Here is a 48,725-nt window from a genome sequence, read left to right on the forward strand (position 1 = left end):
CAATTAACTTTGGATAGAACCAACTGGAAATGGGGAAAACGAGATATCAATATCTTGATGTTAGCCATCGTCTATCGTGGAATAGCGATACCTATTGTTTGGACATTGCTCAATAAACGTGGAAATTCAGATACAAAAGAGCGTATTGCTTTGATTCAACGCTTTATCTCCATTTTTGGTAAAGACCGTATTGTGAATGTGTTCGCAGACAGAGAATTTATCGGTGAGAAATGGTTTACATGGTTAATTGAAAATGACATTAACTTCTGTATACGTGTTAAAAAAACTTTATTGTGACCAATCACTTAGCTAAGAATCATAAAATTAGTGATTTATTTCGTCATCTTCAAGTTGGTCAAACAGAATGTCGTAAACGACGTATTTGGGTTGGTCGAGTGAAACTGTATATTAGTGCGTTACGATTAGAAGATGGAGAACTTTTACTTGTTGTTTCTCCTAGGTTTAATGCTTCTGCTATTCGTGATTATGCATTACGCTGGGAAATCGAAACCTTATTTAGTTGTCTCAAAGGACGTGGATTCAATCTTGAAAATACTCGTTTAACAGACCCTAGACGAGTCAAGAAATTGATAGCAGTGCTAGCCATCGGTTTCTGTTGGTGCTATTTAACAGGTGAATGGCAACATGATCGAAAAAAAGCGATAAAAATAAAGAAGCATGGACGACTTTCAGTCAGTTTATTTCGATACGGTTTAGACTATGTTCAGATGGCTATTCTACGTTTGATTGGTTTTGGAAAAAAAGAAGAATTTAAGAAAGTGCTCGCAATTTTAAGAAAGAAAAAGCCTGATAGGACAAGGGCTCTATGAAATTTGTCGTGTACAGAGAAATTTCAATATACAACCGAAAACCATTCGCACCAATTAAAAGCAATTTTGTATTTTTTGAAATATTTTGGTGCGATTAACTTAAAGCTAAAATTTTAAATAAACAATTGTTTAAAAAATTTCATCTGCTGGTACTGCTGCAATTCATCTAGCGAATTGATGCTATGACAAAACAGACTTTGCTTTTGCAAAATAACTTGCTGAGAATTTAGCTGTTTAAAACATTCACGCAAGCTCAATTTACCAGCGGAAATTTGTTGTTTTAAAATGGGTAAACTCTCTCTTTTTAATAAACAAAATGGATATAAAGCATCTCCATTAATTGCAACATAAGCCACTAGTGCTTGTGGATTTTTTTGTAGTGCGCGATGCAACTTAATTAAAACTTGATTGGGTATATACGTAACATCGCACGGAATAAACAAAGCATAGTCTGATTGCAGATGGGACCACGCACTTTTCATCCCCATTAATGGACCTAAAAAACCTGTTTGATCATCTGAATAACAATAGATATTCGGTTCAATCTGCTTGTAAATCGAACTATCTCGATGACTGTTTACCCAAATGCTTTGCACTTCTGATTTAAATTTCTGACAAATTTTAGATAGTTGAATTTGATCATCAAATTGTTGAAGTAATTTATTCATGCCATTCATACGGCGTGCTTGTCCTCCCGCCAAGATCACGAGATCTGTAGCGGGAATTTGCATAGTCATGCTTCTGCCTCCAACTGACAAGTCTTAATCAAACCACGAATTTCTGGTAAACATGAACCACAGTTACCACCCGCTTTTAAACATGCTGTGACTTGCTTTTCATGTGTGATATTTTGACTTTTGATCGCTTCAATAATCTTGTTTTTTCCTACTTTGAAACAACTACACACCAATGGACCATCGTTATTAGCAGCAGACATTGGCATACCTGCCAACAATGCTTTACGGTGCAAGGCACTTAATCGCTCACGCTTAAATAAACTTGCAACCCAATCACGATCAGGTAATAACTCAGCAGGTGCAATATAAAGACTTGCGATTAAAATCCCATCTTTGAGTACAATACTATGACTCAATTGTGATGAAATATCTTCAATACTTAACCATTCATATGTTTCATCGACAAAAGGCAAAAAGGTTTTTAAGTTTTTTTGAGTTTGATCAATACTGTGTCGATCGGCAAGCTCATAACGCATTGCTTTTGCAGTTTTGATTTTTGTCCACCAAGCACAAGTCTGTAAAGATGGTTTAATTTGATGTTCGAACCCTTCTCGAACATATAAAACACCCTGCCAAGTTGTATGGAAAGGCTGTATTGATACTGGCGTATGCTTAAACTCAGGTTCACCTGAAATTGCATCCACAACAGGGTTAACTACTTTACCAATCCGAGCATCTGAGGCAACTTGTTCTGTCCAATGAATCGGCGCAAAGATTTGTCCACGACGAACACCTTGAGCCAATGTCACGCGTAATACACAACTTCCCCATGCCGAACGAATCTCGACCAATCCTTTATCGCGAATACCAAATTTAAGCGCATCGTTTGGATGAATCTCACAAAATGGTTCAGCACGATGTGTGGTCAAATTTGCTGATAAACCTGTACGTGTCATGGTATGCCATTGATCCCGAATACGCCCCGTATTCAGAATTAACGGATAATCTTCAGAAACTGAGTGTACGGGATCGATTGCGATCGTTGGAATAAGTTTTGCTTTACGAGAAGCATAACTAAACTCGCCTTGACCAAAAAGTTGCTTAACCGATGTCGTCTGACCTTTTTCCCACACAGGCCATTGCGTTGGTTTTAGCTCGTTATATTCTTCAAGGCTTAGATTGGTTAAACCTTTTAAATTAAAATAACGAAAATTTTCTACCTGATCACGTTCAGCTAAACTTGCATTTTGATATGCAGACAATGCAGCATGCTCATTAAAGATGTCACACGCATTGCTAAAATCAAAACCAGAAAAACCAAGTTTTTTTGCAACTTCAGCAACAGCCCACCAATCTGCTTTGGCTTGTTTTGGTGAAGCTAAAAATGCGCGTTGACGTGAAATTCGACGTTCTGAGTTAGTTACCGTTCCATCTTTTTCACCCCAACCTAATGCTGGTAGCAAAATATCAGCATAAGCCGTGGTATCGGTATCGGAACAAATATCTGAAACAACGACAAATTCACATTTATCCAATGCTCGTTTCACTTGATCAGCATCAGGCAGACTTACCACAGGATTGGTCGCCATAATCCAGATTGCTTTAATTTTTCCACTTTCAACCGCTTTAAACAAATCAACTGCTTTAAGTCCAGCTTGTGTCGCAATGGTCGGGCTATTCCAAAAACTTTGCACCAAATTTTGATGCGTTGCATTATCAATGTCTAAGTGTGCTGCCAACATATTGGCCAGTCCACCAACCTCACGACCACCCATCGCGTTGGGTTGTCCAGTCATTGAAAATGGAGCAGCACCCAGTTTACCAATTTTACCCGTCAGCAAATGACAGTTGATAATACTATTGGCTTTATTCACCCCTTGAGATGATTGATTAACTCCCATTGAAAAAAGAGTCACTACTTTTTCAGTTGTGGCAAATTTATCAAAAAACAATTGTAATTTTTCTTCTGAAATACCTGTGCGCTTCACCAATGCATTGAAGTCGGCTTCTGTTTTACTCGCATCTAAAAGTGCGGCCAAACCTTCGGTATAGCTTTTAACAAAGTGATGATCTACACAATTATTTTTATATAAATACTGAAATAAGCCGTTAAACAAAGCCACATCTTGACCTGGCAAGATTGGCAAATGTAAATCTGCTTGCTCACAAGTGCTCGTAAATCGTGGATCAACAACGACAACAAACAAATCTGGATTTTGACTCTTCGCTTGCATAATCCGTTGATACAAAACTGGATGACACCATGCTGTATTTGAACCAACCAATACCACCATATCAGCATGTTCAAAGTCTTCATAACTTGCAGGTACAATATCTTCACCAAAGCTACGTTTATGTGCGGCAACTGCTGAAGACATGCACAGACGTGAATTGGTATCAATATTGGCTGTGCCTAAATAACCCTTTACGAATTTATTCACCACATAATAATCTTCAGTTAATAACTGGCCCGAAACATAAAATGCCACACTTTCGGGTCCATATTGCTCAATACATGCCTGAAATTGAGTTGCAATTTTGTCAATTGCAACATCCCATGTTGTCACATTACGGTGATTTTTGCGTCCCAACATCGGATTTAAAACACGGGTTTCCAACCCTAAGGTATCTGCTAAATTGCTCCCTTTAATACAGAGTCGCCCAAAATTTGCAGGGTGTTCTGTATCTCCTGAAACTTTAATATTTGAACCTTGTGTTTTATGTTGAACTTCAACATTAACACCACATCCAACGCCACAATATGGACAAGTTGTTTTTGTAATGAGTGTTTGTGCATGATCGGAGCGACTGTGTTCTAAATTTTGAATACTGTTCATGACTGCTCCTTTACCTATTCCATCTTTGCCCTAACTAAAGTTTCGATCGCTTTAAATTGTATGATCCGTGATCAATAGCCAATTTATAATCTACGCCTTAACTTTTATTGTGAATCTTTGGTTGACTACCATAAAGTAGTTAAATGACTGAGTTTTTGGTTTAGGAGAAATTTCTCCTAAACCAAAGTAAGATTAACCTGCTTTTTTCAATGCAAAATCTTTACCAAATAACAATTTATTTCTAAATGTCGAAACAGGTGTTTGATCCGCAATTAACTCGGCATACCACATACCATCTTCGGTATCACCGAATAAAACAGCGCCAATCACTTTATCTTTTTGGATAATAATACGCTTGTAAATATGGCGTTTTTCATCATTTAGAATGATGTCTTCATAATCTTCTTTAGGCTCAAAAATACCTGCTGAAAAGACATCGACACCACTCACTTTAAGCTGAGTTGGTACCGTTGGAGACTTAAACGTTAAGCTACCATGTTCAGCCAAATGGGTTGCGCAAATAAATGCTTGTCCCCACAATGGCTCTACAAGACCAAAAGTCTGATTACGATGCTCAATACATTCACCTACTGCATAAATACTTGGGTCAAATGTTTGCATCGTATCATTGACCAAAATACCACGATTACAACGTAAACCAGCACTTTGAGCCAAAGCAATATTTGGACGAATACCTACAGCAAAGACCACCAAATCAGCATCTAATAAAGTACCATCTTTTAAACGGATCTGACTGACATGACCATTTTTACCAATTAAAGCTTCAGTATTGGCTTCAGTGATAATCTTGATGCCTTTCTCTTCAATGCTATGACGTAGCATACGGCTTGCTCGACCATCTAATTGACGCTCCATGATACGATCCATTAGATGCAGCACTGTTACATTCATGCCACGTTGCTTCAGACCATACGCTGCTTCTAGGCCAAGTAAACCACCGCCAATCACAACTGCATTTTTCTTCGTTTCGCAATATTTAATCATGCTATTCACATCATAAATATCACGGAAACTAATCACACCTTTCAAATCTACACCTTGTACTGGTGGAATAAACGGCTTAGAACCTGTGGCAATAATTAAACGGTCATAATCAACAGTTTCACCTTTTTCTGTACGGACTGTCTTGCGAGTACGATCAATTTTTATCGCAGGATCATCAGCAATAAACTTAATCCCTTTATCGCGATACCAAGCATGAGGATGCAACATAATATCTTCGATCGTTTTCTCACCCGAAAGCACTGGTGACAGCATGATACGGTTATAGTTACCCCAAGGTTCTTCACCAATGACTGTCACTTCATAACGATCTGGCGCCATATCAAGCAAATCTTCTAGGCAACGCATCCCAGCCAAACCATTACCAATCAGAACAAGCTTTAACTTCTCTTGTGAAATTCCATTATTGGTAATATAAGTTTTTTGTGGTACGGCTCCGACCCAGACACGACCATTTTCAATTTTAGTCGGGAAAACCAATAGTTTTTGATCTTTATCTTCTAAGCAGCGTCCAGTCGCCAAACTAAAATGTTGTTTGTAAATCGGTGATGCAATCACGCGTTCACCTTGCAAATCACCAATAATACCGCGCGCCATAACATTCGCTTGGCTGAATGGATCTTTATTGCTTAATGCATAAATACGTTTTTCGCTCCCTACGCGGAATAAAGCAACGGATTGACCCGCAATAAGTGCTCCTACACCTGTATTTGGCGTGATGTCATCAAGGTTACATACATCGACCCATTGATTTTCTGGAAGCATACTCATGTCTTTTAAATTTGTCATTTTCATTCTCCTTATGCTTCTACCATCGGGATACGATCAACTGAACGTTCAGCTTCATTTAATGGACGGATCTGATCACGCACTTCAGTAAATTGAATATATGGATCAGCTTGCTCTTCAGCGCTTGCATTAATGTAAGTTTGGAAGCGTTTACGAATCTCAGGATTCTCTACCGCAGTACGCCATTCGTCTTGATAAGTTCCAATGACATGTGCCATGCGATTTTCAAGTTCTTCTGCAAGACCAAGCGAATCATCGACAATTACAGCTTTGAGATAATCTAAACCACCTTCCATGTTGTCACGCCATACACTCGTACGTTGTAAACGATCAGCAGTTTGGATATAGAACATAAAGAAGCGATCGATATAACGAATCAAAGTTTCAGTATCTAGATCAGAAGCTAAAAGCTCTGCATGGCGTGGTTTCATTCCACCATTACCACACACATATAGGTTCCAGCCTTTTTCTGTCGCAATTACACCAACATCTTTGCCTTGTGCTTCAGCACACTCACGCGTACAACCCGACACAGCCATTTTTAGTTTGTGCGGTGAGCGTAAGCCTTTGTAGCGATTTTCTAATTCAATCGCTAAACCAACAGAATCATCTACGCCATAACGGCACCACGTGCTACCTACACATGATTTCACTGTACGCAATGATTTACCATAAGCATGACCTGACTCGAAGCCTGCTGCATTCAACTCTTCCCAAATAAATGGTAGCTCGTGCAGTTGCGCACCAAATAAGTCAACACGTTGACCACCTGTAATTTTGGTATACAGGTTATATTTTTTAGCAATTTGACCTACAGCAATCAAACCATCTGGCGTGACTTCACCACCTGCCATTCGTGGTACAACTGAGTATGAACCATCCTTTTGGATATTTCCTAAGTAATAGTCATTACTGTCTTGTAAACCTGCGTGCGTTGGTTCCAATACAAAGTCATTCCAGCACGATGCCAAAATGTTTGCTGTCATTGGTTTACAGATATCACAACCTAAACCATGACCATGTTGTTGAATCAAATCATCAAATGTTTTGATTTCATTGACACGCACCAAGTGATAGATCTCTTGACGTGAGTATGGGAAGTGTTCACAGACGTGGTTATTGACCGTTACACCTTGACGTTGTAACTCAGACTTTAAAACTTGAGTGACTAATGGTGCACAACCGCCACAAGCCGTTGCTGCTTTGGTACATTTCTTTAAAGCACCTAATGAAGTAGAACCATCACAGATCGCTTGGCAAATATCTGCTTTTGACACGTTATTACATGAACAGATGGTTGCGCTATCAGGCAGTAAATCAACACCACTACCACCAACCTTCGCACCTGAGTCAGCAAATCCTGGCATGATTAAACTTTCAGGTGTTTCTGGCAATGCGATACCATTTAACATCATTTGTAAAAGATCGTTATATTCTTTTGCATCACCAACGAGTACAGCACCCAGTAATTTGGTTTTATCTGCATCGACAACGATTTTCTTATAAACCAATGCATCTTCATCAGCATAGAAATAGCTAAGTGAGTTCGGTGTCATACCATGTGCATCACCAACCGATGCCACATCTACACCCATCAATTTCAACTTAGTGCTCATATCAGCACCAGCGAAACAATGTGTTTCTTCAGCTAAGATATGCTTGGCTGCAATACGTGCCATGTCATAGCCCGGTGCAACGAGACCATAGATCTTATTGTCCCAAAGTGCACACTCACCGATCGCATAAATATCTTCATTTGAGGTTTGGCAATAATCATTAATCTTGATACCCCCACGCTCACCAAGTGCCAACCCGCTGCTGCGTGCAAGTTCATCACGTGGGCGAATACCTGCTGAGAATAGAATAATGTCTGTTTCAAGCTCGCTCCCATCCGCAAACTTCATCACATGCGTTGCACTTTCTCCCGCTTCAATAGATGAAGTTGCTTTTTGAGTATGAACTTTTACACCCAGATTCTCGATTTTACGGCGTAAAACTTTACCACCTAAGTCATCAATTTGAACCGCCATTAAGCGTGGTGCAAACTCAACAACGTGCGTTTCTAGGTTTAAATCACGTAAAGCTTTTGCAGCCTCTAAGCCTAATAAACCACCACCAATCACTACACCTGACTTTGACTTTAAGCTTGCAGCACGAATCGCATCTAAATCTTCAATGGTTCGATAAACAAAACAGTTCTCACGGTCATTGCCTGAAATTGGTGGAACAAATGCATATGAACCTGTTGCCAAAACCAATTTGTCGTAGCGAATCACATCACCAAAACTTGTTGTCACTGTTTTTTCGACAGCATCGATTGCAATGGCTTTGGTATTCAAGCGTAAGTCAATACCATGAGCATCGGCAAAATCAAAACGTGCAAGTGATAAGTCTTTTGCTGTTTTTCCTGAGAAGTATTCAGTCAAATGTACACGATCGTATGCAATGCGTGGTTCTTCAGCAAGAATCGTAATTTCTAATTCATCATCAGCTTTCTCTAAGATGGCTTCGATGAATTTATGACCCACCATACCGTGACCAATCATCACTAATTTCATTGTGTTTCTCCTAAAATCTAATCTGGGATTAAGCTGCGCTGTTTTGTTCTGAGCTACGTTCTAAAATTGCTTGTTCAAATAAGCGTTGTTCTTTTTCTTTATGCTCTACCGAGAACCGGATCAACATAACTGAACTTGCTGCAATGACGACCAAACCACCTAAAACCATTAAACAAGTTTGAATATCAACCATACCTTTAAGTAAGAAACCTGCTGCAACTGCACCCACGTTTCCACCTGCTCCAATAATGCCAGCCACACCACCAAGCGCTTCACGATCAATAAATGGAACTAATGCATAAGTTGCGCCACATGCCATATGGGTAAACAGTGCAAAGATTGTCATGCTAAGAATTGCGAGTGCTGCGCTATTCATATGCGAGAACACCATTAAGAAAAGCCCTTCGCCAAGAATTAAAGCAAATAGCACTTTAGTACGACCGTCTAAACCTTTTTTGAGTGCAACTTTGTCTGAAATAATCCCACCCAATGCACGGGCAAATAATGCAAGCAAACCAAAGATACCTGCTGCTAAACCAGCTTCTTTTAATCCAAAACTGAAGTGCTCGACGTAGTACATCGCAATGATGTTATGCATGAAGATTTCGATACCAAAACATGCAGCGTAAGAGCAGAATAAAATCCAAACACGGTAGTTACGTGCAGCATGCATTAAAATTGCAATACCGCCTTTTTTATCACTACCCGCAGCAAAACCTTGTGCACGCAATTCTTTAAAATCACCTTGCGGACAATCTTGTGTGAATTTCCAATAAAGAAGACCAACAATCACCATCATGACACCAGGTACAATCAGCGCAATTCTCCATCCCATTGCTTGCTCTACACCAAACATTACCAATGCAGATAGAAGTAGCGGCATAAGGGCTTGCGTTGCTCCACCTCCTGCATTTCCCCAACCTGCTGAGGTCGCATTTGCTGTACCTACAACGTTAGGAGCAAACATAATGCTAGTGTGATATTGAGTAATTACAAAACTTGCACCTATTGCACCAATCAGTAATCGAAAGAAAAGGAACGATTCATAACTATTTGCTGATGCAACACCAAATACAGGAATACTTCCTAATAACAACAAAGTGGTATACGTCTTACGTGGACCGTATTTGTCGCACAATGGCCCTACAATCAGTCGAACCAGAATCGTGATGGCAACTGCGGCAATGTTAATATTTGCGATTTGATCTTTGGTTAAATGAAACTCACCTGCAATGACAGGCATCAATGGTGCGCAGGCAAACCAAGCAAAGAAGCAAACAAAGAAAGCAAGCCAACTCATGTGGAATGCTCGCATCGCTGGCGCTGAGAAGTTAAATAACTTAATTGATGTGGCTTTTTTCGCCGATAAATCTAAAGACATTGCCATCTCCTATACTGAACGTATACTGCTTTGTTGACACATGTCGCTGTGTAAACAAACCGATCAGATCGGACATCGTTGGCCGTCTTACAATTTTTTAAAAAGTCTTCATTGACTCAATAAAGACAAAGCAAATGTTATGCCAATAAATAAAATAAAAATCACAAAACAATATTAATCATTGTTTAATAATGATTTTTTATCTAACAAATAGCGTTTTAAATATCTTTTAATTGATTGAATAAATGCCGAATACATCAATGAACTGTTTTAAAGCACAATTAAACATGCTTCAAAATAATTCTTTTTATGCACCAACAATGAACATTAATTATTTTTAACAAAGATCACATCCATTTTTTATTTGTTTCCCTTAGCTGCAACTATACAATAAAGCGCACAAAATCGAGGCTAAAGTAATGCCTGCACTGAATAGATCATTCCTCATGGCATTAATTTTGCTTCAAAAAAATACTTAAAGCGCATTATGCTAAATGTGCATTGACTTAGAATTTGACTTTATATTTATGCCGAAACTCAAAATCGCACTCATAGATGATGATCAGGCTCGAGCTGAATACATTAAAACATGTTTAATTCAACATGACTTTGATGTCGTTGCTAGTTTGACTTTAGATCACCTCAATGTTTTTAAATTAGAACATCTTCAAGCAGATGTTATTTTGCTTGATATGGATCACCCTCATCGTGATGTAATTGAGAGTTGCGTAAGCAATTTTGACTTACCAACGGTATTATTCACCAAGAATACTGACCGAGATATGATTAAACAGGCGATTGATGCAGGAATTACCGCTTATATCGTTGATGGTATCGATCCAAGTCGATTACATACCATTTTAGATATTTCGATTCAACAATATAAAAAACATAAAAAGTTAGAAGGTGATCTCAAAGATGCAAAAACCAAACTAGCAGATCGTAAGGATGTTGAGAAAGCTAAAGTCCTACTCATGCAATTACACGGATTAACCGAAGACAAAGCATTCCAGTTGCTTAGAAAAAATGCCATGAGCCATCGTATGACCATTGGTGAAATGTCACGTCGCTTGCTCGATGCACAACAGCTTTTGAACAACCAATTAAAGGATGAATAAATGAGCAGTTTAGAAAAAAGTGAATTGCAACTTGGCTACATCCCTTTGCTCGATTGTATTGCCTTATTATGGGCAAAACAGCGTGGTTTGTTTGAAACAGTAGGTCTAAACGTTACCTTAACCAAAGAAGCTTCTTGGGCAAGCCTACGTGATCGACTGGCTTTTGGTCTTTTAGATGCTGCACATTGCTTATCTGCCATGTTGCCTGCAGCTGCAATAGGTGCTGATCAAATTGGTATTCCATTACAAACACCGCTCGTTCTCAGTGAAAATCGAGCTTTTATAAGTTTAAGTCAAAAACTATGTTATCAGTTAGATATAAAGAAATATGAAGCTGTAGACCTATCAGCTAAAAAATTAGTAAAACACATGAAAAAAAATCATGTGGTTTCTTTAGGACATGTTTTCCAGCATTCCATCCATCATTATTGCTTAAGAGAATGGTTAGCATTAGCAGATTCTGAACTGGCACATTCAATACAAGTCAAAACCTTACCACCTCCATATATGGTAGAAGCGCTAAATAACCATTTAATTGATGGTTTTTGTGTTGGCGAGCCATGGAATACTCAGGCAGAGCTGGCGGGATTAGGGCAAATTGTCGGCTCGAGTCAAGACATCATTCCAAATGTTGCAGATAAAGTTCTAGCTGTAACACAAGAGTGGGCTCAACAGCATCCAAATACACTAATTGCCTTAACTCGCGCAATCTTGCAAGCTCAACAAGAGTTACGTGTGTTAGAAGATTTTAAACCTGTCTGGCAACTTTTAATTGATTTTGATGTCATCCAGTTTGAATGTTCGCCAAGCATTCATGTTGAAAAATACTACACGATCCAAGATATAATTCGGAACTTCGTTAAAAGTAGCGCTATACCTAAAAGTACAGATTTTGAATGGTTGTTTCAGCAAATGCAAAAATGGAACAATTTGCCTGTAGGTTCTGTAGATTACGAAAATAAAGCACAAAGTTTTCTACTATTAGATACTTATTTAGCAGCATCAAAATAAGAGAACTCGTGATAAAAAAAGCTGTCTTGTGAAAAAGACAGCTTTGAAAAGCCCCATAAGAGATTCTGCCAATCGAGAGCGATCTCTTATGTAATAGGTATACTATCTATATTCAATTTATCTTTTTCGGACATTTTCATGTCATTAGCAGCCATACAAAACTTCACAATTCATCTTTTTTGCCAATAAGCCACTTTCGTCGATTTAATCAACCCCCTACCCACGAGCTTGAACCGAATGTCAAATTGAAGCTAATGCTTATTATTAATCTAAACTAGCATATTTTTATAATTCAGTATCACGACGCTTCATCCACTGCTCTCTTTAGAAGTATGTTTATACTAATTTTAAAAAATCCATTAGAATTAAAACAAATATTTTTCAAAAGTTTAGAATAAAAAAATATTCATAGCTTGAAATAAACACATGAACTAATTGGAACTCAATCTAAGTTTCAAAAAAGCAAATCAATGAATTACATGACTTTCGAGTTACACAAATTACATGAACGAAATAAGGTAATTCAGTTTAAAATAGTGAAAAATAAATAAGCCTGAAATTTGTCATATTTTAACATTGCCATTTCCTTGCAAAGTTTTCATTATATGCAGCATGCTTGGTGTGCAACTTTCTTCATCCATTAAAAGAAATTATAAGAAAAAATGCAGAATTTTGTGCCATAATAAGCAAACTTTGCAGGCATCTTGCAAAAAACATTTGCAGATTTAGAACTGGAGCAGGCTGAATGAGCTCAACCATTTTGGTAATTCACGGACCGAATTTGAACTTGCTAGGAAAACGCGAACCAGAGGTTTATGGTTATCTCACCTTAGATGATATTAACCAGCAACTCACCACTCAAGCTCAACAAGCATCATTTACACTAGATACATTTCAAAGCAACTGGGAAGGTGCGATTGTCGATCGCATTCATCAAGCACAAACTGAAGGGGTTAAATTTATCATTATTAACCCTGCAGCCTTGACTCATACTTCAGTTGCTCTACGCGATGCCCTTCTTGGCGTTGCGATTCCATTTATTGAGGTTCATTTGTCAAATGTTCACGCCCGTGAATCATTCCGTCATCACTCATATTTATCAGACAAAGCCATTGGTGTTATTTGTGGCTTAGGTGCGAAGGGTTACTCCTTTGCTCTCGATTTTGCAATCGAAAAAATTCAATCTTCTAACTAATTTATACATTTCAGGAATGCTCACTCATGGATATCCGTAAAATCAAGAAACTCATCGATTTGATGATTGAATCTGACTTACAAGCGATTGAAGTTAAGGAAGGTGATCAATCCATCTCATTAACTCGCCCTACTCCAGTTTACGCAGCGGCACCTTTGGCAGCAGCACCTAGTGCTTCTGCTCCTGCGGCTCCAGCAGCAAAAACACCTCGTGGCGCCGTAGAAACGTCACCGATGGTTGGTGTGTTCTATTCTGCACCAAGCCCAGGCGAAGGCCCATTCGTAAATGTAGGTCAAACAGTTTCTGCAGGTGAAACACTGGGTATCATCGAAGCGATGAAAATCATGAACCCAATTGAGGCGACTAAAAGCGGCGTGATTGAAGAAATCTTGGTAAAAAATGGTGAAGTGATCCAATTTGGTCAACCACTTTTCCGCTACCGCGCCTAATTAATTTGGGGATTCTAATGTTGCAAAAAGTATTAATTGCAAATCGCGGTGAAATCGCCTTACGAATTACGCGAGCTTGTAAAACGCTTGGCATTAAAACAGTTGGTATTTATTCTGATGCTGACAAAGACTTAATGCATTTACGCTTCGTTGATGAAGCTGTCTGTATTGGGCCGGGTACCACAAGTGAAAGTTATTTAAATATTCCTGCAATTATTACTGCTGCAGAAATTACAGGTGCGGATGCCATCCATCCTGGATACGGCTTTTTGTCTGAAAATGCTGAATTTGCTGAAATTGTAGAAAGCTCAGGTTTTATTTTTATTGGTCCTCGCCCTGAACACATTCGTCTTATGGGTAACAAGGTATCCGCGATTATTGCCATGAAAAAGGCTGGCGTACCCACCGTCCCTGGATGTGACCATGCTGTAACGATTAACAATGCACTTGCTGAAGCAAAAGAAATTGGCTTCCCGTTGATCGTCAAAGCAGCATCAGGCGGCGGCGGTCGTGGTATGCGTATCGTTGAACGTGTCGACACATTACTTGAATCAGTTCAAGCTGCACAACGTGATGCTGAGATGTGGTTTGGTGATGATACTGTATACATGGAGCGCTTCTTACAGAAACCTCGACATGTAGAAGTTCAAGTGTTAGGTGATGGTAACGGTCATGCAATCCATTTATATGACCGAGACTGTTCTTTACAACGTCGTCATCAAAAGGTGTTAGAAGAAGCCCCTGCTCCAAATCTACCAGAACAAGCACGTGCTGATATTTTAGAAGCATGTGTCAATGCTTGTAAGTTGATGCAATACCGTGGTGCTGGAACTTTTGAGTTTTTATTTGAAGAAGGAGAATTCTTCTTTATCGAAATGAATACTCGTGTTCAAGTTGAGCATCCTGTAACTGAAATGGTTACTGGCATTGATATTATTGAACAACAACTGCGGATTGCGGCTGGTTTAGGTTTAAATATTGAACAGCATGAAGTCGAAGTAAAAGGTCATGCGATTGAATGCCGTATCAATGCTGAAGATCCGACCACCTTCTTACCTTCTCCTGGTAAAATAGAAAACTTCTATGCACCAGGCGGCGCAGGTATTCGTTTAGATTCTCATATTTATCAAGGCTATAGTATTCCGCCGTATTATGATTCGATGATTGCAAAACTCATTGCTCATGGTAAAGACCGTCAAACATCTTTAGCTCGTATGCGTCAAGCTTTAGATGAAATGATTCTGACTGGAATTAAAACCAACATTCCATTGCACAAAGATCTTATCTTGCAGGACAGAAACTTCTGTGAACAGGCTATGGATATTCACTATCTAGAAAAACATCTGCTAAAACAGCTTGAACCGAAAGCTGAAAAAGCATAAATAAAATAGCCTCTAAGTTAAGAGGCTTTTTTATTATTCAATCTTTCTAAGGTAGGACACGGCGTAATGTCGCAAAACATTTTTCGCCTTTTTCATTGGCGCAAAAATTAATGGTGTGATCATTTTCCCATTTCACAAAATATTGCGAAACTTCACCAGTTTGGTCTAGTGTTTGACCTGAGCAATCCATTTGATTATTGTCATACTTAATCTGTAAAACTAATGCAGGTAAACGCTCTTTATGATCTTCTGAAGGTTGATAATCATATAAACCATAAGACCATTCTTGGTTACTCTTAATTACGACCTCATTCATTCCACGAAAATTATAGTATTCGACACACTTCTTATTATTAGGAATTTCCATTCCCCATAGCCCCATGATTTCAGGACGAGTTATCACCCGAATCGCATTTGCTTTAGCCAATTGTTGTGCTGTTACTGCTTTTTCATTTACGACCGTGTCTGCCATAGTCCATGTTGAGCAAGCCCATAATAATCCAATAATATAAATATTTTTCATAGATTTAATTAAGTCGTAATTTAAACGGTGCAAGGCTTTAAATTAGCATATTTTTTGAGAAAAACATGCATTCATAACCATATAAACACAATATTTTTAGCTTGAATTTTATTTGATTGTTATGGCATTTTTTCAGGTATGCTAGTTCTAGATTTATAGTTTTTTTATTTACTTTATAAAGATTTAGCTTTAGGGATAAAAGCCATGAAATTTTCTGAATATGTGCAATATGATGGTTTAGGATTAGCAGAATTGGTCAAAAGCAAACAAGTTCATCCTTCAGAATTATTAAAAATTGCATTAGAACGAACAGATAAAGTCAATCCAAAGCTAAATGCCATTATTATTCCAATGTATGAGCAAGCGAAGCAGCGCACACAGCAAAAATCCTCTGGGTTATTTGCAGGCGTTCCTTTTCTAGTCAAAGACTTATTCCAAGAATATCAAGGTATTCCAACCTCTTATGGTAGCCAAGCGCTAAAAAAAATTAACTATACACCTGATTTTAATGCTGAAATCGTAAACCGCTGGGAACAAACAGGGATTATCACTTTTGGTCGTACGAACACGCCTGAGTTTGGTATCAAAGGAATTACAGAACCTGATGCTTGGGGAGCTTGCCACAATCCGTGGAATTTAAAACACAATAGCGGTGGTTCTTCTGGTGGATCAGGCTCTGCAGTTGCAGGTGGAATCGTCCCGATTGCTGGCGCAGGTGACGGTGGCGGTTCAATTCGTATCCCCGCTTCTTATTGTGGTTTATTTGGATTAAAGCCGAGTCGTGGTCGTACACCTTGGGGGCCACAATACAGTGAAGCAATGCATGGTGCTGCCATGCAACATGTTCTCTGCAAAACAGTTCGCGATAGTGCTGCCATGCTCGATGCAGTTCAAGGCCCAGAACAAACTTCACTTTTTAGAATAGAAGCACCTGAAAAGAAATATTTAGATATCATTCAACAGGCTCCAAGAAAACTCAAAATTGCTTTTAATACTCAATCACCGATTGGAACAAAAATTTCTAAAGACGCGATTCAAGCTGTTCAACAAACCGCTAAGTTACTGGAGTCTTTAGGGCATATTGTTGTAGAAGATCGTCCAAAAATAGATGGTTTAGCATTAGGAAAAGACTTTATAACGACTTGGTTCAGCCAGTTCTCGTATATGCAGGCACAAATTAAACAAATGGCAGGTGCAACTGATCATGATTTCGAATTAGATTCTATTGCTCTCGCTGCTTTTGGGGCTAAGACAACCGCAACAGAATATATTCATACGCTTAATAATTGGGGGCTTTATAGCACTCAAATGAACATTTTCTTTGAAAAATATGACCTTTATTTAACCCCAACAACAGCATCAGTCGCCCCAAAGAATGGGGAAGTTGCGACACCTAATTGGCAAAAACCAATCTTGAAAGGACTGTTAAAAGTAGGAAAAGCGCACTATCTTGCACAAGGTAAATTAGTTGAAAAAATGGTACAGGATAATTTAAGTTGGGTACCTTTTACGCAGTTAGCAAATGTTACAGGTCTACCTGCCATGTCAGTCCCATTATATTGGAACAAAAATGGCTTACCTTTAGGCAGCCAGTTTATTGCACCTTTTGGACGTGAAGATCGTTTATTGCAACTTGCAGCACAATTAGAACAGACACAACCATGGATGTCTCAATATCAGAATATTCAACTCTAACCTAAGTTTTAGTTGCCGTTTCCAATTGATTCGGCAGCCAAAATACTAAAAACAAACCGACGAGTACAATACCGCTTGCATATAAGAAAATTGTTGCGCCTGAAAATACTTGCCAATAATGCCCAGCTAATAGACTTCCAGATGCGACCCCTAACCCCCACATGGTGCTGTAAAGTGCTTGTCCCCGCCCTTGTTGCTCAGCTGAAAAATTTTGAAAAATCACTTTCATTGCAATTAAGTGAAATAATCCAAAACTAAAGGCATGTAAACATTGAGCAAATAACTGGCCCAAAAAATGTGTGTTTAATATACTAACCAAAAACCAGCGTAAACTTGTCAAAATCAAGCATACTGCAACTAGTGTCCGCCAAGAGAAACGAGTAAAGAAAACTTTTTGCGCTATGGCAAACATGATAATTTCTGCAATTACGCCTGTTGCCCACAGCGTTCCAATTTGTGTCGTACTAAACCCAATCTCTTTTAAAAAATTACTATAAAAACTATAAAATGGCGCTTGTGAGAATAATAAAACAAATTCAATCGCAAAAAATGCAGCCACAGTAGGTCGTTTAAAAATAGGTAATATAGATTCTAGTTTTTTTTGCGAGCTAGGCGCATGTTCAGGTTCTTTAATGCTAAATGACCACAAAAAAGCTAAAAAAGAAACAGCTAGAAGTAAAATGGGTAGCATTGAAATTTGAATAATTTCTAATAAAGCTCCGATAATGAATACGCCTAATATGAAGCCAACAGATCCCCACTTTCTAACTTTTCCATAAAGCTCTGCGCGTTTATCCCCCAACCAGAATAAAGTAACGCCTTCAAATTGCGCCAAAATTGCATTTTGAAAGAAACTAAAGATCAGCATAAGTAGTGCAACAGATTGAAAGCTATTCGGGATGACAAAGATGGCAAACCAGATGCAGGCTTCCATCCATGTTGCAATACGCACTAGCAACATTCGTTTGCCTGATTTATCAGCAATCCAGCCCCAAATCAGCGGTGCAAAAAAACGAGTAATAATCGCAATTGAAGACAAAATACCAATTTCTTGATAATTGAAACCTTGATCTTGTAGATACAAGTTCCAATAAGGCATGAATGTACCCACTATGGAATAGTAGAATAGGTAGAAACCACCCAAGCGGGTCTGGATATTCAGGGAATGCAACAAATTAAGAGCCTTATCAACAAATGTAGACTGAAAAAATCGGAAAATTTATCAAGATAGGTTGAAGTGAATTTTAGCTGATTTAAGAGAATAATTCTCAAGTCTAACAATTCATTACTTGTGGTAAATCACGGTTCTTGGCAAGGTTTCTCTATTGCTGAATAATAGGAATCTCCTGCCTATGGCTAGCCCTGCACAAGCTCATTGCCAGTAGATTATAAAAAATCACCACTAGTAATAGTGGTGATTTGGTTTTGCATGTAAAAATGCAGGAATCAATCCAGTCAAAGCAGCTCGAATATCTGCACGCTCATTAATCAATTGATGTGAACCCTCTTCCAACATCAACAAGGTCTGTAATCTAAATTTTCGGCGAATATATTCAATGTTATAACGCCAATCTACCGTTTGATCGAGTGCACCTTGAGCAAGCCATACGGGAATACGACATGCAGGTCGATGTTCCATTTCTAACATCCATTTGGACATTGCTAAAATCCAATCCATACCCATCATTCGAGGCTGTAACGGATCAGTTAGGCGAATAAATCTTAAAAACTCAGGATTATGATTATTACGACGGAAATGTCGTGGTACTTGGCTCTTTATACGACGAATAATTCCTAAGCCAACAGAATTATGCCACCAAGCTGTTTTTGCGGGTCGAATCAATGGCGATAAGAGCAACACTCGATTAACGATCGGATCCTCTCTACGCTCTGCAAATTCAAGTAAATGATGCATCCAAATCGCACCACCAGTACTTTGCCCTATTCCTAACCATGGTTTTGGTAGTTGTTTAGCACTACGAACAACATCATAAACTGCATGCAATACTTGCTGGTAATGGTCAAAATTCTGAATACTTGCTGGTGAACCATTACTTAATCCATGACCGGGCAAATCGTATGTAATAACACTGAATCCTTGATCAAGAATTTCTTTTATAATGGGTTGATAAATACCACTATGTTCTAAGTATCCATGTAATAAGCATACCGTACCTAAAATCTTTTCGCGTTGAGGTTGAAATACTTGTACATGTAAACGAAATAATGGCATTTCAACATAGCCTTGCCAGTGTTCGCATTCAAGTAAATCTAAACCATAAAGCTTTCTATAGGCTTGTAGTGCTTTTGAAGGTTCTATTATTTTTGATAAATCAAGCGGCTCTAAAAGCTGAGGCGTTGTTTCTCTATTAGGGATAGGTAAATCCAATTGTTTAAGTATTGTCGGATTTAAAAATGGAATATTGGACATATTATGGTATCTCTCGACAATCAATTGAACCAAAAAGCGTATCACGAATCGTTGCTAGCAATTCATAGTTAGCACGACGACTGTGATCATAGTTTTGTTCACTTGGTCGCCAGTCTGTCAATGTTGTTGGCATCGGTGCGATCACAGGAACAGTTTCAATTCCATTGAGTGCAAATAAACGTCTTGTTCGTGGCATATGATATTCATCTGTGATGAGAATGACTGTCGGTGCGCCACCTTTCTTTTGCAGTAATAATGAACTAAATCTGGAGTTTTCACAGGTATTCATACTTCTATTTTCTAGAAGTTTCGCTTCTATGCCGCGTTCTTTCAGCCAAGCTTGCATATAAGGTGCTTCAACACCACTTAAAACAATAGGAAGAGGATATTGCTTTTCGACTTGCAAAGTTTTTTCCAATCGAAGACGTGTATAGTTATTTACAACAATATCTTTACCATTTGCACCAAGTGTCAAGCCACCGCCTAAAACAACAATTGCATATGGCTGAGACAATCCTTGCGACTCGTTCATTCCATCCTTGTTCTTCTTCAGATCAACTAAATCTTTATTTGTCTCGTCTTTTTCATCTGAATAAACAGGTAACTCAACAGGATATGTTTCTAAAAAAGCAATATATTTTCCCATTAAAGCCTGATTATCAGGCGTATTCCACTGTAAAAAATCCATTGGCGTACTTGCTGCTACAGCAGAACTCTCTTGTTCCTGTTCTGATTTCTCCGCCATTAATGGAATATTGGTCTGCTGGTTTTCTTCTACATTTTCACGTTCTTGCTCTTCGGTAATCAGTTGTTGTAATAATTTATAACGTGCTTGAATTAATCTTAAATCTTCAGGTTTTTCAGACCGAAATGTTTTTTCCATTAACTTGAGATAAGCTTGGCGCGCAATCCACAAATTAGACCCCGGCTCCAAAGTTTCATGCTCGCTTAATGCAGCTGGTTTCTGACTTTGTGCAGCAACTTCATTCACATCAACAGGTACAAATCGGTTTAGCCCCTTTACAACCAATTGCGAATAAAATGGCGAATATAAAAAAAGTACATAGCAGCCTAATAGCACGAAAAATATAGTTATGATTCGTACTAAGCCAATCATCCAATGTACTTTACCCATAAAATTCCTTATACATGATGCGCTTCGATTAAGCCTTGCTCACTATACAGCACTGGTTCAGGTTCTAATTGAATATTAAATTTCTGTTTTACATCACTTTGTACAGTTTGATAGGTATTTTTAACATCAGCTAATGTCGCATCTGCATAATTCACTAACACCAATGCCTGTTTATCAAACATTCCAACAGAACCAAGTTGTTTACCTTTCCAACCTGCTTGATCAATCAACCAACCCGCTGCAACTTTAACATTGCTATGTGTTTGAGGATAATGGGGAATATTTGGAAAATGTTGAGCAATTTTGCCAAATTCAGCTTCAGTCAAGATTGGATTCTTAAAAAAGCTTCCAACATTTGGAAATTCTTTTGGATCAGGCAATTTACTTTGACGAATATGAATCACCTGATTTTGTAAATTTTCAGCTGTGAATTCCTCTCCAACAGCTTGTTTAAGATCACCATAACTCAACTTCAAATCAGCTTTTTTTAATAGTTTGAAAGTAACACTGACGATGATGTAGCGGTTTGGATAGTCTTTGAAAATACTATGGCGATAAGCAAAGTGACAGTCCGAACCTGAAATAGAATCAAATACTTTTAGTTGACGATCATAGACTTGAACAGAATCGATAAACTCACCAACTTCAACACCATAGGCACCAATATTCTGCACAGGTGATGCACCCACTAAGCCGGGAATGAGTGCGAGGTTTTGCAAACCAAACCATTGTTGTTGAGTGCTGTACAACACAAAGTCATGCCATACTTGCCCAGCACCCACTTTAACTGTGATGGTATTTTCATCTTCAGCGAGAACATTTATCCCTTGTATATTTAAATGCAACACCAAAGCTTGAATCTGTTGGGGTAATAACACATTACTTCCACCAGATAAAATCAAAGCATTCAAATTGTGTTGCTCAGCAAAGTTTAATGCCTCGATCACATCATCAGGATGATTGATTTGAACATAATGCGAAGCAATAGCACTCAAATTTAATGTATTTAAGTTTTTAAGCTGAACTTGTGCTTGTACCTGCATATTAAATTAAATCCTATTACCCTACTTTCATTTGCTTTTTAAAAACGTTAACCCATGCTTGGCTGCTAGATTCACATTGATCAAGTACTCGATCAAATCCATCCGATCCACCATAGTAAGGATCAGGCACTGCCTGCTGGTTAAAATGAGGATCATGCTCACTCATCAATGCGATTTTGGCGCGAATCTGTTCCGCACCAAACTGGCGTACCGCTTTCGACATGAGGGACTGAATATCTTCAAAATTCTCATGGTCCATCGCCAGAATCAGATCAAACTCAATAAAATCCTCAAGACGAATTTGTCTGGCACGTAAGCCCGATAAATCATAGCCACGCTGTAGCGCATGTTTCTGGCTTCGCGCATCAGGTGCCTTGTTTGGGTGGTAATTGCTCGTACCCGCCGAATCGACAGATACATTTAAACCATGCGCATCACAATAATGTCTGAGAATTGCTTCCGCTGTGGGTGAACGGCATATATTTCCTAAACAGACACATAATACCTTGTACGGTATTGGGGATGGCATAATCACCTCAAAACTACACTTTTTAGAACATCTTATGGTAATTTATTTGGGCAGTGAAACCTATAGTTGCCTTATATAAAAATGTTGTATTTATTAGAATTTGTTGGCATTTTGTCTATGATTGCGACATAGGTCAGGTATGGACGATGATTTGTCAAAAGATAGAAATAAGGATGTACGTATGAACCAGTTTCAGTTCCAGACCGTTCCCAACATTATTGCAGGTTTAGGTTCAATACAGGAACTTAGAACCATCTTGTCACAACATGATTATCGAAAAGCGCTTCTGGTCACTGATGCTGGCATGATTAAGCAGCAGCTTCATTTACCCATTCTAGACATTCTGGATCAGATAGGTCTTGAGACTATCATTTATTCTGATATTCAGGCCGACCCACCTGAACATATTGTTTTAGAAGCTGTTGATTTTGCGACACAAGAGCAAATTGATGTGATCATCGGTTTTGGTGGTGGTAGTTCCATGGACGTGGCTAAAATCATTGCCTTGCTCGCACACCCTAAACAACAGCAAAAACTGAGTGAAATCTATGGTGTAAACCAAGCCACATCCCCTCGTTTGCCACTCATTCTTATTCCAACAACAGCGGGAACAGGTTCAGAAGTCACACCAATCTCAATTGTTACAACAGGTGCAACCACTAAAATGGGTGTGGTAGCACCAATTTTATATGCCGATGTGGCCATTTTAGATGCAACTTTTACACAAGGCTTACCTGCGCATATCACGGCTGCAACAGGTATTGACGCGATGGTACATGCAATTGAAGCCTATACTTCAAATGTTAAAAAAAACTTCTATGCAGATATGTTAGCCCAAAATGCACTGAAATTATTAAATCATAATTTAACTAAAGTATTGAAAAATGGGGCTGATTTAGAAGCTCGCCAAAATATGCTGGTAGGTTCAATGCTGGCAGGTCAGGCTTTTGCCAATGCACCTGTCGGTGCGGTTCATGCACTAGCCTATCCACTGGGTGGACATTTCCATCTATCACATGGACATAGCAATGCACTGGTTTTGGTTGAAGTTCTAAAATTCAATGCACCAAAAGCCAAACAATATTATGCTGAACTGATGCAATGGCTGGACCCTCGTAGTACAGGCTGTATCGATGGACTATGTGATTTATTTATTGACCACATGCAAAACCATCTGGATCAAAGTGGTCTTACCCTGGAACTCAAGGAACTGGATATTGCCGAGGCAAAATTGCCGCAATTGGCAAAGGATGCCATGCTGCAAACCCGACTGTTGCAGAACAATCCAAGAGAAATGACCGAACAAGATGCTTTACAGATTTATCAGGCGATTTATGCATGAGTAAACCCACTTTAAAAACACGCGAACAGTTTAAGTTCTTTTTACCAATTCAGACCCGATGGGCAGACAATGATATTTACGGGCATATCAACAATGTAACCTACTACAGTTACTTTGATACCGCAGCCAATTCATTACTGATCCAAAAAACGGGATTTAACATTCACAACAGTGAGATCATTGGTTTGGTGGTAGATTCAGCCTGTAGTTTCTTACAGGAACTCTCCTTTCCTGAAATGGTTGAGGTGGGTGTCGCCATTGGAAAGATTGGTAACTCCTCACTGCGTTATGAGCTGGCAATTTTTAAGCAAGATCAAACACAAGCAGCAGCTCAAGGGCATTTTGTGCATGTGTTTGTAGATCGACAAACCAGAAAAAGTAGAGCAATTCCACAATATATGCGTGAAGTGTTACACGCCTATATGCTCATGGATTAAATCAAACCCACTTTTCCAGATTATGACTCGGAAAAGTGGGCTGCTTAATTATTAAACATACGGTAACACATGCGGAACAATATCCTGGAAAGTACGACCATGCACATTTTCACCAATCGCATGCATTTTCCAGGCGCCATTATGGCGGTAAATTTTGGCAATAATCAGGCCAGTATGTGCACCTTGCGAAGACAGTTTATAACTCGCGATCACCTGATTACTGTTTTGATCAACCAGACGGCAGAACGCATTTTCAACTTTTTCAAAAGTCTGTCCACGGAAGCTACTGACAGTAAAGGCCAATGACTTGACATGGCTTGGCACTTGATTCAAATTCACACGAATCAGTTCATCATCACCATCGCCTGCACCAGTCAGGTTATCACCTGAGTGTACGATACTGCCATCCTTACTGCGTAACTGCCCAAAATAAACCACATCTACAACCTGTTTATTTTCATCAAACAGAATGACGGACGCATCTAAATCAATATCTCCACTGCCACCACCAAAGCCAAATAAACCCTTGCTTTTGGCAACATCCCAGCCTACACCCAGAAAAATTTGTTGTAAGCTGCTTCCATCCGCTTTTTCAAGATTAATTTTCTGACCTTTTTCCAGATTAATCGCCATTGTTTTCTCCTCTTTGTGAAATAAACGTTTTCAATGATTTATCATTCATTATAAAAAATTACTGACCTGAACGTGATGGGCCTAGCTTGCTTTGTAACCATGCCAGAAAGTTCTGACGATTACGTGAACAGATAATGACTTTTCCCTTACCTGAAAAACGTAACACCATTCCCTCGCCACTCATGACGCTATTCATCAGGTTTCCCAACAGACCACTACTTTGTGAGGTTGAAACAGATAAGTTATAATTTAAGCGTGAGTCCCAACACACCACATGTCCATTATCAATCACAACCTCTTTATTTGGTTCCACTTCCAGTTCAAACAATGTACCGCAACCCGCAACCACCACCTGCCCGTGTCCGCTGGTTTCCATGACAAGAAATCCACCCGTGTTTCCGAAAAAGGCGCCGCCAATACTGCTGTTTAAACGTGCCTTGATTTCCACGGAATCATGTGCTGCGACAAATGCCCCATCACTTAAAATGTACTGGGTTGCACCTACATCTAAAATCTGCATATCTCCATCCAGTGCAGCAGAAAGTAAACAATCCCCATCACCACGTACAGCTTCGATATGTTGTTGAAATAAAGATTCTTCATTGGCAAAACGGCGCAACAATGACTGCATTAAGCCACCTTGTAAACGTCCTTTCAGCTCTAAAGGAGCTTCCATCATGACCATCGCATTACTTTCACAGTAAATTTTATCGCCACGGCGCATAGATACATGTAAAAATGGTTCAGGTGAACCAACCAGACTAAATTGTGCCATTTCTCTATTCCTTCAGTTCTGAACAATATTTTTTTGCTGAGCTACTTTGAGCCAATCGGGAAATTCTTCCAATAACAATTCATATAAACGCTCGTCAGAAACACTTTCAATTCGATCCAGACTAAAGAAATTGCAGTTGTCCACAATACGTCCAGACATTTCATCCAGTTTTTCCAAAGCTCCGTAGTCACGCCCATCCACTCCCACAAACTGCCAAAATATAGGCAATTCTGCGGCTTTGGTCAGTACTTTTTGCATTTGTCTGCGATTTCCCACGCCACCATCAGAAATAAATAATACATAAGTCGGAGTTTTATCCTTAAATCTTTGATAATAGTCAATGACGGCCTCAATGGCAGGAATTTCCTCATTATAACGGGCACCGACCTGCCAGTTTTTCCAGCCACGCTGGGTGGTGTTGATAAAGTCATTAACATTATTTAGGGTGACATCATCCAGTTGTGTGGTTTTTTGTGCAAATGCCCAACATTCAAAACTGCCATCATCATCAAAATGAATTGCCAGTGGCATTAAACGATTCACCACTTTTTGTACATCACCACGGCGATATTGTCCATCCATCGAACCTGATGCATCGAGTACCAACGCCACTCGTGCTGTCACACCCAATAAATTTTTCTTTTCTAATTGAACCAAGGATTTTTTGGTCAGGTCAACAATTGAGGCATTACCTGTTTTTTCGGCTTTTTCCAGCGAAAGTTTTTTCTTTAAATCAAGTCTTGATGCTACAGGTGTCACATTTAGGGAAGCTTGTGTTTGTGATATTGGCGCTGGAGCTGATTCCTCTGCAACTTCACCACCAAAATGTTGAATCAATGCCGCCAAACCTGCATTGAATCCTTGCCCAATGGCAGCCAAACGCCAAATATTATCTTTACGATAAATTTCAACCAACATCGTGGCTCGTTCCTGAGCAAAGAGCTGCCCCTCTAATTTCAATTCAGCAATCGGCTGTAATTGTAAATTTAAAATTTGAATCGTGGCATGTTGCAACTGTGACATCACTGCCTGACCATCAATCGCAGCAGTTAAAACGAGATATTGGATTGTGTTTGGTAACTGATCAAGATTGACCAAGAAACGACTCTGTTGTGGCTGATTATCGAGTAACTGAACGGCTTGGCATGGTGTTTTAGGCTGATTATAAAACGTCATATAACGTTCATCACTTAATTTATATTGTGCATCCAGTCCAAAGCTCGCCAAGTCGAGGGTAAAATTGGCTTGATATTGAATCTGGATATAAAAAGCGTTTTGCCCCTGTAAAACATCATTTAATTTTATTTTTTGTCCACGAATTAAATTCAACATTTCTTTTAATAGCCTATTTTATCATTATTTCTTCAAGTGAAGAAAAATAGTGCCTAAACACTATTTTTCCCAAGCTTGTTTGCTTACTTAAACCGCTACACCATAAGAGGCTGCCAAAGGCCCTAAACCGCCTGCAAAGCCTTGACCAATAGCACGGAATTTCCATTCGCTGCCATTTTTATACAGCTCACCAAAGATCATTGCCGTTTCTGTGCTGCTGTCTTCCGATAAGTCATAACGTGCAATTTCGCTACCGCCTGCGTCATTGATCACACGGATATAAGCATTACCAACCTGACCAAAGTTTTGGTTGCGTGTCTGACCATCATAAATCGTCACTGCAAAAATCACTTTGCTCACATCAGCAGGAACTTTGCTTAAATCAACGCTTAAAGTTTCATCATCGCCAGCACCTTCACCTGTGCGGTTGTCACCATTGTGTTTGACTGAACCATCAGATGAAGTCAAATTATTGAAGAAAATAAAGTCATTGTCTGCACGTACTTTACCGTTTTCTCCAACAAGGAATGCAATCGCATCAAGGTCAAAAGCCTGACCATCTGTCACACGAGGGTTCCAGCCTAAACCGACTGTTGTTTTAGTGATTCCCGGCGCTTCTTTGGTCAAGCTAACATTGCCACCTTTGGTTAAGCTAATTGCCATGAGTTATTCTCCTTATCTCATTGCTAAATTATATTTTATGGATATAACAGTTTTGTTATATCCCTGGATTTTATCAAGATTGTGATTGTCGTTTTTCATAGGCGATTGATGAGAAAATCGCCCATATAATGAACGCCACCCCAATCAGGCCTGTTACCACTTCTGGCACATGCCCACCTGTACCTGTGTATAGCATAATTGCTGCCAGCATTCCAATTGCATACATTGCACCATGCTCCAGATAAATAAATGCTTCCAATGTGCCTTTTTCCACCAGATAAATGGTCATGGAACGTACAAACATTGCACCAATCGCAAGACCAAGCATAATCACAACAACATCAGTTGTAATTGCAAAAGCACCAATCACACCATCAAAACTGAATGATGCATCCAGCACTTCCAGATAAAGGAAACCCCCAATACCTGCTTTCACAATTGTGCTTGATGCACCTTTGGTAACGCTTTCTGAAGCTTCGCTTTCTTCATCTTCTGACTGGCTGCTTTCAAGTAAATGACCCAGTGCCTGAACACCCACATAAACCACAATACCCCAGATGCCTGCAATCGCCACCACCAATTTCGTCTCTGGCGCAACAAAACCCACCATAATGAGAAGGGCGATCATTGCAACGAAAACTGACATGGCAGGAACATTCGCTAAATTTGCTAAACGTGATTCCAGCCAATGAAACCAATGCGTGTCCTTACCATCATCAAACAGGAAGTTAAGGAAAACCAAAAGTAGGAACATGCCCCCAAAGGCAGCAATTTCCGCGTGATGTGCCAATAACTTTTCAGAATACTGAACTGGATCGTTGAGTGCCATCCTGACAACTTCAACCATTCCCATATCTGCAGTTACAGCTACAATGACAATTGGGAAAATCAGGCGCATACCAAAAACGGCAATTAGAATCCCGACAGTTAAAAAGATTTTTTTCCAGAATTCGTCCCAGTGACGCAATATTGATGCGTTGACCACGGCATTATCAAAAGATAGCGACACTTCCATCACCGCCAGAATTGCAGTGATCAGCAATACACGAAGCATTGCCTGCACGCCTGCCTCTGGTCCATGACTGAAGCCCCACCATGCAGATAATGCCAGACAGATCACGGTAAAAATAATTGAGAAACGAAAATGTTTCATTGTTACCCTTTCAAAAAAATCTCAAAACATACATCTTGTCTGTTTTGAGAGATCGGTTTTAGCCAACTTGAATACCATATTGTTGACACATTGCAGCAAGTCCGCCCGCATAGCCCTGACCGACTGCTCTAAATTTCCATTCGCCATTATGACGATAGACCTCACCAAATACCATGGCGGTTTCGGTTGAATAATCCTCTGCTAAATCAAAACGCACAATTTCTATACCTGAATCCTGATTGACGACACGGATAAAAGCGTTGGCAATTTGTCCAAAATTCTGTCCACGACTTTGGGCATCATGAATGGTGACCGTAACGGCAACCTTTTCAATTTCAGGTGAAACCTTAGATAAATCCACCACTAAAGACTCATCATCACCATCGCCCTGACCTGAACGGTTGTCACCCGTATGCTCAACCGAGCCATCCTGTGATTTTAACTGGTTGTAGAAAATAAAATCATGGTCGCCACGCACCTTGCCTGAGGCGGTTAATAAAAACGCACTGGCATCCAAGTCAAAAGATGCGCCATCAGTTGCACGTTCGTCCCACCCCAAACCAATTAAAATACGAACTAAAGTTGGATCTGTTTTACTTAGGGAAAGATTTCCCCCTTTATTTAAGCTAATTGCCATGTTTGGATGACTCCTTTTTGTTAGATTGACATTAGTGTTTCAACTCAAAGTAAATATTAATTATTCAAGTTAAACAAAAATTATTTGAAAAATGGCTCACCATCGACCTTAACACTAAGTTGATGATCTTTCCATATTAAACGTGGTGTGCTTTCACTAAAACGGCTTGAGGTCATACCAGAATATTGTAACGTCACACCAGTTTCATCAATGATTGCAAGACCAATCACATAGGTGTAAATAAATCGACTTTTAGCGGCTGGTGAAACGGATGGATTGAAGATACATTCCACCACTTGTTCCCCATATTGCATCTTCATTCTAGGTTGTAATGAGGCAATAGAAACCACACCATTTGAGATTGCAGAATATACTGAAAATACCAATCCCACTTTACGCCCTATTTTCTTGGCAATATCAATATTAACTTCAACTCGCTCAGTAGCAGGCTGATTTATCGTTGCCGATGTGACATCGCCCAAATGTCGAATATATGGAAAATGATCTAATGATCCTTGCTGATGCGGTGCAAAAATATATTGCATTTCTTTTTCACCATAAATCAGTAAACCAACCCTTAAATCCAAGTCGTCATTATTGTCACAGTCATCACCATTATCCACCCATGTGGCTTCAACCGTTAATAATTGTGCTTCTTTTTTCGTTAAATCAATACGATGTGTCTGCCCAGCCTTGTCCAAACTAATTTTGGATAAATTTAACGGCTTAGGTTGAATAGGTGCAATCTCTATATTTGGAATAGGTTGCTCATCACTAATTTCTATACCAAAATATTCAGACAATGGTTTTAGTCCACCATTAAAGCCTTGATTGACAAAGCGGAATTTCCATTGATCCTTATAACGATATACTTCTGCCAAAATGAGGGCTTTTTCAGTCTTTTCAGCACTATTGACTATAGCCGTAGCACTTAACTGTCCATTTTGCCATAACTCAACCTCAATATTCTGAATCGCATTGATTGCACTCTGTCCATCAATGGTGGCACACAAAGCGATCTTATTCCGTTCCAGATCCAGCAATTGGGTATTTAAATTGAATTGCGCCAAATAAGGCGTTTTACCATTTGCCTCAATTAACTCAACACTACGGTTTAGAGTGTGTTTCTGTCCATAAAAAATCATGTCCGCATCACCACGAACTTTGTTTTGGGCATTGAGTAAATATGCACTTACATCTAAATCAATATGTGCAGGTAATGCAGTTTTGATTTTAATCTGACACTGAGGTTGTGCCAGTACCAAATTTGCACCCGCAGTCAATTGTTGCATTATTCATTATCCTCTTTTTTTAGTGTTATTGCTTCATGCCAAATATTTGTGATCGCTCTAATATACGTTCTGCCCAACGGCGATGTGTGGCAGGTTCCAACATACTTCCATGACAGGCGAATACAGCCTGACCAGAATCTCTTAAAATATCCTGAGCTTGTTTCAATTCAATATCATTGACTTGATAGGCCTGATGCACAATCGCAATCTGTGCAGGGTGAATAATGGTTTTTCCAGATAAACCATGTTGTAAATCCAGATATAACTCGTCCTGCAATAACTTCACCTGAGTAAAATGCTCACAGACAGGCGCACTCAGTGCAAAGCCATAAGGTAAAAACTGCCCCGCCAGATTTGCAATTAATGCCCCAATAGGCGTTTGATACAGGGTCAAATCACTTGGACGGCGCACAGCCAGACAGTTGAGTAAATCATTGCCGCCTATTCGCAGCACCAGAACCTGACGAAAGTCCTGTTGCAATGCCTGACGTAATTCACGCATAGCGCCCATATCAAAGGCTTCTGCATCTTCAAGTGTTGGCATCACCTGAATAAAGTCAGGTAATATCTGCTGCCATTGTCGTAATTGATTTAAGCAGAATTTAGGCAGCACCATGCCATCAACCGCAATCAGTTCCTGCCACTGCGCCAACTCTTCCGCCATTGCAATATGGCGAGGGCGTATGAAGATTTTAGGATGTTGTGCTTGACGTGGTTGATCCTGAACCTGTTGCAACAAATGCTTTAAATTGACTTTTGCCGCTTCCAGCTCATGCTCGGAAACTGCATCTTCCAGACAGATGACCAGAGAACGTAACTCAGGGTACTTTTCCCCATTCACCACTTGCCATAAATCAGGTCTGGTCGCTGGCATATAGAGTGTTGCACCTAAAGATAATGCCGATAACATCAACCTGCTCCCAATTTCTGAATGAGGGTAATTGCGCGATAAGGTGCGATCTGGTCACCCACTATCTGGACTGGTGTCTGGGTTATTTCGGTTAAATGACGTAACAATGCCGTGTCGGCATCATTCGCATCCCTGAGCAGAACCAGATCAGGCACACGCCTTAAAATTGCCCGTGTTGCTTCGGCAATGCTTGGCTTGATCCGATTGATATTGGTAATTTGATAATGTTCTGCTAATTGTTTAACCACAGCCTGACTTCGCTGTCTTTGTAATTGCTGTTGAGCGCTTGTCCAAACGGCATTTTTTTCTGACGGAAGTTCTCGGCGTATCTGATTGATTTGTTTAATAAATGACTGTGACATATCAAAAGCTTTTAAATGATTATATTCAACACAGCCATGCCACTGACCGAGATTGCTTTCCTCAATCTCGTTGAATTGCAAAGGCTCATTTTCGCAAATACTACGAGAAATTAATCCTGAAATGGTTGAGCCTAAAACACCTGATGGAATCAACCAATCCTCACCACTGGCTGCCAACCAAGCACAACCACCAATATCTGACAACACTACCAAGGGCAAAGGTCGATCAGCAAAACGGGGGTCATTGGCTAGACTCCGTTGCAATTCCTTTTGAATCGCGCCTTTACCAGTCCAGCCATCTACAAACACTAAAGATTGATGGCCATGTTTGGCAATAATTGTTTCCAGAGCAGCAAAATCAATACCACGATCCCTGATAATGCTGATGCCATAATGTACACAATCATGCCCCAAATCTTGCAATGCATGATAAAGCAACACCCCTAATGGCACACCAGCACGTACAAAACTGACCAATACAATCGGTTCAGCAAACTCTGTTGAGAGTGTTTGTGCCAGTTGTTGCACCTCTTTTGCCAAACGTTGCTGCCCGTGCTGCATTGCTTGTTCAAATAGCTGCAAATGACGCTCCGTGGGTGCCTGCTCCTGACTGATCATTTGTGAATAATGTTTTTCACCTGATTGAATGAGGCGTTCCTTTTCCAATGTGTCTGTTGGTTGAATCTGGATGCGATTTAACAGGAACGTCACTTGCCCAGCTTGATAACTTCCACTAAATCCCTGTGTTAAAATAAGTTCTGATGCTTTTTCTCTACTAATTTTTTGTTTACTGGTAATCGCCATAATATCCTTCTTGTTTGTACTGCTGCGTCAGATTGTGTTTTACCCAACGATTCAACTGGCTATGGTTTGGCATTCCCCACCAGTGACATAAATTCAAAAACTCAACATCCGACAAACTGTCGCCATAGCCTAAAATTGGGCGTTGTTGTGCGCTAAGTTGCTGCAAAAGAAATCTGGCCGCATTGGCCTTACTCACAGGCTGTGGAATCAGTGCCAGATTATTACCATTTAAATGGAAGTAAAAACCTGACAATAAATTCACATCAAGACTATTGAGCAACTGGGGCAAAAAATTCGGCGCATAAGGATTGTCATTTTCTGTATTTTGCTTTGCCACAACATACAAACCCAATCCCTGTTCTTCAACCACCCATGTCCGAATTGAACCAAAATGTCTGGAATGCTGCTGCACAGCTTCAATCAGGGCTTCCTGACGTGTCTGATAGGGTTGTAATGCCTGTTGCATCTGTCCATGCCATTCAGCATTGACACTAAGGTCCGCATTCAGCACCGTTCCACCATGAGAACAGACCGCCCCATACTGAAAGGGTAAATGAACTCGGGATAAAGCCTCGGCACAGCGTGCAGTCACTGGAATCACATGGGTACTATGCAATAACCACTGTACAAAATGCTGTTGTATCGGGTTCATATAGGCCAGAGCTTGTCCCTGCTTATCAGTGGTGACCATTTTAAAGTCAGCTTCAGGTGTAATGCGGCGATGGGTCTGGAACAACGTGTCATCCAGATCCACCAACATTAAGGGTGTACGAATTTCACTGGAGTCAAATAAAAAATCAGTCATTTACAACACACAAGTTAAAATTTTGATGAGGATAGTCCACAGCACTGATCACTTCAGCATTTGGCAACGCTTCAAGCAGGCTTTTCGCGACTGAATGTGTTGCGGTTTCGACAGTAATCAAGACTCGGTCATAATCCTGTGGATTGATGTTGTAGACAAAATTTTGAATACCTAGCCCATAGTTATCCGCAAATGCCAAGGCAGACTGAATGGCATGTCCAACAGCAATCGGTGAACGGGTAATTGCACTGAACCTCACATCTGCGCCTTGCTGCTGCAAATACTCTGCCAACAGGAAAGAAGACCAGACATACTCGCCACTGCCCAACACCAGAATACGTTCATCAGGTTGTACCGCCAACCGAATATGCGCACCACTGTCCTGAATGGGTAAACGCCCCCAGGTCGGCTGTGCTAAAGTATCAAACGCGCCAAAGGCGACTGTATCCACCTTTGGCATATTGATCTGGATTGGATTCTCAGCATCACGCCATTGCCATTTGCCTGTCATTAATGCTACAGACTGACAGTTTAGATCGGCAATATGAATGCCTGATGACCAATCTGCCAGCGTGGCAGTCACCACATGAGAAATTCGATTCAGCCCTGCCTGTTGTAAAGCATGGATTAAATTGACAAAGGTCTTGCCAGTTGATGCTTCATCGTCTACCAGTACAATGCTTTTGCTGTTTAGAATCTGTTGTTGAAGCTCTGCATCGGGTGAACCATATAACAATTGATCCTGTGCATGGCTATGTTCTTCTAAAAAACGTGCCAGTAATGGCGCACCATGTACTGGATGGCGTGTTGTTGTCACATAAATCGCTTCAGGATAACGTTGCTGCAACACCTGATGAACGCCTGCGCCCAGCCCAACCGCCGTTTCCGCCATGCCAATAACCAACACAGGTTCAGGTAAATCATCAGGAACCAGCTCAGCCAAATCAGTAAAGGCATGGCGCATAATGTGGGGACTGACGGGAATATGCCGCCCTAATACTTTCGATACAAATAAAAATGCACGCTTTGGATTAATGCGTTCGGCAAAACCCAATAAATCCTGCCATTTCCAGTGGCTATTGTCATTGGGTTGTAAGCTTAATACTCCCCTCTGTAATTCAATCTCAATCATATATATCTTAAATCTAACTTAAAAATTATATTTATACCGTTTTTTATACCACACAAACACTTTGGCTAATATGTCGAACCATAACAGTATTTTCAATTTTTTCAGGCTGATAATCCAATCCGAATGTTTCTGCAATAGCAGCGTGGACCAGATTGACACCACTATAAAATGTGTGCCCTATTCCACCCGAAGGGCGAGGATTAACTTCCAAAATAAATAATTGTCCATGATCATTATAACGGGCCTGCATATTCACCAAACCATCACAACCAAACAATTCAGCAACCTGTCTGGCCAGTTCAATGGCCTCACCTTCGAGTTTCAGTTGCTGGTAACCACCGCGCTGTTTACAACGGACAACCGCACATCGGACTTGCCCATGCACACAAAACATATCCACTGAACATTCCTGACCCGATAAAAATGGCATCACCAAATAGGCAGGCGGATTCGGCGATTGTCGATAACTTTCAATAAATGTTTGTGGATGTGCCCTAAAATTCTGACTATTGGCAAACATATCAAATGATGTCGCCTTTGTATCCAGATGCCAAAAACCTGATGCAAATACACCTGTCACGGGCTTTACACAGACTTCACCTTTCTTCGACCAGCTTTCATAGGCGGCTTGCAACTCTTCAGCATGATATACAGTGGTGGCAGGGACAACCGCAATCTGATGGTCTAAACAGGTTCGGGTAAATACTGATTTATCATGTAATTGGGCAATCTGCTCCATGTGATCGCAGCCAGCCATAATCCGAATGCCCAAAGCCTCAAAACGGTGTTTCTGTTCCAGATAAATTCGTCCAAAACGCCCTGCAATAATTAGCTTTACCTTTAGGCGCTGTGCCTGTTGTAGCACCCATTCCACTCGCTCAGCTAAAGCAGGTTCCTGTAACGCAATATCTGCAACAGACGTGATTTCAGGCCGCCAATCGGGATGGGAGGCCACCACATGAATAGGCAGATTAAAAGGTGTATGTTTTGCTGCCAAAATTAAATCTCGCTGACAGGAATGGGCCTGGGTAAACCAGATTCCAATAGAGTTTTCAACGATATTCATTTCTGTATTTGTTCCCATCACTTGTAAAGTTGCATTCATTCACATTCCACCATTTGTACAACCACTAAGCGTCCGCCATCTTGGCGTGACAATAAAATCTGCTTGCCATCGGTCAATTCAATTTTTCCACCTATCGGAATTACCTCTTTGCTTGCCACGTCCATCAGTTCAGGTAAATTTTCATTAACCAGCCACCATTGCTGTTGATGGAAAATAAAATAACCCACCCTTTTGGTTTGTTCTGCACTTAAACGTTCATTTGGCGCAATTAAGTTATTGGCATGCCATTGATAAATTGATTGCCCTGTCCAGACCATCAAACGATGATTATCAGGCCTAAAGTTACCCTCTCTGCGTGCCGAATATAGGTTTAATACAGGCAATTTGCCGTGAAATGCCGTGCCACAAAATGGGCATACAGGTTTGGTGCTGTTGTCAAATACATACCATTTTTGACCACAATCTGAATTTAGGCACGGCTGCATTAAATCAACCGTTTTCACCAACGCCGTTTCCCAGTCATTGGCAGATGGACGCTGCTGCGGTTGATGTAAACCTGTAACAAAACTCTGTAGAAAGAGTTCCTTTAAATACGGCCCTGTCACCGTAAATGGAATTTTTTCGGGATCTGCCCACGGTAATGCACTCGGACGAACCTGCGCCACTTTAACCCGATTACCTGCATCCGTTGGGTGTTCAATAAATAATGCTTTTTCACCCATTGCCAGATTTTCATCTTTTTGTGGGTCATTGAGATCATGTACTTTACCACCACGTAATGGATGGCGATAGAGCAAATACATATAAATCAGCACAGCCAAAGCATGACGATCCGTCATGATATTGGGCAAATGCCGTTGGGGATCATCTTTTTTAAGATGGTTGGTCATCACCACTTCAGGCGCAATAAAATCTGGTGTTCCCACCACATCAGGCGGATATTTGCCTGGCACAACCAAACCATCAACATCAATAACGCAAGCACGCCCCATGACAGGGTCAATCAAAATATTTTTATAGGACAAATCGGAGTGGGCCAAACCAGCCGCATGCATACGGCGCACTGCACGCGCAATTAAAATACAAATCTTGAGATAGTTTAGCCATGTGCCTTTTTCACGTTCATCCAGAAAACGGTTCTGGTTATTGGCACTGGCAAACCATTTTCCCTCTTTTTCTTTCCCTTTAATCCCCAAAAAATCATTATTTTTAGAACCAAACTCAAAGAAAAATGGTTTTTGATAGGTAGGTGCTGTAATCCCAAGCAAACCATTGTATTCCACCAAGCCATCAGGCCAGCAAAACACATTTTTCCAGTAATCACCACCCGCACCGTTAAAAATACCTTGCCATTTATTGCCCACAATTTCTTTTAACCGATCTTTCTGCTGTTCCAGTTCAGCCTGAGACTGATAAAAATGGTTTTTTTCCTTGCTAAAAAAACATATAACGTAAGATTTATCAGGCGAAAAATAGACATCTTTCATCGCACCCGAACCAATCACTTCATCTACAAAAGCGATTGGACGGCCATCGAGCGTTTGACATTGAATGACTTTACTCATCTACCACCCCTACTGAGTCATCTGGTACAGTCATATTACTTATTTGATCATCTTGTAGCATTTGCCATAAAATCGCCAATGTTCGATCATCATGATGTCCTGCACTAAAGAATTTTGACCATTCCAGTAAAGCCTGTTCAGGTTTTTCCTGTTGTAAGTGTGGTTCAATTTCTTGCCAAAGTGCCTGCCATTTTTGTTGATTTTCCAGCCCTGCATCCGTTTCAAAACGCGGATCAGAAATCCCATCAGTCATGAGAATTACTGCCTGAGCGTCATCAAAATAGCCAATATGGACTCGCTGTTTAAAATCTCGCAGCAAACAACCATAATCTAAAAAGCGGGTTTGTCCTGCAAATTCCCCCCCATCAGGTTTACCCATTAACCGCACGCGGTCCTTACCATAAACTGCAATCGCTCCATCACCGACCCAAAAACTACTTATAAAGGTTTTATTGTCTTGTTGCCGTACCACTGCAAACAATAATGTTGTAGCAAACAATTTAGAGGCAACGCCTTGTCGAGTGGCTTCATGTTCAATTTGGTCAATGGCTTGTGTTGCGGCTGAATAAAACGCATCACTAAATTGATTGCCTAACTGATGCGCTGCATTTTTGGTTTCAGGATCATCATTGGCTCCGATTTGCCACTGTGCCAGCAATCGGTCAGATTCACCTGATTGTTTTTGCATGAAAGCTTTTAAATACTCACCAACAGTATTCACCGCAACCCTCGACCCCTCACGGGAAAATTCGGCACTTCCTGCACCATCTGCCACAACCAATACCGACCAATTACTATCCGCGACCTGAGCAACAAAAAAATCATCATCACGGAATGTTCCTGCATGTTCATGTGAACGTCCTCGCTGACTACACGCAGCAATATTAAAATCTGCCGCCTTAATCAATTGACAACGATTATTTGCTTTCCAATACATCGCATTTGGATCAGGCTCATTCACCTGCCATAAACTACGCGGGTCAGCCGTGACAATAAACGTGACTTCCCCTGACAACCATCCTGCCTGCTCATTTGCCGTTTTATATTGAAAAATGAGTTTAAATTCACCTGCCTGTGTGGGTATGCCTGAAAGTTGCTGTGTCACTGCATCAAAACAAATACCCAGATTTTCAGGAATCCTGACACTTTCATGATGAATCTGCACATCCTGTTTCACGGGATATTGCATTTGAATGCTGGCTTGATAGTCCTGTCCCACTCTAGCGTTGGGAATCTGAAAGTGAGGCATCTTTTTCACCGTTTTTACCCCAGTTTGCAGGGGTGTTGAGGTATTGTCTGGAATAGGGCTGGATTGTTTTTCAATGATTGGAGTCGTTACAACCAACGGTAAATGTGTAGGCACAACCGAATTAGAGTCAGACAAATCTGTGATTTCGGATAATATGGATTGATTGTCATTATTTGGTGGTGTCAAAGGTTGTTTCTGTTCTGATTCAAGGTGCACAGATTCTGCTTGAACGGTCTCAGGCTGTGGATAAAAGCCCAGATATTCTACAGCATTTTTTGACACCCCATGCTTTTCACATAGGCTATTTTGCACAGGAGCATAAATCGCCAAGCGCCCCTGTTGCAATATCTGTTGTAACAAACATCCCTGAAAGTCTGGCAATTGTTCCAGTTGGAACCCCAGCACATCATAAAGCTGTTCTGCCAAATCATGGTAGGCATTATAAAGACGCTTATTTTGCACACATTTCTGCCACCACTCCTGATCTTGCATCTGAGTCGATGGCTGGGTTGTATTGCTTAAAAGTTGTGCCAATGTATCAGCAAAAGCCTGTTGTAATTCTGGTGTTAATGGCTGAAGCATAAACAAAATTTCCTTTTACCTTTAAGACAGATGTCTTAGCCTCGACCACGCTGCACATCAAACCCATCCGAACCGCCATAGCCAAAACTCACCTGACGGCGGCACCACGGACAACTAACTTCTTCACTAAAACCGTCATAACACATTAATTGACCACAGCCACACATGGCAAATGCCGTTTCTGCCAAACAATGTGGGCACTCAGGCGTGCCTTCAAGCAAAGTGGTATTGATTTGCTGTTGGTGTTGGCTTTGATCTGACCAGGTAAAATAATCCTCATCAATTTTGCAGCACTCTTTCAGTTGGTAGTGATACAAATTGAGGTTAATATCTAAGTCTTTAGGGGCCTGATACTGAATTTCACGTTCAAATTTCATCAAATAAGGGCGATTTAACTTTCCACAACGCCCAACAAAAGTTGCACACTGCTCATCCAGCAAAGTTCGTGGCTGAACATCTTTAATCAGCCGCATATAGCGTTCATCCAAAGGCGGTAGATGTTGCTGCTGTTCACCATCCCCCACACTTTTACTTTGTGCAACGACTGAGGCACTGATCCATTGGAAAAACCTTTGGAAATCCTTTTCATTCAACTCATCAAAGGCTATGCAGTGTTCTGTCAGTTGCTTTAGGGTGTGATAATCGACATTTTTCCCCATTCCCAGTGCAATCAGTGTACAACGGCGAGCATACTTTTTTTGCCAGCGATAAATGGCATCCTTGCATTCATCGGTTGGTCGCCCATCTGTAAATAAATATACGACTGGCTTCCAGTCACCTTTGGTTTCCGTTGTCGTCTTGATCAAATGACGATCAAACTCATTCATTAAATGTTCCAATGCCTTACCTAAATGTGTACCACCACCTAAAGGTAATTTCACTGGATAATAAGCAAACACTTCCACCAAAGGCACAAGGGTTCGGACAATTCCTGCAAAGGCAATCACTGATACATATACCGTTTCCAGCGCATAAGGGTCTTTGCGTAATTGCTGCATGATAAGCTGGATACCCTGCTGCATCTGCTCAATATTTTTCCCCACCATGGATTCAGAACAATCCAACACAAAAAAAACAGGTAAACGTCGCATCTAGCTGAATATCCTTAATAATTTATACCGTTATTTATAAAACCAGTTGCACTTCAGGCGGTGGTGGTGGCAATGAAATCGAGCTTGAAATGCCTGCACTGCTGCTGCCTGCCACCACACTTGCCGATACCCATTTAAAGAATCCTGAAAATGATGCAGCATCCATGGTATCCAATACCACAACTTTATCTGTCAGTTGCAATAAATGTTCAGTTTTGGCTTTGGGCCCTGCCGCACAGGCAACAATACTGGCAAAGTTTAATTGCTGAATCACAGAAACTGCTTGCTGATATGCATACACATCTGAGGGTGAGCCATCTGTCATGACAAATAATAAAGGTCTCCAGTCCCCTTTAATTTCATCGCTACTTTTTTGAATTTGATGGCTCACTTGTTCTGCCAACAACTCCAGAGCAGCGCCCATAAAGGTTGCCCCTGCACTTGGCACATCAATATTGTTCAATTGAACCTGATCGAGTGGGGTCAGTGGCAAATAGACCTTTGCCTCTAAATCAAAGGTAATGATACTTAAATGCACACTTTCCAGTGCATAAGGGTCTTGCCGTAATGCACTAAGCATCGACTGCAATCCAACATTCACGGAATGAATTGGCTCTCCTCGCATTGACCCCGAAGTATCCAATAAAATATAAACAGGCAAACGGCGCATTGTGTAAAAACCCTTATACAAATCATCAATTAAGCGTATTGTTTCAACCATTCCACAAATGAATCAGAACTTGATGGCTGCCCGACTGCATTAAACTTCCAGCCTGTAGGCTCCCGAACCAGCTCGGCAAAGAGCAACGAACGTTGCTGGTCATATTGTCCCATACCTGATAAATCGAAACGCACCATCTCTTTGCCTGTGGTATCCACCGCCCGAATAAAAGCATTTTTAACCTGACCAAAATGTTGCTGATTGCTGGCCCCATTATAGATTTGCACCACAAACACCACTTTATGGTATTGCTGCCCAAGATCATTCAGTTTAACCACAATCTGCTCATCATCCCCATCACCTGCACCAGTGCGGTTGTCACCTGTCAACCAGATATGTCCTGATGAATGACGCTGATTATTAAAAAAAACTACATCCCCATTCTGCAAAGTCACATTGCCTTGAGTATCACGCCCTAAATTATTGACCTTGCCATTTTGCCCCACTAAAAAAGCAACAACATCAAGATCATAATCGGCATTTTTTCCGCCAAACAAGCCTCCCAGAAAACCTTTTTTCTGCTCCTGAATATCCCACCCCAAGCCAATGGTCACCTGTGACAGATTATTTTCCGTTTTCTTTAGACTAATGCCCTGACCTTTTCCTAAACTTACAGCCATTTTGATCTCCTTTTGATTTTAATATTTGTTTTATAATACGATATTGACTTCGGGTGGTGGCGGTGGCAAATCACCCAAGCCTTTCACTTCTTTTTGGGCTGCATCTACTTTCTGACTACCTGTGGAAATACTTGCAGACACCCATTTGAAGAATGCCTTGATTGTGTTGGAATCTGCGGTTGCCAACTCAACAACCACTTCCGTGATTTGTTTTAAAATGGATGTATCTGCCCCATGCCCTGCGGCACATGCCACAATCACGCCTGTTTTGACTTGTTGTAAACGTTGTAAACCTTTACGCCAGTCATCAGTGGGTACGCCATCAGTCATTATAAAAATAAGCGGCTTCCAATCCCCTTTAATTTCAGCCGTTGTTTTCACCACCTCCTGTTCAATCTTCTCAGCCAACAAGGCTAAGGCCTCGCCTAAAGCAGTAGTTCCTGTTACCTGCAAATCAGGTACTTGAAATGCAGCCAATTCAGTTAAAGGAACCAGTTGTTTAGCGTGGCTATCAAAAGCGATTAAAGAAAGATAAGCTGTTTCCAGCGCATAGGGATCTTGACGCAAGGTTGAAAGTAAAATTTGCATCCCATTCTTGACCGCTTCAATCGGCTCTCCATGCATCGAACCTGAGGTGTCCAATAAAATATAAACAGGCAAACGGCGCATTATTATTTTTCCTTATTTTCAGTATATTATTCGCTTTCTTTTTTTAACATAATTTTTTTGGTTCTACTATGCACCAGCCCTTAATTACTTAAAATAAATAGACAATTCTGTATGTTTAATAAGTATTTGCAACAAGCAGTTAGATAGAAACCACAAGCCAAATATTAAATTTAGGGGGGACTCAAGCATCAGGACTTGAGTTGAATATTCTGTAACTCACCATCAAAGGTTTCAATTAAACTTTTAATGGCAGGTTCCTGCTGTAATAACTCAACAGCCCGATGAAACGCCTTTTCCTTACGCATGACCTGCATGGTAAAAGGTGTTATCGAATCAATATCTTGATATTGCACATTAAACTGCGTATTCGGCCACTGTGACTTAAGTGCATCTTCCAACGCCTGCCTTAATTGTGACAACATGCCCTCGTATTTCTGCGGAATATGAAACACAGATGAGCCATTAATATGCCCCTGCATGATGCCATGCTGTGCCAACTCCTGGACGGCTGGCGAAAGTTCACTATTTCTAAACCAGTATTCCCATTTATCCAGATTCCACTCACCCTCCAAAACCTGTTCACGAAGTTTAAGAATATCTTGAGGCATGAGATTAGCTTGGTCTGCCAAATGCATCGTTTCAACCTGTTGAACTACATCAACCACAGGCATGGCAAATTGGTTGTCAATTTGCTGTTCCGTAGCAATAAATGTTTCTTCAAACAATTCAGGTTCAGCCTTAACGTTTGGCTCAGGTGCTTGATTGATGATTTGTGTAACTTCAGTTTGTTCCTCTACGGGAAAAATCAATACCTCATCTGATTCTTTGAATTCACTGGAATGAGCATTTTGCTGATGGATAGCTGAATGATCCAACCCAATCAGTTGCCCATCCGCTGCATCAAAAACCATAACATTTTCATTCTGAATGATGCGTTCAGGTTCAGGTTCAGGTTCAGGTTCAGGTTCAGGTTCAGGTTCAGGTTCAGGTTCAGGTTCAGGTTCAGGTTCAGGTTCAGGTTCAGGTTCAGGTTCAACGCTAACCGCTTCTTGCTGAACTGCAAACTGATTTTCTGTACTTGAATCCTGTACAGGCTGATGCGCTTCAGGCGCTGTAATTTGCGTAACAGGTGTTGCAGTTACAGTAACTTCATTCAAAGTCAAAGGCCTAAACGCTAGTAAACGCAACACCGTCATTTCAAAGCCTTGCTCTTGCGTCACCGCAAGTTGCAACTCAGCTCGACCTTTACAGGCAATTTGATAATACAACTGCAAATCTTGGGCAGAAATGAGTTTCGACAATTGTAGAATCTTCTGGTTAATTTCTTCACTATATTTCAGTGCAAGATCAGGTAAATATTGCAACAATGCCAATTCATGCAAGGTAGAAACCAATTGGTCTAAAACCAAGGACACATCTAAAGCTTGCTGTCTAAATTGTAGAAGTAGCTGACTTACCCGTGCTTGCTGATTTTGATGAATTGCCAAAATCAAATCATAAATAATGGTTCGGTCAATCAAACCGAGCATATCTTTAACATCTTGATGATGGACTGCACCTTGACCATAAGCAATTGCTTGGTCTGTTAAAGACAAAGCATCACGTAATGAACCTTGTGCAGATTCTGCAATTTGCCAAATCGCATCTTGATCGGCTTCGATATGCTCTTTATTTAAAATTGCTGTCAAATGTTCCGTAATTTCATCAACAGCCAAAGGACGTAACGTAAATTGCAAACAGCGCGAGATGACGGTGATCGGCAATTTCTGTGGATCTGTCGTTGCAAAGAGGAACTTCACATGCTCTGGTGGTTCTTCCAGAGTTTTGAGCAAGGCATTAAATGAATGCGTTGAAAGCATATGCACTTCATCGATCAGATAGACCTTGAAGCGACCCTGCGTCGGCGCATAAGGCACATTGTCGAGTAACTCGCGGGTATCTTCAACCTTGGTCCGTGATGCCGCATCGATCTCAATTAAATCAATAAAACGACCTTCATTTACGGCCTTACAGGTTGCACAGACTTCACATGGGGTTGAGGTCACACCTGTCTCGCAGTTCAAACATTTGGCTAAAATACGGGCAATTGTGGTTTTACCGACACCGCGCGTTCCTGTAAACAAATAAGCATGATGCAAACGCCCACGTTCTAATGCGCTGGTTAAAGCACGAGAAACATGGTTTTGCCCAACTAACTCATTGAAATTACGAGGACGGTATTTTCTTGCCAGTACTTGATACATGTATGCTCCTTTCTGCATCTTAAGCATACTGTTTTTTTGAAAGGCTGTGAACGAGTCCACTTCTAATTGATCAAGATTAAATACTTTCTGAAGCTTTTAAACCGAATTTCTTATAGATTTACTTACAATCATCACAAGACTTGCACCGATATTCAACTCAATAGAGAATACACCATAATTTTTAAGTTGCTGGTCTCTTTGACATGTCTGAATCCTTAGCGGTACTCGGCGGTATTACCGCAGAACAATTCTTGAATGAATATTGGCAAAAAAAACCATTGTTAGTTCGCAATGCAATGCCTGAAATTATGGGTTTATTAGAACCCGAAGATGTCAAGGAACTAGCGCTAGAAGAAGATGTCAGTGCTCGCTTGATTCGTCAAAAAAATAAAAATCCAAATGAATGGCATGTAAAATCATCACCACTCACTAAAGGCGATTTCCAAAAGTTACCGAATCTTTGGACTATACTAGTTCAAGCAGTGGACCATTATTCTTTTGATATTGCTGAGCTCTGGAAAAAATTTCCATTTATTCCTCAATGGCGCCGCGATGACATCATGGTCTCTTATGCACCTAAAGGTGGCTCTGTTGGTAAGCACTTCGATTTCTATGATGTATTCCTTGTACAAGGGCATGGTCATCGCCGTTGGCAACTCGGTCAAATGTGTGATGAATCAACAGAGTTTGTTGCAGATCAACCATTAAAACTCCTTTCTCAAATGAGTGTAAATTTTGATGAGGTACTTGCACCTGGCGATCTATTATATGTACCGCCTGGTCTTGCTCATTATGGCGTTGCCGAGGATGATTGTTTAACTTTCTCATTTGGCTTCCGTATGCCAAATTTAGCTGAAATGACAGATCGACTCAGTGAACAATTCGCAAAAAACTCAGTCTTAACAAATCCTCTCGTGGATATTACTCGCATAAAAACAAATGCTATTGGAGAGATAAATAATTCCGAATTTTCTTATCTCAAGACTCAATTACTTGATTATCTCACTCAAGCACCAGAATTTGATGCTGCGATCATGGCATACATGAGTGAGTCTAAATATCCCAATAGCATTCCTGAGCCAGATGAAATTGTGGTAGATGATTTACTTGAAGTTATTAATAGCGGCTATCAACTTATTCTAGAACCTGCATCAAGATTGCTCTATAGACAACAAGATCAATTATTAGACTTTTGGGCAAATGGGGAAAATATCTGTATTTCTCAATCTTTCCAAGCACAACTGAAACAAATTGCAGATGGTGCAAGCTTAACATTTGATGAAGAATTTAATCATACAGATATTTTAGAAGATATCGTCTTGTTACTGAATCAAGCAGTTATTATGTTGCTACCACCTCATTAAGCCTGATACATCCTCTAATTAAAGTAGAAGTAGTTGCGACTATTTCTACTTTTATGATTTGACATAAATAATTAAAACTTTTTTATAATAGACTTCTTTCATAAATCATTTTTTACTCAGCTCCAAGTTATAGATTCCAGCAATTAAATTGAATCTCAAACCGAGTCTTTTGCCTCTATTTCGATAACATTCGGCAAGGATCTTGAAGGTTTTCAGGCTGCCAAATACATGCTCAATACCCATTCTTCTTTTATTGATTTACTGATTATAAGTTGTCATTAAAAAGTAAACATGTATTCTTTTCCGAATTGGTTTTATACTTTCTGCATTCATTGCTCTATTTTATCAGCTGTCATGACTTGAAAATCTCGCCAATCATATTTCATTTGCTTCCATACCATCTCGATTCGATTTAACTCAGGCCTATAAGCTGGAATAAAATACAGATTCGTCGAAAAATTAGTTTTAAGTAGTTCTCTGTAATCAGCCATCTTTTTACTTCTATGAATTGCCAAGGTATAGCCAAAAGGCTCTACGAAATCTGATAAATATGCACAATCAATACGATAAGCTTAAGATCTAAAGTATCTTGATGGTTATAATTTAGATCTCTCTATGTTCTGATTAAAACAGTTGTTAAATTTATCTCCTCAACCTAATTTCTCTCTTTTTCTAGTGATTTTCTCCTTGGCAGTTGGTAGTTTCTGTATTGGAACGACTGAATTTGTTGCTATGGGGTTGATTCAAGAAATCGCTACTGATTTAAATGTCAGTGTTCCACATGCAGGCTATTTCATTAGCGCCTATGCGCTTGGTGTTATGGTTGGCGCACCGATTATTGCAATTTTAGGAGCTAAAGTACCGCGTAAAACGCTATTACTCAGCTTGATGTTATTTTATGGTTTAGCCAATGCCGCCACTGCCTTCGCAACAACATCTGAAGCTATGCTGATATCGCGTTTTATTGCAGGCTTTCCTCATGGTGCTTATTTGGGTGTAGCCGCATTAGTTGCAGCCGAATTGGCAGGAAAACAACGTAGAGCAACTGCGATTGCACAAGTCATGATGGGACTCACCCTTGCAAATGTGATTGGGGTTCCTATTGCAACTTGGCTTGGTCAGCAATTTGGTTGGAAATCTGGTTTTGAGTTTTCTGCCGTGATTGCCTTTATTACTTTAATCGGTGTCAGCCTTTTCGTTCCCAATATTCCACTACAAAAGTCAGCCAGTATTAGAGCGGAATTGGCAGGTCTAAAAAACATCAATATGTGGCTAACGCTTGCAGTGGGTGCAGTTGGTTTTGGCGGCATGTTCTCTATTTATAGTTATGTATCTCCAATTTTAACTGAATATACACACGCCGATATTCGTATCGTCCCGATTGCGCTAGCCATTTGGGGTGTTGGTATGGTGATTGGAGGTCTCGTTTCAGGCTGGCTAGCAGATAAAAGCCTATTTAGAACGATGATTGGAATTTTGGTGAGTTCTGCACTCGCCTTTGTACTTGCAAGTTTTATGATGTCTAATCTCTATACTGCGATTACAGCCTTATTTCTGATTGGTTTCACTGTGATTGGATTAGGTGGCGCATTACAAACACATTTAATGGACATCGCAGGCGATGCACAAACATTAGCGGCATCATTAAATCATTCCGCATTTAATTTAGCCAATGCCTTAGGCGCATTTCTTGGAGGATGGGTACTTAGCCATAATATGGGTTGGTTAGCACCGATCTGGGTGGGTTTTGTTTTAAGCCTGGGTGGTTTGGCAATTCTGCTCATTGCACTGGCGTATGCAAAATACTCACAGAAAAATGAATCTGTCGTTTCTTAATGACAGATTCATGCATTGATTAAGATCAATTCATCAGCTTTGCAATTTGTCGGTCATGCCATTTGGACAGCAATAGCAAGGCAGTTATTACTCCAATTAAGGCAAAAAACATATCAGATTGAGTGTCCCATTCATATCCTTGTGTACCAAGAAACTCTTGCGCACCTTGTCCAAGCGCTAATGCAGCTGCCCATTCAATCAATTCATAAGTCGCACTAATGGCCAGTACAATACAGATCACAATAAAACTAAGCATTTTCCCTTTGGCTAAAATCTGATGTCGAATCAAAATTTCCCGTGCAGCAATGGCAGGCACAAAACCTTGCATAAAATGTCCAATCTTGTCATAAGGATTTCGATCTAAACTGAACCATTGAGCGATCTCAAAACCTAAAGGTACACGTGCATAGGTATATGCCCCACCGACGATTAATACCATTGCATGCAAAAAAATTAGGCTATACAAGAGATTAGTGAGTGGAAATGTTTTATAGGTGTAAATCAATAATGGAACAATAATTAAGACAGGCAAAACCTCCATCACCCATGTACCACGGTCAAATGGATGAATACCTGAAATGATTAAAATCAACCTCTGTACACGACAAATTTCATAGAGCCCTTGTCCTATCAGGCTTTTTCTTTCTTAAAATTGCGAGCACTTTCTTAAATTCTTCTTTTTTTCCAAAACCAATCAAACGTAGAATAGCCATCTGAACATAGTCTAAACCGTATCGAAATAAACTGACTGAAAGTCGTCCATGCTTCTTTATTTTTATCGCTTTTTTTCGATCATGTTGCCATTCACCTGTTAAATAGCACCAACAGAAACCGAT

41 protein-coding genes and 4 pseudogenes are annotated in these 48,725 nt (G+C 40.2%); 11 read left to right on the forward strand and 34 right to left on the reverse strand.

Annotation, left to right across the window (positions count from 1 at the left end):
• Window positions 1–830 (forward strand): annotated as a pseudogene (locus tag F908_RS15935) (IS4-like element ISAba33 family transposase); the annotation flags it as partial.
• Between the two features lie 113 nt (window positions 831–943).
• On the opposite strand, the gene mobA reads toward F908_RS15935, so the two are convergent.
• The 5 genes from mobA to F908_RS08415 all read right to left on the reverse strand — a co-directional run bounded on the left by mobA (window position 944) and on the right by F908_RS08415 (window position 10,095).
• Window positions 944–1,567 (reverse strand): molybdenum cofactor guanylyltransferase, encoded by a 624-nt coding sequence (gene mobA, locus F908_RS08395; protein WP_005160395.1) that lies wholly within the window; start codon window positions 1,565–1,567, stop codon window positions 944–946.
• Window positions 1,564–4,344 carry a nitrate reductase gene (locus tag F908_RS08400; protein ID WP_005160397.1) on the reverse strand — a complete coding sequence of 927 codons (2,781 nt, stop codon included), beginning with the start codon at window positions 4,342–4,344 and terminating at the stop codon, window positions 1,564–1,566. The genes mobA and F908_RS08400 overlap by 4 nt, the downstream gene beginning before the upstream one ends.
• Before the next feature lie 192 nt (window positions 4,345–4,536).
• Window positions 4,537–6,156 (reverse strand): nitrite reductase small subunit NirD, encoded by a 1,620-nt coding sequence (gene nirD / locus F908_RS08405; RefSeq protein WP_005160400.1) that lies wholly within the window; start codon window positions 6,154–6,156, stop codon window positions 4,537–4,539.
• A gap of 11 nt (window positions 6,157–6,167) precedes the next feature.
• The gene (nirB, locus tag F908_RS08410) at window positions 6,168–8,714 is read right to left on the reverse strand and encodes a nitrite reductase large subunit NirB (RefSeq protein WP_005160402.1); all 2,547 of its coding nucleotides are present in this window, start codon (window positions 8,712–8,714) and stop codon (window positions 6,168–6,170) included.
• Between the two features lie 28 nt (window positions 8,715–8,742).
• Complete coding sequence (locus tag F908_RS08415) at window positions 8,743–10,095, reverse strand: MFS transporter (RefSeq protein ID WP_005160405.1); 1,353 nt, start codon at window positions 10,093–10,095, stop codon at window positions 8,743–8,745.
• A 527-nt stretch (window positions 10,096–10,622) separates the two neighbouring features.
• Here F908_RS08415 and F908_RS08420 point away from each other — a divergent pair.
• The 5 genes from F908_RS08420 (at window position 10,623) to accC (ending at window position 15,250) form a co-directional block, all read left to right on the forward strand.
• Window positions 10,623–11,213, forward strand: a complete 591-nt coding sequence (locus F908_RS08420) for an ANTAR domain-containing response regulator (RefSeq protein WP_004661975.1) — start codon at window positions 10,623–10,625, stop codon at window positions 11,211–11,213.
• On the forward strand, window positions 11,214–12,224 hold the full coding sequence (locus F908_RS08425) for an ABC transporter substrate-binding protein (protein ID WP_005160409.1): 1,011 nt from the start codon (window positions 11,214–11,216) through the stop codon (window positions 12,222–12,224).
• A 745-nt stretch (window positions 12,225–12,969) separates the two neighbouring features.
• Window positions 12,970–13,419: a type II 3-dehydroquinate dehydratase gene (gene aroQ, locus F908_RS08430; RefSeq protein WP_005160410.1), complete on the forward strand. Its 450-nt coding sequence runs from the start codon at window positions 12,970–12,972 to the stop codon at window positions 13,417–13,419.
• A gap of 26 nt (window positions 13,420–13,445) precedes the next feature.
• Window positions 13,446–13,868, forward strand: a complete 423-nt coding sequence (gene accB, locus F908_RS08435; protein ID WP_005160413.1) for an acetyl-CoA carboxylase biotin carboxyl carrier protein — start codon at window positions 13,446–13,448, stop codon at window positions 13,866–13,868.
• A gap of 17 nt (window positions 13,869–13,885) precedes the next feature.
• Window positions 13,886–15,250 carry an acetyl-CoA carboxylase biotin carboxylase subunit gene (accC, locus tag F908_RS08440; protein ID WP_005160431.1) on the forward strand — a complete coding sequence of 455 codons (1,365 nt, stop codon included), beginning with the start codon at window positions 13,886–13,888 and terminating at the stop codon, window positions 15,248–15,250.
• Between the two features lie 46 nt (window positions 15,251–15,296).
• Here accC and F908_RS08445 read toward each other — a convergent pair whose 3' ends face one another.
• Window positions 15,297–15,773, reverse strand: a complete 477-nt coding sequence (locus F908_RS08445) for a hypothetical protein (RefSeq protein WP_005160433.1) — start codon at window positions 15,771–15,773, stop codon at window positions 15,297–15,299.
• 204 nt (window positions 15,774–15,977) lie between these two features.
• Here F908_RS08445 and F908_RS08450 point away from each other — a divergent pair, with 204 nt between their 5' ends.
• On the forward strand, window positions 15,978–17,468 hold the full coding sequence (locus F908_RS08450) for an amidase (protein WP_005160436.1): 1,491 nt from the start codon (window positions 15,978–15,980) through the stop codon (window positions 17,466–17,468).
• Window position 17,469: 1 nt separating this feature from the next.
• Here the strand turns inward: F908_RS08450 and F908_RS08455 are convergent, their stop codons facing one another.
• The 5 genes from F908_RS08455 to F908_RS08475 all read right to left on the reverse strand — a co-directional run bounded on the left by F908_RS08455 (window position 17,470) and on the right by F908_RS08475 (window position 22,606).
• Window positions 17,470–18,642, reverse strand: coding sequence for an MFS transporter (locus tag F908_RS08455; protein ID WP_178883129.1), 1,173 nt, complete (start codon window positions 18,640–18,642; stop codon window positions 17,470–17,472).
• A 228-nt stretch (window positions 18,643–18,870) separates the two neighbouring features.
• Complete coding sequence (locus tag F908_RS08460; protein ID WP_005160442.1) at window positions 18,871–19,899, reverse strand: alpha/beta hydrolase; 1,029 nt, start codon at window positions 19,897–19,899, stop codon at window positions 18,871–18,873.
• Window position 19,900: 1 nt separating this feature from the next.
• Complete coding sequence (locus F908_RS08465; protein WP_005160445.1) at window positions 19,901–21,034, reverse strand: YdcF family protein; 1,134 nt, start codon at window positions 21,032–21,034, stop codon at window positions 19,901–19,903.
• Between the two features lie 8 nt (window positions 21,035–21,042).
• Window positions 21,043–22,077 (reverse strand): UDP-N-acetylmuramate dehydrogenase, encoded by a 1,035-nt coding sequence (gene murB, locus F908_RS08470; RefSeq protein WP_005160447.1) that lies wholly within the window; start codon window positions 22,075–22,077, stop codon window positions 21,043–21,045.
• Window positions 22,078–22,093: 16 nt separating this feature from the next.
• Entirely contained in the window at window positions 22,094–22,606 is a 513-nt protein-coding gene (locus tag F908_RS08475) for a low molecular weight protein-tyrosine-phosphatase (protein WP_005160449.1), read from the reverse strand.
• A gap of 181 nt (window positions 22,607–22,787) precedes the next feature.
• On the opposite strand from F908_RS08475, the gene F908_RS08480 reads away from it, so the two are divergent.
• A complete protein-coding gene (locus F908_RS08480) occupies window positions 22,788–23,948 on the forward strand; it encodes an iron-containing alcohol dehydrogenase (RefSeq protein ID WP_034602699.1) in 1,161 nt (386 codons plus the stop codon).
• Window positions 23,945–24,385, forward strand: coding sequence for an acyl-CoA thioesterase (locus F908_RS08485; protein ID WP_004682398.1), 441 nt, complete (start codon window positions 23,945–23,947; stop codon window positions 24,383–24,385). The genes F908_RS08480 and F908_RS08485 overlap by 4 nt, the downstream gene beginning before the upstream one ends.
• A gap of 51 nt (window positions 24,386–24,436) precedes the next feature.
• Here F908_RS08485 and F908_RS08490 read toward each other — a convergent pair whose 3' ends face one another.
• The 19 genes from F908_RS08490 to dnaX all read right to left on the reverse strand — a co-directional run bounded on the left by F908_RS08490 (window position 24,437) and on the right by dnaX (window position 44,689).
• The gene (locus F908_RS08490) at window positions 24,437–25,018 is read right to left on the reverse strand and encodes a TerD family protein (RefSeq protein WP_005160453.1); all 582 of its coding nucleotides are present in this window, start codon (window positions 25,016–25,018) and stop codon (window positions 24,437–24,439) included.
• Between the two features lie 58 nt (window positions 25,019–25,076).
• Window positions 25,077–25,793, reverse strand: a complete 717-nt coding sequence (locus tag F908_RS08495; RefSeq protein ID WP_004682400.1) for a TIGR00266 family protein — start codon at window positions 25,791–25,793, stop codon at window positions 25,077–25,079.
• A 12-nt stretch (window positions 25,794–25,805) separates the two neighbouring features.
• Window positions 25,806–27,125 (reverse strand): VWA domain-containing protein, encoded by a 1,320-nt coding sequence (locus F908_RS08500; RefSeq protein WP_005160455.1) that lies wholly within the window; start codon window positions 27,123–27,125, stop codon window positions 25,806–25,808.
• 87 nt (window positions 27,126–27,212) lie between these two features.
• A complete protein-coding gene (locus F908_RS08505; RefSeq protein WP_004682404.1) occupies window positions 27,213–27,788 on the reverse strand; it encodes a TerD family protein in 576 nt (191 codons plus the stop codon).
• A 73-nt stretch (window positions 27,789–27,861) separates the two neighbouring features.
• A complete protein-coding gene (locus tag F908_RS08510) occupies window positions 27,862–28,941 on the reverse strand; it encodes a DUF475 domain-containing protein (protein ID WP_005160459.1) in 1,080 nt (359 codons plus the stop codon).
• A 58-nt stretch (window positions 28,942–28,999) separates the two neighbouring features.
• Window positions 29,000–29,578: a TerD family protein gene (locus F908_RS08515; RefSeq protein WP_005160461.1), complete on the reverse strand. Its 579-nt coding sequence runs from the start codon at window positions 29,576–29,578 to the stop codon at window positions 29,000–29,002.
• An 80-nt stretch (window positions 29,579–29,658) separates the two neighbouring features.
• On the reverse strand, window positions 29,659–30,870 hold the full coding sequence (locus F908_RS16460) for a TerD family protein (protein WP_005160462.1): 1,212 nt from the start codon (window positions 30,868–30,870) through the stop codon (window positions 29,659–29,661).
• Between the two features lie 25 nt (window positions 30,871–30,895).
• Window positions 30,896–31,780 carry an HpcH/HpaI aldolase/citrate lyase family protein gene (locus tag F908_RS08525; RefSeq protein WP_004682410.1) on the reverse strand — a complete coding sequence of 295 codons (885 nt, stop codon included), beginning with the start codon at window positions 31,778–31,780 and terminating at the stop codon, window positions 30,896–30,898.
• Entirely contained in the window at window positions 31,780–32,946 is a 1,167-nt protein-coding gene (gene stiP, locus F908_RS08530) for a cysteine protease StiP (RefSeq protein ID WP_004682411.1), read from the reverse strand. The genes F908_RS08525 and stiP overlap by 1 nt, the downstream gene beginning before the upstream one ends.
• Entirely contained in the window at window positions 32,930–33,751 is an 822-nt protein-coding gene (locus tag F908_RS08535; RefSeq protein WP_004682412.1) for an HAD family hydrolase, read from the reverse strand. The genes stiP and F908_RS08535 overlap by 17 nt, the downstream gene beginning before the upstream one ends.
• Window positions 33,744–34,883 (reverse strand): phosphoribosyltransferase domain-containing protein, encoded by a 1,140-nt coding sequence (locus F908_RS08540; RefSeq protein WP_004682417.1) that lies wholly within the window; start codon window positions 34,881–34,883, stop codon window positions 33,744–33,746. Before F908_RS08540 ends, F908_RS08535 begins: the two co-directional genes overlap by 8 nt.
• A 43-nt stretch (window positions 34,884–34,926) precedes the next feature.
• Window positions 34,927–35,988: an ATP-grasp domain-containing protein gene (locus F908_RS08545; protein ID WP_005160465.1), complete on the reverse strand. Its 1,062-nt coding sequence runs from the start codon at window positions 35,986–35,988 to the stop codon at window positions 34,927–34,929.
• Complete coding sequence (locus F908_RS08550) at window positions 35,985–37,514, reverse strand: helix-hairpin-helix domain-containing protein (protein WP_005160466.1); 1,530 nt, start codon at window positions 37,512–37,514, stop codon at window positions 35,985–35,987. The genes F908_RS08545 and F908_RS08550 overlap by 4 nt, the downstream gene beginning before the upstream one ends.
• Window positions 37,507–39,345 (reverse strand): PP2C family serine/threonine-protein phosphatase, encoded by a 1,839-nt coding sequence (locus F908_RS08555; RefSeq protein WP_005160468.1) that lies wholly within the window; start codon window positions 39,343–39,345, stop codon window positions 37,507–37,509. Before F908_RS08555 ends, F908_RS08550 begins: the two co-directional genes overlap by 8 nt.
• A gap of 35 nt (window positions 39,346–39,380) precedes the next feature.
• Window positions 39,381–40,436, reverse strand: coding sequence for a TerY-C metal binding domain-containing protein (locus tag F908_RS08560; RefSeq protein WP_005160469.1), 1,056 nt, complete (start codon window positions 40,434–40,436; stop codon window positions 39,381–39,383).
• A 34-nt stretch (window positions 40,437–40,470) separates the two neighbouring features.
• Complete coding sequence (locus F908_RS08565; protein ID WP_004799339.1) at window positions 40,471–41,106, reverse strand: vWA domain-containing protein; 636 nt, start codon at window positions 41,104–41,106, stop codon at window positions 40,471–40,473.
• Between the two features lie 29 nt (window positions 41,107–41,135).
• Window positions 41,136–41,777 carry a TerD family protein gene (locus F908_RS08570; RefSeq protein ID WP_005160471.1) on the reverse strand — a complete coding sequence of 214 codons (642 nt, stop codon included), beginning with the start codon at window positions 41,775–41,777 and terminating at the stop codon, window positions 41,136–41,138.
• Between the two features lie 30 nt (window positions 41,778–41,807).
• The gene (locus F908_RS08575; RefSeq protein WP_005160472.1) at window positions 41,808–42,446 is read right to left on the reverse strand and encodes a vWA domain-containing protein; all 639 of its coding nucleotides are present in this window, start codon (window positions 42,444–42,446) and stop codon (window positions 41,808–41,810) included.
• A 188-nt stretch (window positions 42,447–42,634) separates the two neighbouring features.
• Window positions 42,635–44,689, reverse strand: a complete 2,055-nt coding sequence (gene dnaX / locus F908_RS08580) for a DNA polymerase III subunit gamma/tau (protein WP_005160473.1) — start codon at window positions 44,687–44,689, stop codon at window positions 42,635–42,637.
• Between the two features lie 203 nt (window positions 44,690–44,892).
• Here dnaX and F908_RS08585 point away from each other — a divergent pair, with 203 nt between their 5' ends.
• The gene (locus F908_RS08585; RefSeq protein WP_005160475.1) at window positions 44,893–46,053 is read left to right on the forward strand and encodes a cupin domain-containing protein; all 1,161 of its coding nucleotides are present in this window, start codon (window positions 44,893–44,895) and stop codon (window positions 46,051–46,053) included.
• A 105-nt stretch (window positions 46,054–46,158) separates the two neighbouring features.
• Here the strand turns inward: F908_RS08585 and F908_RS15945 are convergent.
• Together F908_RS15945 and F908_RS15575 are read right to left on the reverse strand one after the other, a co-directional pair.
• Window positions 46,159–46,293, reverse strand: a pseudogene (locus tag F908_RS15945) (IS5/IS1182 family transposase); the annotation flags it as partial.
• Between the two features lie 89 nt (window positions 46,294–46,382).
• Window positions 46,383–46,565: pseudogene (locus F908_RS15575) on the reverse strand (transposase); the annotation flags it as partial.
• Window positions 46,566–46,686: 121 nt separating this feature from the next.
• On the opposite strand from F908_RS15575, the gene F908_RS08595 reads away from it, so the two are divergent.
• The gene (locus F908_RS08595) at window positions 46,687–47,889 is read left to right on the forward strand and encodes an MFS transporter (protein ID WP_005160478.1); all 1,203 of its coding nucleotides are present in this window, start codon (window positions 46,687–46,689) and stop codon (window positions 47,887–47,889) included.
• 25 nt (window positions 47,890–47,914) lie between these two features.
• On the opposite strand, the gene F908_RS08600 is transcribed toward F908_RS08595, so the two are convergent.
• Together F908_RS08600 and F908_RS08605 are read right to left on the reverse strand one after the other, a co-directional pair.
• Window positions 47,915–48,430 (reverse strand): DUF2238 domain-containing protein, encoded by a 516-nt coding sequence (locus tag F908_RS08600; protein ID WP_081399880.1) that lies wholly within the window; start codon window positions 48,428–48,430, stop codon window positions 47,915–47,917.
• A 70-nt stretch (window positions 48,431–48,500) separates the two neighbouring features.
• Window positions 48,501–48,725 (reverse strand): annotated as a pseudogene (locus F908_RS08605) (IS4 family transposase); the annotation flags it as partial.

Source organism: Acinetobacter sp. NIPH 284 (genome assembly GCF_000369425.1).
Lineage (GTDB): Bacteria > Pseudomonadota > Gammaproteobacteria > Pseudomonadales > Moraxellaceae > Acinetobacter.

What these genes read in the sequence shown, in the direction of transcription:
- F908_RS08465 (WP_005160445.1), bottom strand. Translation starts at nt 21,034, where the DNA reads ATGGGTAAAGTACATTGGATGATTGGCTTAGTACGAATCATAACTATA.
- F908_RS08565 (WP_004799339.1), bottom strand. Translation starts at nt 41,106, where the DNA reads ATGCGCCGTTTGCCTGTTTATATTTTATTGGATACTTCGGGGTCAATG.
- F908_RS16460 (WP_005160462.1), bottom strand. Translation starts at nt 30,870, where the DNA reads ATGCAACAATTGACTGCGGGTGCAAATTTGGTACTGGCACAACCTCAG.
- mobA (WP_005160395.1), bottom strand. Translation starts at nt 1,567, where the DNA reads ATGACTATGCAAATTCCCGCTACAGATCTCGTGATCTTGGCGGGAGGA.
- F908_RS08525 (WP_004682410.1), bottom strand. Translation starts at nt 31,780, where the DNA reads ATGTTATCGGCATTATCTTTAGGTGCAACACTCTATATGCCAGCGACC.
- accB (WP_005160413.1), top strand. Translation starts at nt 13,446, where the DNA reads ATGGATATCCGTAAAATCAAGAAACTCATCGATTTGATGATTGAATCT.
- F908_RS08420 (WP_004661975.1), top strand. Translation starts at nt 10,623, where the DNA reads ATGCCGAAACTCAAAATCGCACTCATAGATGATGATCAGGCTCGAGCT.
- F908_RS08560 (WP_005160469.1), bottom strand. Translation starts at nt 40,436, where the DNA reads ATGCGACGTTTACCTGTTTTTTTTGTGTTGGATTGTTCTGAATCCATG.
- F908_RS08415 (WP_005160405.1), bottom strand. Translation starts at nt 10,095, where the DNA reads ATGTCTTTAGATTTATCGGCGAAAAAAGCCACATCAATTAAGTTATTT.
- F908_RS08540 (WP_004682417.1), bottom strand. Translation starts at nt 34,883, where the DNA reads ATGATTGAGATTGAATTACAGAGGGGAGTATTAAGCTTACAACCCAAT.
- nirB (WP_005160402.1), bottom strand. Translation starts at nt 8,714, where the DNA reads ATGAAATTAGTGATGATTGGTCACGGTATGGTGGGTCATAAATTCATC.
- F908_RS08535 (WP_004682412.1), bottom strand. Translation starts at nt 33,751, where the DNA reads ATGACTGATTTTTTATTTGACTCCAGTGAAATTCGTACACCCTTAATG.
- F908_RS08585 (WP_005160475.1), top strand. Translation starts at nt 44,893, where the DNA reads ATGTCTGAATCCTTAGCGGTACTCGGCGGTATTACCGCAGAACAATTC.
- F908_RS08600 (WP_081399880.1), bottom strand. Translation starts at nt 48,430, where the DNA reads ATGGAGGTTTTGCCTGTCTTAATTATTGTTCCATTATTGATTTACACC.
- F908_RS08400 (WP_005160397.1), bottom strand. Translation starts at nt 4,344, where the DNA reads ATGAACAGTATTCAAAATTTAGAACACAGTCGCTCCGATCATGCACAA.
- accC (WP_005160431.1), top strand. Translation starts at nt 13,886, where the DNA reads ATGTTGCAAAAAGTATTAATTGCAAATCGCGGTGAAATCGCCTTACGA.
- F908_RS08495 (WP_004682400.1), bottom strand. Translation starts at nt 25,793, where the DNA reads ATGGCACAATTTAGTCTGGTTGGTTCACCTGAACCATTTTTACATGTA.
- F908_RS08500 (WP_005160455.1), bottom strand. Translation starts at nt 27,125, where the DNA reads ATGTTGAATTTAATTCGTGGACAAAAAATAAAATTAAATGATGTTTTA.
- F908_RS08445 (WP_005160433.1), bottom strand. Translation starts at nt 15,773, where the DNA reads ATGAAAAATATTTATATTATTGGATTATTATGGGCTTGCTCAACATGG.
- F908_RS08570 (WP_005160471.1), bottom strand. Translation starts at nt 41,777, where the DNA reads ATGGCTGTAAGTTTAGGAAAAGGTCAGGGCATTAGTCTAAAGAAAACG.
- F908_RS08475 (WP_005160449.1), bottom strand. Translation starts at nt 22,606, where the DNA reads ATGCCATCCCCAATACCGTACAAGGTATTATGTGTCTGTTTAGGAAAT.
- F908_RS08545 (WP_005160465.1), bottom strand. Translation starts at nt 35,988, where the DNA reads ATGAATGCAACTTTACAAGTGATGGGAACAAATACAGAAATGAATATC.
- nirD (WP_005160400.1), bottom strand. Translation starts at nt 6,156, where the DNA reads ATGACAAATTTAAAAGACATGAGTATGCTTCCAGAAAATCAATGGGTC.
- F908_RS08515 (WP_005160461.1), bottom strand. Translation starts at nt 29,578, where the DNA reads ATGGCAATTAGCTTAAATAAAGGGGGAAATCTTTCCCTAAGTAAAACA.
- F908_RS08450 (WP_005160436.1), top strand. Translation starts at nt 15,978, where the DNA reads ATGAAATTTTCTGAATATGTGCAATATGATGGTTTAGGATTAGCAGAA.
- F908_RS08550 (WP_005160466.1), bottom strand. Translation starts at nt 37,514, where the DNA reads ATGAGTAAAGTCATTCAATGTCAAACGCTCGATGGCCGTCCAATCGCT.
- murB (WP_005160447.1), bottom strand. Translation starts at nt 22,077, where the DNA reads ATGCAGGTACAAGCACAAGTTCAGCTTAAAAACTTAAATACATTAAAT.
- F908_RS08505 (WP_004682404.1), bottom strand. Translation starts at nt 27,788, where the DNA reads ATGGCAATTAGCTTAACCAAAGGTGGCAATGTTAGCTTGACCAAAGAA.
- dnaX (WP_005160473.1), bottom strand. Translation starts at nt 44,689, where the DNA reads ATGTATCAAGTACTGGCAAGAAAATACCGTCCTCGTAATTTCAATGAG.
- stiP (WP_004682411.1), bottom strand. Translation starts at nt 32,946, where the DNA reads ATGGCGATTACCAGTAAACAAAAAATTAGTAGAGAAAAAGCATCAGAA.
- aroQ (WP_005160410.1), top strand. Translation starts at nt 12,970, where the DNA reads ATGAGCTCAACCATTTTGGTAATTCACGGACCGAATTTGAACTTGCTA.
- F908_RS08575 (WP_005160472.1), bottom strand. Translation starts at nt 42,446, where the DNA reads ATGCGCCGTTTGCCTGTTTATATTTTATTGGACACCTCAGGTTCGATG.
- F908_RS08480 (WP_034602699.1), top strand. Translation starts at nt 22,788, where the DNA reads ATGAACCAGTTTCAGTTCCAGACCGTTCCCAACATTATTGCAGGTTTA.
- F908_RS08555 (WP_005160468.1), bottom strand. Translation starts at nt 39,345, where the DNA reads ATGCTTCAGCCATTAACACCAGAATTACAACAGGCTTTTGCTGATACA.
- F908_RS08425 (WP_005160409.1), top strand. Translation starts at nt 11,214, where the DNA reads ATGAGCAGTTTAGAAAAAAGTGAATTGCAACTTGGCTACATCCCTTTG.
- F908_RS08490 (WP_005160453.1), bottom strand. Translation starts at nt 25,018, where the DNA reads ATGGCGATTAATCTGGAAAAAGGTCAGAAAATTAATCTTGAAAAAGCG.
- F908_RS08485 (WP_004682398.1), top strand. Translation starts at nt 23,945, where the DNA reads ATGAGTAAACCCACTTTAAAAACACGCGAACAGTTTAAGTTCTTTTTA.
- F908_RS08510 (WP_005160459.1), bottom strand. Translation starts at nt 28,941, where the DNA reads ATGAAACATTTTCGTTTCTCAATTATTTTTACCGTGATCTGTCTGGCA.
- F908_RS08460 (WP_005160442.1), bottom strand. Translation starts at nt 19,899, where the DNA reads ATGTCCAATATTCCATTTTTAAATCCGACAATACTTAAACAATTGGAT.